The 54823-nt window shown below is 71.0% G+C and carries 57 protein-coding genes (2 of these 57 running past the window's edge); 34 read left to right on the plus strand and 23 right to left on the minus strand.

Features of this window, described 5'->3' with window-relative positions; all coding sequences use genetic code 11:
* From ACFY1U_RS11095 to ACFY1U_RS11110, 4 genes are all read left to right on the plus strand, one after another.
* On the plus strand, positions 1-154 hold the final stretch of the coding sequence (locus tag ACFY1U_RS11095) for an amidase (protein WP_390693822.1). The gene continues 1271 nt to the left of window position 1, outside the view; the window shows 154 of its 1425 coding nt (coding positions 1272-1425); the start codon falls outside the window, past its left edge; its stop codon occupies positions 152-154.
* A gap of 26 nt (positions 155-180) precedes the next feature.
* Positions 181-399, plus strand: coding sequence for a hypothetical protein (locus ACFY1U_RS11100; protein ID WP_390693823.1), 219 nt, complete (start codon positions 181-183; stop codon positions 397-399).
* Between the two features lie 143 nt (positions 400-542).
* Complete coding sequence (locus ACFY1U_RS11105) at positions 543-2030, plus strand: flotillin family protein (RefSeq protein ID WP_390693824.1); 1488 nt, start codon at positions 543-545, stop codon at positions 2028-2030.
* Between the two features lie 94 nt (positions 2031-2124).
* Positions 2125-2571, plus strand: a complete 447-nt coding sequence (locus tag ACFY1U_RS11110) for a type II toxin-antitoxin system PemK/MazF family toxin (protein WP_115910814.1) — start codon at positions 2125-2127, stop codon at positions 2569-2571.
* 41 nt (positions 2572-2612) lie between these two features.
* On the opposite strand, the gene ACFY1U_RS11115 is transcribed toward ACFY1U_RS11110, so the two are convergent.
* From ACFY1U_RS11115 to ACFY1U_RS11125, 3 genes are all read right to left on the minus strand, one after another.
* Entirely contained in the window at positions 2613-4001 is a 1389-nt protein-coding gene (locus tag ACFY1U_RS11115; protein ID WP_390693825.1) for a phosphatase PAP2 family protein, read from the minus strand.
* 226 nt (positions 4002-4227) lie between these two features.
* Positions 4228-4659, minus strand: a complete 432-nt coding sequence (locus ACFY1U_RS11120) for a hypothetical protein (RefSeq protein ID WP_390693826.1) — start codon at positions 4657-4659, stop codon at positions 4228-4230.
* Positions 4659-5336: a helix-turn-helix transcriptional regulator gene (locus tag ACFY1U_RS11125; protein ID WP_390693827.1), complete on the minus strand. Its 678-nt coding sequence runs from the start codon at positions 5334-5336 to the stop codon at positions 4659-4661. The genes ACFY1U_RS11120 and ACFY1U_RS11125 overlap by 1 nt, the downstream gene beginning before the upstream one ends.
* 105 nt (positions 5337-5441) lie before the next feature.
* On the opposite strand from ACFY1U_RS11125, the gene ACFY1U_RS11130 reads away from it, so the two are divergent.
* On the plus strand, positions 5442-5843 hold the full coding sequence (locus tag ACFY1U_RS11130; protein ID WP_390693828.1) for a hypothetical protein: 402 nt from the start codon (positions 5442-5444) through the stop codon (positions 5841-5843).
* 144 nt (positions 5844-5987) lie between these two features.
* Here the strand turns inward: ACFY1U_RS11130 and ACFY1U_RS11135 are convergent, their stop codons facing one another.
* Positions 5988-6818: a TIGR02452 family protein gene (locus ACFY1U_RS11135; protein WP_390693829.1), complete on the minus strand. Its 831-nt coding sequence runs from the start codon at positions 6816-6818 to the stop codon at positions 5988-5990.
* Between the two features lie 287 nt (positions 6819-7105).
* On the opposite strand from ACFY1U_RS11135, the gene egtA reads away from it, so the two are divergent.
* From egtA to ACFY1U_RS11170, 7 genes are all read left to right on the plus strand, one after another.
* The gene (gene egtA / locus ACFY1U_RS11140; RefSeq protein WP_390693830.1) at positions 7106-8425 is read left to right on the plus strand and encodes an ergothioneine biosynthesis glutamate--cysteine ligase EgtA; all 1320 of its coding nucleotides are present in this window, start codon (positions 7106-7108) and stop codon (positions 8423-8425) included.
* On the plus strand, positions 8422-9756 hold the full coding sequence (gene egtB, locus ACFY1U_RS11145; RefSeq protein ID WP_390693831.1) for an ergothioneine biosynthesis protein EgtB: 1335 nt from the start codon (positions 8422-8424) through the stop codon (positions 9754-9756). Before egtA ends, egtB begins: the two co-directional genes overlap by 4 nt.
* Complete coding sequence (gene egtC / locus ACFY1U_RS11150) at positions 9756-10547, plus strand: ergothioneine biosynthesis protein EgtC (RefSeq protein ID WP_390693832.1); 792 nt, start codon at positions 9756-9758, stop codon at positions 10545-10547. Before egtB ends, egtC begins: the two co-directional genes overlap by 1 nt.
* Positions 10544-11506 (plus strand): L-histidine N(alpha)-methyltransferase, encoded by a 963-nt coding sequence (gene egtD / locus ACFY1U_RS11155; protein WP_390693833.1) that lies wholly within the window; start codon positions 10544-10546, stop codon positions 11504-11506. The genes egtC and egtD overlap by 4 nt, the downstream gene beginning before the upstream one ends.
* A 130-nt stretch (positions 11507-11636) precedes the next feature.
* Positions 11637-12476, plus strand: coding sequence for an endonuclease/exonuclease/phosphatase family protein (locus tag ACFY1U_RS11160; RefSeq protein ID WP_390693834.1), 840 nt, complete (start codon positions 11637-11639; stop codon positions 12474-12476).
* Positions 12477-12701: 225 nt separating this feature from the next.
* Positions 12702-13376, plus strand: coding sequence for a glycoside hydrolase family 11 protein (locus tag ACFY1U_RS11165; protein ID WP_390693835.1), 675 nt, complete (start codon positions 12702-12704; stop codon positions 13374-13376).
* The gene (locus ACFY1U_RS11170) at positions 13373-14062 is read left to right on the plus strand and encodes a polysaccharide deacetylase family protein (RefSeq protein WP_390693836.1); all 690 of its coding nucleotides are present in this window, start codon (positions 13373-13375) and stop codon (positions 14060-14062) included. Before ACFY1U_RS11165 ends, ACFY1U_RS11170 begins: the two co-directional genes overlap by 4 nt.
* A 36-nt stretch (positions 14063-14098) precedes the next feature.
* Here ACFY1U_RS11170 and ACFY1U_RS11175 read toward each other — a convergent pair whose 3' ends face one another.
* Positions 14099-14923: a sulfite exporter TauE/SafE family protein gene (locus ACFY1U_RS11175; protein WP_390693837.1), complete on the minus strand. Its 825-nt coding sequence runs from the start codon at positions 14921-14923 to the stop codon at positions 14099-14101.
* Between the two features lie 101 nt (positions 14924-15024).
* Between ACFY1U_RS11175 and ACFY1U_RS11180 the strand changes: the two genes are divergently transcribed.
* The 3 genes from ACFY1U_RS11180 to ACFY1U_RS11190 all read left to right on the plus strand — a co-directional run bounded on the left by ACFY1U_RS11180 (position 15025) and on the right by ACFY1U_RS11190 (position 18480).
* Positions 15025-15798 carry an AraC family transcriptional regulator gene (locus tag ACFY1U_RS11180; protein WP_390693838.1) on the plus strand — a complete coding sequence of 258 codons (774 nt, stop codon included), beginning with the start codon at positions 15025-15027 and terminating at the stop codon, positions 15796-15798.
* A gap of 175 nt (positions 15799-15973) precedes the next feature.
* Positions 15974-18229 carry a nitrate- and nitrite sensing domain-containing protein gene (locus ACFY1U_RS11185; RefSeq protein ID WP_390693839.1) on the plus strand — a complete coding sequence of 752 codons (2256 nt, stop codon included), beginning with the start codon at positions 15974-15976 and terminating at the stop codon, positions 18227-18229.
* 35 nt (positions 18230-18264) lie between these two features.
* Complete coding sequence (locus ACFY1U_RS11190) at positions 18265-18480, plus strand: dodecin (protein WP_123969177.1); 216 nt, start codon at positions 18265-18267, stop codon at positions 18478-18480.
* 921 nt (positions 18481-19401) lie between these two features.
* Here the strand turns inward: ACFY1U_RS11190 and ACFY1U_RS11195 are convergent.
* Positions 19402-19893 (minus strand): hypothetical protein, encoded by a 492-nt coding sequence (locus ACFY1U_RS11195; protein ID WP_390693840.1) that lies wholly within the window; start codon positions 19891-19893, stop codon positions 19402-19404.
* 81 nt (positions 19894-19974) lie between these two features.
* Positions 19975-21147: an epoxide hydrolase gene (locus ACFY1U_RS11200; RefSeq protein WP_390693841.1), complete on the minus strand. Its 1173-nt coding sequence runs from the start codon at positions 21145-21147 to the stop codon at positions 19975-19977.
* A gap of 82 nt (positions 21148-21229) precedes the next feature.
* On the opposite strand from ACFY1U_RS11200, the gene ACFY1U_RS11205 reads away from it, so the two are divergent.
* Positions 21230-21802 carry a CGNR zinc finger domain-containing protein gene (locus ACFY1U_RS11205; protein ID WP_390693842.1) on the plus strand — a complete coding sequence of 191 codons (573 nt, stop codon included), beginning with the start codon at positions 21230-21232 and terminating at the stop codon, positions 21800-21802.
* 31 nt (positions 21803-21833) lie between these two features.
* Here the strand turns inward: ACFY1U_RS11205 and ACFY1U_RS11210 are convergent, their stop codons facing one another.
* Positions 21834-22667, minus strand: a complete 834-nt coding sequence (locus ACFY1U_RS11210) for an alpha/beta fold hydrolase (RefSeq protein WP_390693843.1) — start codon at positions 22665-22667, stop codon at positions 21834-21836.
* Positions 22668-22885: 218 nt separating this feature from the next.
* On the opposite strand from ACFY1U_RS11210, the gene ACFY1U_RS11215 reads away from it, so the two are divergent.
* The 7 genes from ACFY1U_RS11215 (at position 22886) to ACFY1U_RS11245 (ending at position 28657) form a co-directional block, all read left to right on the plus strand.
* Entirely contained in the window at positions 22886-23116 is a 231-nt protein-coding gene (locus tag ACFY1U_RS11215) for a hypothetical protein (protein WP_390693844.1), read from the plus strand.
* A gap of 333 nt (positions 23117-23449) precedes the next feature.
* Entirely contained in the window at positions 23450-23872 is a 423-nt protein-coding gene (locus tag ACFY1U_RS11220; protein WP_390693845.1) for a (2Fe-2S) ferredoxin domain-containing protein, read from the plus strand.
* A gap of 77 nt (positions 23873-23949) precedes the next feature.
* Positions 23950-24120: a 50S ribosomal protein L32 gene (rpmF, locus tag ACFY1U_RS11225; RefSeq protein ID WP_266951758.1), complete on the plus strand. Its 171-nt coding sequence runs from the start codon at positions 23950-23952 to the stop codon at positions 24118-24120.
* A gap of 7 nt (positions 24121-24127) precedes the next feature.
* Positions 24128-25369 (plus strand): GTP-binding protein, encoded by a 1242-nt coding sequence (locus ACFY1U_RS11230; RefSeq protein WP_390693846.1) that lies wholly within the window; start codon positions 24128-24130, stop codon positions 25367-25369.
* The gene (locus ACFY1U_RS11235; RefSeq protein WP_390693847.1) at positions 25366-26448 is read left to right on the plus strand and encodes a patatin-like phospholipase family protein; all 1083 of its coding nucleotides are present in this window, start codon (positions 25366-25368) and stop codon (positions 26446-26448) included. The genes ACFY1U_RS11230 and ACFY1U_RS11235 overlap by 4 nt, the downstream gene beginning before the upstream one ends.
* Positions 26449-26592: 144 nt before the next feature.
* Positions 26593-27600, plus strand: coding sequence for a hypothetical protein (locus tag ACFY1U_RS11240; RefSeq protein WP_390693848.1), 1008 nt, complete (start codon positions 26593-26595; stop codon positions 27598-27600).
* A 55-nt stretch (positions 27601-27655) separates the two neighbouring features.
* Positions 27656-28657 (plus strand): LLM class flavin-dependent oxidoreductase, encoded by a 1002-nt coding sequence (locus ACFY1U_RS11245; RefSeq protein WP_390693849.1) that lies wholly within the window; start codon positions 27656-27658, stop codon positions 28655-28657.
* Here the strand turns inward: ACFY1U_RS11245 and ACFY1U_RS11250 are convergent.
* Positions 28641-29672, minus strand: coding sequence for an alcohol dehydrogenase (locus ACFY1U_RS11250; RefSeq protein ID WP_390693850.1), 1032 nt, complete (start codon positions 29670-29672; stop codon positions 28641-28643). The genes ACFY1U_RS11245 and ACFY1U_RS11250 overlap by 17 nt on opposite strands.
* Before the next feature lie 178 nt (positions 29673-29850).
* Positions 29851-30687, minus strand: coding sequence for a helix-turn-helix domain-containing protein (locus ACFY1U_RS11255; RefSeq protein ID WP_390693851.1), 837 nt, complete (start codon positions 30685-30687; stop codon positions 29851-29853).
* A 112-nt stretch (positions 30688-30799) separates the two neighbouring features.
* Here ACFY1U_RS11255 and ACFY1U_RS11260 point away from each other — a divergent pair, with 112 nt between their 5' ends.
* Positions 30800-31405, plus strand: a complete 606-nt coding sequence (locus ACFY1U_RS11260; RefSeq protein WP_390694507.1) for an NADPH-dependent FMN reductase — start codon at positions 30800-30802, stop codon at positions 31403-31405.
* A 90-nt stretch (positions 31406-31495) separates the two neighbouring features.
* Positions 31496-33838, plus strand: coding sequence for an ATP-binding cassette domain-containing protein (locus ACFY1U_RS11265; protein WP_390693852.1), 2343 nt, complete (start codon positions 31496-31498; stop codon positions 33836-33838).
* A 27-nt stretch (positions 33839-33865) separates the two neighbouring features.
* Here the strand turns inward: ACFY1U_RS11265 and ACFY1U_RS11270 are convergent, their stop codons facing one another.
* Complete coding sequence (locus ACFY1U_RS11270; RefSeq protein WP_390693853.1) at positions 33866-34384, minus strand: adenylate kinase; 519 nt, start codon at positions 34382-34384, stop codon at positions 33866-33868.
* 141 nt (positions 34385-34525) lie between these two features.
* Entirely contained in the window at positions 34526-35311 is a 786-nt protein-coding gene (locus ACFY1U_RS11275) for an amidohydrolase family protein (RefSeq protein ID WP_390693854.1), read from the minus strand.
* Between the two features lie 99 nt (positions 35312-35410).
* Here ACFY1U_RS11275 and ACFY1U_RS11280 point away from each other — a divergent pair, with 99 nt between their 5' ends.
* Positions 35411-35788: a MerR family transcriptional regulator gene (locus ACFY1U_RS11280; RefSeq protein WP_390693855.1), complete on the plus strand. Its 378-nt coding sequence runs from the start codon at positions 35411-35413 to the stop codon at positions 35786-35788.
* Positions 35789-35794: 6 nt separating this feature from the next.
* Here the strand turns inward: ACFY1U_RS11280 and ACFY1U_RS11285 are convergent, their stop codons facing one another.
* Entirely contained in the window at positions 35795-36970 is a 1176-nt protein-coding gene (locus ACFY1U_RS11285) for an alanine--tRNA ligase-related protein (RefSeq protein WP_390694508.1), read from the minus strand.
* 307 nt (positions 36971-37277) lie between these two features.
* On the opposite strand from ACFY1U_RS11285, the gene ACFY1U_RS11290 reads away from it, so the two are divergent.
* Both ACFY1U_RS11290 and ACFY1U_RS11295 read left to right on the plus strand, forming a co-directional pair.
* Positions 37278-37607: an MBL fold metallo-hydrolase gene (locus tag ACFY1U_RS11290; RefSeq protein WP_390693856.1), complete on the plus strand. Its 330-nt coding sequence runs from the start codon at positions 37278-37280 to the stop codon at positions 37605-37607.
* Positions 37608-37874: 267 nt separating this feature from the next.
* The gene (locus ACFY1U_RS11295; protein ID WP_390693857.1) at positions 37875-38402 is read left to right on the plus strand and encodes an STM3941 family protein; all 528 of its coding nucleotides are present in this window, start codon (positions 37875-37877) and stop codon (positions 38400-38402) included.
* Positions 38403-38421: 19 nt separating this feature from the next.
* Here the strand turns inward: ACFY1U_RS11295 and ACFY1U_RS11300 are convergent, their stop codons facing one another.
* The 5 genes from ACFY1U_RS11300 to ACFY1U_RS11320 form a co-directional block, all read right to left on the minus strand.
* Entirely contained in the window at positions 38422-39231 is an 810-nt protein-coding gene (locus ACFY1U_RS11300; protein WP_390693858.1) for a lysophospholipid acyltransferase family protein, read from the minus strand.
* The gene (locus tag ACFY1U_RS11305; protein ID WP_390693859.1) at positions 39231-40004 is read right to left on the minus strand and encodes a GNAT family N-acetyltransferase; all 774 of its coding nucleotides are present in this window, start codon (positions 40002-40004) and stop codon (positions 39231-39233) included. Before ACFY1U_RS11305 ends, ACFY1U_RS11300 begins: the two co-directional genes overlap by 1 nt.
* Positions 40005-40330: 326 nt before the next feature.
* A complete protein-coding gene (locus tag ACFY1U_RS11310) occupies positions 40331-41080 on the minus strand; it encodes a succinate dehydrogenase/fumarate reductase iron-sulfur subunit (RefSeq protein ID WP_099933059.1) in 750 nt (249 codons plus the stop codon).
* Positions 41077-43026: a fumarate reductase/succinate dehydrogenase flavoprotein subunit gene (locus ACFY1U_RS11315; RefSeq protein WP_390693860.1), complete on the minus strand. Its 1950-nt coding sequence runs from the start codon at positions 43024-43026 to the stop codon at positions 41077-41079. Before ACFY1U_RS11315 ends, ACFY1U_RS11310 begins: the two co-directional genes overlap by 4 nt.
* Before the next feature lie 2 nt (positions 43027-43028).
* On the minus strand, positions 43029-43700 hold the full coding sequence (locus tag ACFY1U_RS11320; RefSeq protein WP_390694509.1) for a succinate dehydrogenase: 672 nt from the start codon (positions 43698-43700) through the stop codon (positions 43029-43031).
* Positions 43701-43820: 120 nt separating this feature from the next.
* On the opposite strand from ACFY1U_RS11320, the gene ACFY1U_RS11325 reads away from it, so the two are divergent.
* Complete coding sequence (locus tag ACFY1U_RS11325) at positions 43821-44708, plus strand: LysR family transcriptional regulator (RefSeq protein ID WP_390693861.1); 888 nt, start codon at positions 43821-43823, stop codon at positions 44706-44708.
* A gap of 221 nt (positions 44709-44929) precedes the next feature.
* Positions 44930-46162: a PQQ-binding-like beta-propeller repeat protein gene (locus ACFY1U_RS11330; protein ID WP_390693862.1), complete on the plus strand. Its 1233-nt coding sequence runs from the start codon at positions 44930-44932 to the stop codon at positions 46160-46162.
* Between the two features lie 14 nt (positions 46163-46176).
* Here the strand turns inward: ACFY1U_RS11330 and ACFY1U_RS11335 are convergent, their stop codons facing one another.
* The 3 genes from ACFY1U_RS11335 to ACFY1U_RS11345 form a co-directional block, all read right to left on the minus strand.
* Positions 46177-48312, minus strand: coding sequence for a putative bifunctional diguanylate cyclase/phosphodiesterase (locus tag ACFY1U_RS11335; RefSeq protein WP_390693863.1), 2136 nt, complete (start codon positions 48310-48312; stop codon positions 46177-46179).
* On the minus strand, positions 48309-49121 hold the full coding sequence (locus ACFY1U_RS11340) for an SAM-dependent methyltransferase (protein ID WP_390693864.1): 813 nt from the start codon (positions 49119-49121) through the stop codon (positions 48309-48311). The genes ACFY1U_RS11335 and ACFY1U_RS11340 overlap by 4 nt, the downstream gene beginning before the upstream one ends.
* A 239-nt stretch (positions 49122-49360) precedes the next feature.
* Positions 49361-50323 (minus strand): SCO0930 family lipoprotein, encoded by a 963-nt coding sequence (locus tag ACFY1U_RS11345; RefSeq protein ID WP_390693865.1) that lies wholly within the window; start codon positions 50321-50323, stop codon positions 49361-49363.
* A gap of 853 nt (positions 50324-51176) precedes the next feature.
* Between ACFY1U_RS11345 and ACFY1U_RS11350 the strand changes: the two genes are divergently transcribed.
* From ACFY1U_RS11350 to ACFY1U_RS11360, 3 genes are all read left to right on the plus strand, one after another.
* Positions 51177-51305, plus strand: coding sequence for a hypothetical protein (locus ACFY1U_RS11350; protein ID WP_390693866.1), 129 nt, complete (start codon positions 51177-51179; stop codon positions 51303-51305).
* A 16-nt stretch (positions 51306-51321) separates the two neighbouring features.
* Entirely contained in the window at positions 51322-52086 is a 765-nt protein-coding gene (locus ACFY1U_RS11355; RefSeq protein ID WP_390693867.1) for a DUF4239 domain-containing protein, read from the plus strand.
* A gap of 206 nt (positions 52087-52292) precedes the next feature.
* On the plus strand, positions 52293-52847 hold the full coding sequence (locus tag ACFY1U_RS11360) for a hypothetical protein (protein ID WP_390693869.1): 555 nt from the start codon (positions 52293-52295) through the stop codon (positions 52845-52847).
* Positions 52848-52980: 133 nt separating this feature from the next.
* Here the strand turns inward: ACFY1U_RS11360 and ACFY1U_RS11365 are convergent, their stop codons facing one another.
* Complete coding sequence (locus tag ACFY1U_RS11365) at positions 52981-53475, minus strand: hypothetical protein (protein ID WP_390693870.1); 495 nt, start codon at positions 53473-53475, stop codon at positions 52981-52983.
* Positions 53476-53806: 331 nt separating this feature from the next.
* Between ACFY1U_RS11365 and ACFY1U_RS11370 the strand changes: the two genes are divergently transcribed.
* Complete coding sequence (locus ACFY1U_RS11370) at positions 53807-54478, plus strand: class F sortase (RefSeq protein WP_390693871.1); 672 nt, start codon at positions 53807-53809, stop codon at positions 54476-54478.
* Positions 54479-54508: 30 nt separating this feature from the next.
* Here ACFY1U_RS11370 and ACFY1U_RS11375 read toward each other — a convergent pair whose 3' ends face one another.
* On the minus strand, positions 54509-54823 hold the 3' portion of the coding sequence (locus tag ACFY1U_RS11375) for a polysaccharide deacetylase family protein (RefSeq protein WP_390693872.1). The gene runs 534 nt beyond the window's last position; 315 of the gene's 849 nt are visible here — the last part of the coding sequence; its start codon lies off the right edge, out of view — the gene reads right to left on this strand; the stop codon is at positions 54509-54511.

Genomic DNA, 54823 nt, shown 5'->3' on the forward strand with positions numbered 1-54823 from the left:
CGTGAACGGCGGCCTGCCCGTGGGGGCGCAGCTGCTCGGTCCGGCCGGCAGCGAGCCCCTGCTGATCTCGCTCGCCGCGCAGTTGGAGGCGGAGCTGCGCTGGCACGAGGCGTGGCCGCCGCAGCGGGCCGTCACGGACTCCCCGGCTGCGTAGGCGGGTTCGGCCCGTACCCTGTGACCATGGACGATGCGTCGATGGTCGGGCTCATGGGGCGGGTCACCGGTACGGTCGGGCCCGGGCTCGTCGGCGAGGTGATCGTCCGGGTGCGGGGCGGGGCCGAGCACTTCCTCGCGTACGCCGCCACCGGAAGCGACCGGATCGAGCGGGGCACGGTCGTGATGGTGGTCGAGTACCTGCCGCCCAGGACCGTCTACGTCACCTCCGCGTACGACAGTTGAGCATGCTCCGCCCCAGGTGAGAGCCTTGGCAAGGGGTGGGCGTCAAGAAAACGACAAGGATTCACAGGCGTCTTCTCACCGGCCTCGCGCAGGAGCACACTCCCTTCGTTCGGTGCCGAAAGGGCACCATGCAAAGGGGGCGTATGCCGATGGTTGTCGGCGTCGTTGCGGGAGTGGTGGTTGCCTCCATTCTCGTTCTGATCGGTCTTTTCAAGCTCATGTGGCGCGTCGCCGAGCCCAACGAGGCGCTCGTCATCTCCGGCTCCAAGCACAAGACGGAGGGGCTCGGCGAGGGCATGGGATTTCGCATCGTCACCGGGCGCGGCACGCTGGTGCTGCCCGGTGTACAGGCGGTGCGCAAGCTCTCGCTCGACCTGAACGAGACCGAACTGCATGTGGACTGCGTGACCCACCAGGGCATTCCGCTCAAGGTGCGGGGCGTGGTCATCTTCAAGGTGGGCGACGACTACGTGTCGATCGCGAACGCGTCCCGCCGCTTCCTCGACCAGCAGAAGCTGATGGCGGAGCGGGTGCACAACGTGTTCGCCGGTCATCTGCGCTCCATCGTCGGCGGCTTGACCGTCGAGGACATGATCCGCGACCGGGAGAAGCTCACCGCGCAGACCCGGGCCGCCTGCGGCACGGAGATGGAGAAGCTGGGGCTCATCGTGGACTCCCTGCAGATCCATGAGATCGAGGACCCGACGGGGTACATCCAGAACCTGGCCGCGCCGCACGCCTCCGCCGTCCAGCGGGACGCGCGGATCGCGCAGGCGGAGTCGAACCGGCTGGCCACCGAGGCCGAGCAGCAGTCGTTCGCGCGGATGGCGGAGGCCACCCGGGACAGCGAGATCCTGCAGGCCGGTTACCAGGCCGAGCGGGACAAGGCGGCCGCACAGGCGCGGCAGGCGGGTCCGCTCGCCGACGCCGCGGCCCGGCAGGAGGTCGTCGTCCAGGAGACCCGGGTCGCCGAACTCGAGGCGCACCGGCGGGAGCAGCAGCTCCAGGCGGACGTCCGCAAGCCAGCGGACGCCAAGGCGTACGAGAAGCGCACGCTGGCCGAGGCCGAGCGCGACGCACGGATCTCGGCGGCGCAGGCCAAGGCGAAGGAGACCGAGCTGGCGGCCGCCGCCGAAGCGACCCGGGTCAAGACGGCCGCGAGTGCCGAGGCCGAGGCGACCAAGGCACGCGGTGCCGCGGCCGCCACGGCGACCAAGGCCACCGGCGAGGCCGAGGCCGCCGCCGCGCAGGCCAAGGGTCTGGCGGACGCCGAGGCGACCAGGGCCAAGGGTCTCGCCGAGGCGGAGGCCATCAAGGCGAGGGCCGCGGCCCTCGCCGAGAACCAGGAGGCGGTCGTCGCCCAGCAGCTCGCCGAGAACTGGCCGGAGATCGTCAAGGCGGGCGCGTCCGCGTTCGGCAGCGTCGACAACATGGTGGTGCTCAACGGCGCGGACGGCATGGCCGACATGCTCGCCAAGGCACTCACCATGGGCGGCACCGGCCTCGGCCTGGCCCGCCAGCTGCTGGCCTCGATGAACCAGAACGGGCAGACCCCGCACGGCACTTCGCCGTCCCTGAACGGGATAGCGGCACCGCCGTCGCAGAAGGTGCCGGTGGAGAAGGAGGGATAGCCGTACCCGCGCAGGTACGACAACAGCTCCCGGGAGCCCTCGGTTTCGAGGGCCCCCGGCCTGCTGAGCTGCCCCGCCCCTCTAAGGTGCCTGCGTGACTGCGTTTACCGATGAGAACGTCCCGGGCCGCTTCGGCCCCACCGCCACCACCGAGGCCGACCCCCGCCAGGTCGGCAGGGTGCGCACCGAGTACTCCCCCGCGCACGACGGGGACCCCGACCCCGGCGAGATCGTGTGGACCTGGGTGCCCTTCGAGGAGAACGACGGCCGCGGCAAGGACCGCCCGGTGCTCGTCGTCGCCCGCGAGAGCGCCGGCACGCTGCTGGCCGTACAGCTGTCCAGCAAGCGGCACGACGACGACCGGGAGTGGGTGGCGATCGGCAGCGGGCCCTGGGACCGGTCGGGGCGTGACTCCTGGATCGACGTGGACCGGGTGCTGCGGCTGCACGAGGACGGCATGCGCCGCGAGGCCTGCGCCCTGGACCGGGGGCGGTTCAACCTGGTGCGGCAGCGGCTGGCGGAGCGCTACGGCTGGAGCTGAACGCGGGCCCCGGCCCGACCGGCCGGGGCCTCACACGTCTGTCACGCCGGTTCGGGTTGCGGCTTCAGTTGCGGTGCCGGTGCGACCGCCGGTTCCCACGCTCTGGTGGTCCGTACATAGTCGTAGATCACCGAGATCATCGCCAGCAGCAGCAACGGCCCGAACAGCCACGCGTGCTTGGCCATGTCCATCGGCAGATAGCGGTACGACACCAACAGCGCGGCGAAGACCGTTGCGCCGTGGGTGACCAGCTGGATCCCCGACCGGTCCCAGCCGCGGGTGTGGGCGCGCAGAGCTGCCTCGATGGTGAGCGTGAACACCGCGCCGGCGATGAGGTCCGCGCCGTAGTGGTAGCCGAATCCCAGGGTGGCGCAGAGCGTCGCGATCAGCCAGAACGTGCCGGCGAAGCGCAGGGCCCGTGGGCCCTTGCGGGAATGGATGAAGATCGCGGTGGCCCATGCCGTGTGGAGGCTGGGCATGCAGTTGCGGGGGGTGAACGCGTCGAACGGCATCGGGTGCGGGGCGTTGAGCGACGGTAGCGTGCGCGGCCATATGTCGGCCACCGCCCAGTGCACGGTGGGCGGTGTGACCACCCCCGTGTCGGGGCTCGGCCAGTGGTCGGTGCCGGCGCCGTACGCGAAGATCGGTCCGACCACCGGGAAGATCATGTAGATGGCCGGTCCGAGCAGGCCGATCAACAGAAACGTGCGCACCAGATGGTGGCTGGGGAAGCGGCGCTCGGCGGCCACGTTGCGCAGTTGGTACAGCGTCACGACGACGGCGGCCACCGCGAGCTGGCCGTAGACGAGGTCGAGCAGGTGGAAGCCGACCGGGCCGGTGGCCTTGACGACGCGGCCCACCAGCCACGACGGATTGCCCAGCGCGTGGTCGGCGGTCGCCACGTACTGATCGAGCACCATCGTGCGCGTCTTCGACGTGATGAGCAGCCAGGTGTCACCGGTCTTGCGGCCGGCCACCAGCAGCAGGGCCAGCCCGACGCCCTTCAGCAGCAGAAGACGTTCCTGACCGGTGCGGCGCGTGACGGCGAGGACCGCGCAGCCCAGAATCACCCACAACGCGCCGTTCCCGAACGGATGATGGCCCTCGGTCACCTTGACGTCGCACGCCCAGCGCACCACCACGAAGACGATGTCGATGCCGATCGCGGTACCCGCCGCGATGAACCGCTGCCGCCGGGTGAGCACCACCATCATCAAGCCCATGCTGGCGTACAGCAGAAAGCCCGACTTCGGGGGCAGTATCACCTCTTGCACCTGGGTCGTGAGTGGCCCCGGCAGGCCGTAGTGGCGCGCGGCGACCTCCAAGGCGAGGAGGAATCCGAGCACCACTACACCCGCCGCGGTCCACAGCAGCGTCCGCGGCCGCCACCAGGTGGCGAAGGAAGAACTGGATCTCGTTCGCGGGAACAACCGCGATTCTCTGGGTATCAATTGGCTGGCCGATTTTTCAGGTGTTGGTTAGTCAGGTCGCTTTTGTGCTGGATGGCATGGTTTTTCGGTAGAGGGCGGACTATGGCGGCGATCGCCACGGGCTCGAACATGCTATCGGGGCGGCGCAAGTGGGTTTCGCTGGTCACGGGCGGTCCGCGACGCCCGCACCGAATGGGAAGACCCGTTCGGGCCGGTCAAGGTTGACTCACCCGGCAGTCAGCAGACCGATTCCCAGGGCGATCAGGGCCGTGACCTTGGCGGCCTCGAGGGCGACGTAGTACAGGTGGTCTCGCGAGCGGGGCAGGTCCTCGCCCGCCAGGACCCGGTCCGACCTGCGGTTGAGGCGCGGGCGTACCGCGAGCAGTTGCGCGAGGAGCAAGGCCGCCGCGGCGGCGACCGACCCCACGACCCGGCCGGGCGGATCGCCCGCCGCGACGGCGGCCACGACCACGACGGCGAGCACGGCCTCGGTGAGGTTCAGCGCCCGGAAGACCAGCCGCCCGATCCCCAACCCGATGGGAATGGTCACGCCCGGCGCGCGGAATTTCAGCGGTGCCTCCAGGAAGGAGATCGCCAGCACCATGCCGAGCCAGACGAAGGTGACCGCGGCCGCCACTGCGGCCCACGTGGGGTACATCAAGCGTGCCTCTCTGCTGTCTGCTGCGGCGCGGGCGCCAGGTGGGCCAGGCACGCATCGGGTTCGGCGAACGGTTCCAGATCGGTCGCGGCCAGCGGGGCGCGCAGCTCGGTCAATGCGCCCTGCATCAGGGCCAGATGCAGCGGGCAGACCAACTGGCCGTATTCCTCGGCGAGTTCGAGGAAGGGGCAGTGCCGCAGCCGGATCCGTGCGGGGACCTTCCCGCCTTCCGGGTACGGGGCGAAGCCGAGGCCGTCCAGCAGCTCGACGAGCCGGCCCGCCGACTCCTCGGGGGTGGGCCGCCGGGACGGGGGCGGCGGCTCGACCAGGGAACGGCCCCAGGCCCGGCCGGCCTCCATGGCGGTGGACCGCGCGTCGGGACCCGTGGCGGCGATCCGGCCGAGCAGCATCTGAGCGAGCAGCCGATAGCTGCGGGTTCCGCCGCGGTCCATGCCCGGACTCGGGGCGTAGACCGTGCGCGGCCGCCCGGGCCCGGAAGGCTCCAGTACACGGCGCTCGACGAGGCCTTCACCGGCCAGCGCCTCCAGATGGAAGCGGACGGTGTTGGGGTGGACGCCGATGCGCTCGGCCGTCTCCGCGACACCGAGCGGGGCCGCGGCGGTGCGCAGCACGTCGAGTACCTCGCGCCGGCGCGGGCTTCTGTGCGCCCCGGGCATGCCCCTCACTCCCCTCCCACCTGCGACCATTTTCTCCAAATAATACTTGTAATAATTGAGGGCATGGGGCAGGGCCGGCGAGGGCGGACGGATGGAGGGGAGCCGATGAGCAAGGCCGAGAGGCGGGGCGGCCGGAAGGCGGAGGCGGCGATGCCGCGCATCCTGTGCGACACCGACGCCTTGACCGCCACGGCTTCGAGCGAGGGCGCGGTGCTGTGGAAGCTCACCGAGAGCGGACGCCAACTCGACGCCAATGTGGTCCGCTTGACTCCGGGCCGCCATATCGCCCCGCACGCGGAGCCCAACCTGGACGTCCTGGTGCTCGTCGTGGCAGGCGACGGAGTCCTCGGGGCCGGCCCGCAGGACGAACCGCAGTCCCTGACGACCGGCACCCTGCTCTGGCTCCCCCACGGCTCCACCCGCAGCATCACCGCGGGAGACGACGGTCTCGCCTATCTGACGGTCCACCGCCGCCGGACCGGCCTGCAGATCGGCCAGGCGCCCTGAGACCGCCACCGAACGGGGCCCGCGGGAGGCTGTGAGTCCTGTGCGAAAGCAACGAGAAGCAAAGTACCGGAGCGGGGAACTCGGGCCGTCTTTCGTCCGTCTTCCTGTGTGAGTCCCCCGCAGCATCCCCCGTCTGCGGGGGGCTCACCGACTCGACTGCGGCTGCGCCACCGGAAACGCCCGTGCGAACGCGCCTCGGACCGTATGGACCGTCGTGCGGTCCAGGATCCCGAACGTCACGCGCTCGAAGGTCCGGGAGAATCGGCCGTCGGGGCCGAGCAGCGCCCGGAAGGCGCCCGCCACCTGCGCCGGATCGTTCTGGAAGACCCCGCAGCCCCAGGCGCCCAGCACCAGTCGCCGGTAGCCGTGGACGGCGGCCGTCTCCAGCACCCGCTCGGCGCGGGCGGCCAGCGCCTGCGGCAGTTCGGCTACGCGCTCAGGCGCCGTACGCCTGATCACTCCCGCGTTCGGGGCGGCGGCGGTCAGGAAGCCCGCGGTGTACGGCTCGTCCAGCAGGCGGCCGCGGTCGTCGCGGAAGACGGGTACCGCCGGGGAGTGGATGACCCGGTCGGTGTAGAAGGTGTCGCGGTGGCCGCGGTGGTGGTCGTAGAACTCCGGGGCCCGCAGCAGGCACGTGTACAGCGCGGAGGCGCGGCACAGGGCCTCTTCCTGGGCTTGGGCGCCGTTGAGGAAACCGCCGCCCGGGTTGCGGGCCGAGGCGAAGTTCAGCACCGCGACCCTCCCGCCGAGCCGGCGCGCCGCCTCCAGGCTGCTCTCGCCCGTGACCTCGAAGAACGTGTCGGCGGTGGCGGTCGGTGGCACCTGCACGGGGTCCGGCCCGTACATCCGCGTACCGGCCCGCGCCGCCTCCACTGCCGCGGCAATGGACACCTCGCGCCCGTCGGACGTCCGATACGCGCCCGCCGCCACGATCTGCTCCGTCTGCTGCGCGATGCCGCGCAGGCGCGCGCTCATGGCGCCACCCCCGTGTGCGCCATGCTCGCGCGCCGTGCGCGCTCCCCCGTCGTGCTCATGGACCGATCGTGAGCGATGCTGGACGTGCGGTGCAACAGAGTTTCCACGTCCGCGAACGCCCAGGAAAGCCACAGGAAACGCCCGGAACGAGGAGATTACCGAGCCGGAACATGCCGATACGCACCCTTGTGCGATGCGGCGGGAGGGTCTTGGGTGGACGAGTGCTGCCGGCCGGGCACCTGACGGGCCGGGCCGACGGCACAGTCGAATCTCAGGAGGTTCCCGACATGTCAGATACGCCGAGCGCCGCTCCGGCGAGCGACTGTACGGAGCCCCGCACCGCCCTCACCCCACCCGAGGTGGAGGCACTGGTCCGGGGCATCTGTTTCAAGACCGGCCCGCCCCGCACTGTCGGGGTCGAAGTGGAATGGCTGGTCCACGAGCTGCGCACACCGCAGCTCCCCGTCACACCCGAACGACTCGAAGCGGCCTACGCCGCACTGCGGACCGTGCCCCTGAGGTCGGCGCTCACCATTGAGCCCGGCGGCCAGCTGGAGCTGAGCTCGCCGCCCGCCACCTCCCTGATGGAGTGCATCGGTACCGTCTCCGCCGACCTCGACGCCGTCCGCTCGGTCCTCGCCGGGCAGGATCTCGGCCTCGTCGGCATCGGCCACGACCCCTGGCATCCGCCCCGCCGCTTCCTGCACGAGCGGCGCTACGACGCCATGGAGACCTGCCTGGACCGCACCGGCCCGGCCGGGCGCCGCATGATGTGCACCTCGGCCTCCGTCCAGGTCTGCCTGGACGCCGGATACGAGGAGCCAGGCCCCCTCGGCCACGGCCGCCGCTGGTTGCTGGCGCACCAGTTGGGCGCGGTCCTGGTGGCCGCCTTCGCCAACTCCCCGCTGGCCCGGCGTGAACCCACCGGCTGGCGCTCCACCCGGCAGCTGCTGTGGCTGGAGATCGGTCCCGGCCGGGCGGGCGCGCCCCCGCTGGACGAGGATCCCCGCCGGGCCTGGGCGCGGCACGTCCTGGACGCGCCGGTGATGTGCATACGGGAGGACGAGGGGCCCTGGGGCGTTCCGGAGGGGCTGACCTTCCGGGAGTGGGCCGGGTCGGGGGCGCCGCGGCCGCCCACCCGCGAGGACCTCGACTACCACATCACGACGCTGTTCCCGCCGGTCAGACCGCGTGGCTTCCTCGAACTGCGCATGATCGACGCCCAGCCCGGCGAGGACGGGTGGATCGTCCCGCTCGCCGTGACGAAGGCGCTCTTCGACGACCCGGAGGCCGCCGAGACCGCGTACCGCACCGTGAAGCCCCTGGCCGAACGGGCGATGTCGCTGCCCGCGCCGCACAATCCGCTGTGGATCGACGCGGCCCGAGGCGGCCTGGCCGACCCCGAGCTGCGGGAGGCGGCCGTCACCTGCTTCACGGCAGCGCTCGACGCCCTGCCCAGGCTCGGCGCCACCACCCAGGTCACGGACGCCGTGGCGGCGTATCTGGACCGCTATGTCATCAAGGGCCGCAGCCCCGCCGACGACCTGCTGGACCGGGTGCGCGGCACCGACCGGCGCCCGCACGGGAAGGACCTCCGCACATCATGACCGACCCCGCCCTCGACGAACCCTCGATCGACGCAGAGACCCTGCGCGAGCGGGCCCTCACCACCCTGACCACCGCTCGCGACCGCACCACGCTCCTGACCAGCTGTGTCGAGGAGCCCGACCTGACCGCGCAGCACTCGCCTCTGATGTCGCCGCTGGTGTGGGACCTGGCGCACATCGGCAACCAGGAGGAGCTGTGGCTGCTGCGGGCCGTCGCCGGCCGGGAGGCGATGCGCCCCGAGATCGACGGCCTCTACGACGCCTTCGAGCACCCGCGCTCCGAACGGCCCTCGCTGCCGCTGCTGCCGCCCGCCGAGGCCCGCACCTATGCGGCCGAGGTGCGCGGGCGGGTGATGGACCTGCTGGAGAGCGCCGACTTCCACGGCACCCGGCTCACGGAGGCGGGCTTCGCCTTCGGGATGATCGCGCAGCACGAGCAGCAGCACGACGAGACGATGCTGATCACCCATCAGCTCCGCAAGGGCCCGCAGGCCCTGACCGCCCCGGACCCGGAACCCGTGCCGCTGTTCACCGGACCGGCCGAAGTCCTCGTCCCCGGCGGCCCGTTCACCATGGGCACCTCCACCGAGGCGTGGGCGCTGGACAACGAACGCCCGGCCCACCGGCGCGAGGTGGCGCCGTTCCACATCGACACCACACCGGTGACGAACGCCGCCTACCAGGCGTTCATCGACGACGGCGGCTACCACAACGAGCGCTGGTGGACGGCGGCGGGCTGGGCGCACATCCGTGAGCACTCGATCAACGCCCCGCTGTTCTGGCGCCGTGACGGCAGGCAGTGGCTGCGGCGCCGCTTCGGCATCACCGAGGTGGTCCCGCCCGACGAGCCGGTGCTGCACGTGTGCTGGTACGAGGCCGACGCCTACGCCCGCTGGGCCGGACGGCGGCTGCCCACCGAGGCCGAATGGGAGAAGGCCGCCCGCCACGACCCCGCGACCGGCCGCTCGATGCGCTACCCGTGGGGCGACGCCGACCCGGCACCCGAGCACGCCAACCTCGGGCAGCGGCATCTGCGCCCGGCTCCGGCCGGCAGCTACCCCGCGGGCGAATCACCGCTCGGCGTACGCCAGTTGATCGGCGACGTGTGGGAGTGGACGTCGAGCGACCTCGCGCCGTACCCGGGCTTCGAGGCCTTCCCGTACAAGGAGTACTCGGAGGTGTTCTTCGGGCCCGAGTACAAGGTGCTGCGCGGCGGTTCGTTCGCCGTGGACCCGGTGGCCTGCCGGGGGACGTTCCGCAACTGGGACTACCCGATCCGGCGGCAGATCTTCTCCGGGTTCCGCACCGCGCGCTCCGCGGGAGACGTCTGATGTGCCGTCATCTGGCGTACCTGGGTCCCGAGGAACCGCTCGGCAGCGTCCTCGTGGAGCCCGCGCACGGCCTCTACCGCCAGTCGTGGGCGCCCCGACGGCAGCGGTACGGGACGGTCAACGCCGATGGTTTCGGGGTGGGTTGGTACGCCGAGGGCGACCCGGTGCCTGCCCGCTACCGCAGGGCAGGCCCCATCTGGGCCGACCTGTCCTTCGCCGACCTGGCCCGCGTCGTGCGCTCGAGGGCGGTCCTGGCCGCCGTACGGGATGCGACCCTGTCGGGCGCCGACGCGGAGGCCGCGGCGGCGCCGTACGCGGCCGGGACCTGGCTGTTCAGCCACAACGGTGCGGTGAAGGGGTGGCCGGGTTCGCTGGCGCCCCTGGTGGCGGGCCTGCCCGCGATCGACGTGCTGTCGATGGAGGCCCGCAACGACTCGGCGCTCGTGTGGGCGCTGGTCCTGGCGCGGCTGCGGGCCGGGGACGACGAAGGGCAGGCGCTGGCCGACACGGTCGTGGAGGTCGCCGAGGCGGCCCCCGGCTCCCGGCTCAACCTACTGCTCACCAACGGCGAAACCATCACCGCGACCACCTGGGGCGACACCCTCTGGTATCTGTCCCGGCCCGGCCGCGGCACCGTCGTGGCCTCCGAGCCCTACGACGACGACCCGCGCTGGCAGGAGGTCCCCGACCGCACCCTGCTCGCGGCGAGCCGCACCGACGTGCTGCTCACCCCCCTCAAGGAACCGAGCGACGCCTCGGCCCCCGCACTGCCGAAGGAGCCCCGTACGTGAGTCCGTTCCTTCTCACCCGCACCCTGCCCGAGGACGCCACGGACGCCGCCCTGCGCGCCGACGTCCTGCACGGCCTCACCGGCACACCCAAGACGCTGCCGCCGAAGTGGTTCTACGACGCCCACGGCAGCGAGCTGTTCGAGCAGATCACCGAGCTGCCCGAGTACTACCCCACGCGCGCCGAGCGGGAGATCCTCATCGCCCGCTCGGCCGAGATCGCCGCGGCGACACGCGCCCGCACCCTGATCGAACTCGGCTCGGGGTCGTCGGAGAAGACGCGCTATCTGCTGGACGCGCTGACCGACCTGCACACCTACGTGCCCGTCGACGTCAGCGAGAGCGCGCTCACCCAGGCCGGGCAGGCGCTCGTCGCCGAGCGTCCCGGCCTCCAGGTCCATGCGCTGATCGCCGACTTCACGGCGAGCGTGACCCTGCCGGACACGCCGGGCCCCCGGCTGATCGCCTTCCTCGGCGGCACGATCGGCAACCTGCTGCCGGTCGAACGGGCCGCCTTCCTCGCCTCGATCCGCTCCCTTCTCTCCCCCGGAGACGCGCTGCTGCTCGGCACGGACCTGGTCAAGGACGAAAAGGTGCTGGTCCGGGCATACGACGACGCGGCCGGAGTGACGGCGGCCTTCAACAAGAACGTCCTGGCCGTGGTCAACCGCGAGCTGGGCGCCGACTTCGATCCCGACGCCTTCGACCACATCGCCCTGTGGGACACCGCCAACGAGTGGATCGAGATGCGCCTGCGCTCACGCGCCGCGCAGTCGGTGAAGATCCCCGCACTCGACCTCGCCGTCGACTTCGACGCGGGCGAGGAGTTGCGCACCGAGGTGTCGGCGAAGTTCCGCAAGGAGGGCGTACGGACCGAACTGTCCACGGCGGGTCTGGAGTTGGCCCACTGGTGGACGGACGAGCAGGGCCGCTTCGCGCTGTCGCTGAGCGTGGCGCGCTGACCTGCGCGCCCTGGGCCCGACCGCCGGGAACGGCGGTCGGGCCCGTCAGCTGCGAGTGACACCACAGCCCTCGCCGACATCCGAGTCCCGTAGCCTCCTGCGGGGATACTCCGGATGCTGCGAGGAGGCCATGGTGCTCGTAAGGGGCACGCGGTTGCTCGCGGGCGCCATGGTCGTGGCCTGCATGGTGCTCGTCGGCCCCAGTGTCCCGGGCGGTGCCCTCTTCGCCAGGTCGCTGCCCGCCGATGCCGCCAGGGATGTCGTACCGAACCGGGTCATGACGTGGAACCTCTGCAACCCCTGCGAGGCGGGCGACGTCGACCGGGCGGCGGAGATCGCCACGTATGCGCCCCAGGTCATCGGCCTGCAGGAAGCGTGCGTGAGTGACGTCGAGGGGATCCGGGACCACCTGAAGCGCCTCTACGGGCTGGTCTACCACGTCGAGTACGGGCCGGTTCTTCGGAGTTGGGGTCGCTGCGGTGGGGCGCCGTGGAGTCCGGGAGGCTTCGGCCAGGCCCTCCTGTCGGCGGCCCCGATGACAGACCGCGTCAGCGTGGAATACCCCGACGGCGGCTCCGAGGACCGTGGCTACCTGGCCGTCACCACCACGGTGGACGGCCGGCCGGTCCGGGTCTTCGACACCCATCTCGCCCAACGGCGTCAAGAGGCAGTCCGCGCGGACCAGACCGCCGTACTCGCCACTGAGGTCGCCCGGCACGACCGCGCCATCGTCCTCGGCGACTTCAACGCCACACCGGACGCCGCCGAACTCGCCCGGATGTGGGCACTGGCCGCGGATGCGGACCCCAGGTGCCGTCCGTCGCCCGCCGGCGCCTGCGAGCCGACCACCGACTGGCACAGCAGGTTCGACTACGTCTTCCTACGAGGCATCACCCCGCTCGGGCACCGCGTGCAGCCCACCTCGTACTCGGACCATCACCTGCTCTTCGCCGACCTGGACGCAACGTAAGCACACTCACCGAATTCGGTGATCCGGAAAATCTTCGAAACATTCGAGATGCAGCGCCCGTTCGCGGTCCGGATATCCCCTCTCATGGCGGATAACTGCTGCCCAACACTACGAATGTTTCGCGATCAATGCCGAAACTATTGACGCTTGACGGGGACAGGCCAACACTCTTGGACCAAAACCCGGCCTCAATCCGGCCTCGGACGACAAGGAGGAACCCCGCACATGGACATCGCACCCGCACACCCGATGAGCCGCAGGGGCGCCTGCGCGCTGCTGCTGGGCACCACCGCGGCGCTGGCACTGCCCGGCACCGCGCGCGCCGCCACGGTCATCACCACGAACCAGACCGGCACCGACAACGGCTTCTACTACTCGTTCTGGACCGACGCCCAGGGCACGGTCTCCATGACCCTGAACTCCGGCGGCAACTACAGCACCAGCTGGAGGAACACCGGCAACTTCGTCGCCGGCAAGGGCTGGAGCACCGGCGGACGCAGGAACGTGAGCTACTCGGGCAGCTTCAACCCGTCCGGCAACGGCTATCTGTCGCTGTACGGCTGGACGTCGAACCCGCTCGTCGAGTACTACATCGTCGACAACTGGGGCACCTACCGGCCCACAGGGACGTACAAGGGCACGGTCTCCAGCGACGGCGGCACGTACGACATCTACCAGACGACGCGGTACAACGCCCCGTCCGTCGAAGGCACCAGGACCTTCAACCAGTACTGGAGCGTGCGGCAGTCGAAGCGGACCGGCGGCACCATCACCACCGGCAACCACTTCGACGCCTGGGGCCGCGCCGGGATGCCCCTCGGCAGCTTCAAGTACTACATGATCCTCGCGACCGAGGGTTACCAGAGCAGCGGCAGCTCCAACATCACGGTGTCGGGATGAGCACCGGACGAGGTCTCCCGTTACGTCCCTGGACGACGGCACTGGCCGCCGTCGCCCTGGCCGCCACGGGCGCCCTCACCCTCCACGCCGCCCCAGCGCAGGCCGCCACCTGCAACGGCTACGTCGGGCTCACCTTCGACGACGGCCCGTCCGGCAACACACCGGCCCTGCTGGGTGCCCTGAAGCAGAACGGGCTGCGGGCCACGATGTTCAACGAGGGCCAGTATGCCGCCGCCTACCCGGCGCAGGTGAAGGCCCAGGTCGCCGCGGGCATGTGGGTCGGCAACCACAGCTACACCCACCCGCACCTGACCCAGCTCGGCCAGGCGCAGATCGACTCGGAGATCTCCCGCACCCAGCAGGCGATCGCGGCCGCGGGCGGCGGCACGCCGAGACTGTTCCGGCCGCCGTACGGCGAGACCAACGGGACCGTGAAGTCCGTGGAGGCCAAGTACGGCCTGACCGAGATCCTCTGGCAGGTCGATTCGCAGGACTGGAACGGCGCCAGTACGGATGCGATCGTGGCCGCCGCCGGCCGGCTCACCAACGGCCAGGTCATCCTCATGCACGACTGGCCCGCCAACACGGTCGCCGCGATCCCCCGTATCGCGCAGGGCCTGGCAGCCCGCAATCTGTGCGCAGGCATGATCTCCCCGCAGACCGGCCGCGCCGTGGCTCCGTCCTGACCGGGAGCACCGCACGAACACCGGCCGCCACCCCGGTCAGGATCCGACGGGGTGGCGGCCCTCCACTGCCACCATCACGGCCAGTACCACCAGGAGCAGCACGACATAGGCGATGGAGTGGGCGCGGTCCGGGACCCGGGCGGCGAGCCACCTCGCCACGGCGATGGTGGGGAGCGAGCCGAGGAGCAGGGCGGCGGCCGCGGTGAGGTCGACGTAGCCCAGTTGGCCCGTACAGGACGGTGCGGTCGGGGCGAGGGCGTAGACGAGGGTCGCGGCCACGGCGACGGGAACGCTGAGCGGGTTGGCCATGGCGGTCGCCTCGGCCATGGGAAGGCCCCTGCGGCGCAGGAGCGGGACCGTCATGACGCTGCCGCCCACGCCGAGGCCGGCGGCCACGAGGCCGATCCCGGTTCCACCGAGGGTGGTCGTGGCCCGGCCCAGCGGCTTCGGGCCCGTCCGGTGCGCCACCGCGAGGAAGCCCTTGCGCAGCAGACTGTCGGCGATCGTCACCAGCAGATAGGCGGCGAACAGCAGGCGCAGAGCCGTACCGCCGATCAGAGTGGCCGCGAAGGATCCGGCGCCCGCGCCGACGGCGATGAACGCCGCCAGCGGCCACACATACGCGCGGCGCAGTCGGCCCTGACGCCACTGGGCCAGCGCCGCCGCCAAGGCGTTGACGACCATGACCGCCGCCGAGGTCGCCACCGCGACGTGCATCGCGTCGTTCGCGGAACACGCCGTCACGCTCAGGACGCCGTAGACGACGGGCACGGTGATGAAGCCGCCGCCGAAACCGAAGAGGACCGTCGTCAGGCCGGTCAGGCAGCCGAAGAACAGCAGGGTGGAGAAGGAGATCAGCACTGGTCAGACGCTAGGGATCAGGCAGCATGGCGGGCAATCGATGAATCGCCAACCCCTTACGCGCAGCAGACACACCTCGTGTCCGCGCGTAATCTCGCGGCATGCGCAACATCCCGGTGGCGGAGGTGGACGACCTCGAACGTGCCGTGCTGGCCATCGGCACCGACTACCCCCACGACCATCTGCTCGTCTGGCACGAGCACCGCCGCGCCCAGGTCCTGTACGCGGCCACCGGCGTCATGCGGGTCGAGACGGACGACGGCAACTGGACGATCCCCACGGCCCGCGCGGTACTGATCCCGCCCCTGACCAGGCATCAGGTCACGATGGCGGGTGTCAGCACCCGCAGTCTCTACATCGAACCCGCCGCCGTGCCGTGGTTTCCCGCCCGCTGCCAGGCCGTCGACGTCTCCGACCTGCTGCGGGCGCTGATCCTGGCCGCCGTCGACATGGAACCGTGCTACGCCGAGCACAGCCGCGACGCGGCACTCGCCGCCCTCGTCCTTCACGAGCTCAGGAACCTCACCCCGCTGCCCCTCGATGTGCCGCTGCCGTCCGAGCCGCGGCTGCGCGCCCTGTGCGAGGCGTTCCTCCAGAAACCGGACATCCATGACCCGCCCGCGCGCTGGTGCGCGGCCCTGAACATCAGCGAACGCACCCTCGCCCGGCTGTTCCGCAGCGGCACCGGCCTGAGCTTCTCGCAGTGGCGCGGGCGCGCCTGCATCCTGCACTCCCTGCAGCACCTCACCGCGGGCATGCCGGTCACACGCGTGGCGGCCCTGCTCGGTTACGACAACCCCGCCGCCTACACGGCCGCGTTCAAAAGGCTCCTCGGCCGTCCGCCCACAGCGCACAAGCCACAACTCACCCCATGAAAAACGTCGTTATAGGGGCGCCGGGTGAACGGTGGGCGGTAGGCGGGACGTAAAGAGATATGCCGGGCCTGCGTCGAACGTCAGGCGATCCCGCAGCGATAGGACGACCTTGCCGAACACGGTTTCCCCGACATCCGAAGACCGACCACGGAAGTCCCTGACCGGCAACTGGCCCGTGGCCAGGCGTCTGAGGGCCGTGCTGCTGATTCCGGTCATCGTCGCCCTCGTCCTCGGCGGCATACGGGTCAAGCACTCCGTGGACACCTGGCAGGCAGCCGACGACGCGGTCCGGGTGGCCGAGTTGGTGCAGGCGGCGAACAAGTACGCCAGCGACGCGATCAACGAACGCGACGTGTCGGTCATCCCGCTGCTGAAGGGCGAGCGGACCGCCGCCGCGGTGGTGCAGGCCCGCACGACCACCGACGAGGATGCGAAGGCATTCGACCGGGCCGTCGACCGCATGCCGCAGAACGCCGGCCTCCTGCGGCGCGTCGGACTGGTCCGCGCCGGTGAGAGGCAGCTGCCGACGGTGCGCGCGAACGCGTTCACCTCCCGCCTGACCGGCGTGCAGACGGAGGAGAGCTACCACCTCGTCCAGCACCCCCTGATGGAGATCTCGAACGAGCTGGGCTTCGGCAGCAACAACCAGGCCAGCTTCGGCCGCACCCTCTACGCCATCTCCCTGACCCAGGCGGCCGAGTCCCTGATCCGCTCCATCGGCACCCATCTGCTGGCCGAGGACCGCGGCACCCTCGCCCCGGGCGAACTGGACACCCAGCTCGCCTCTTTCCGCTCGTACGCCTACCTCGAAAAGGTCGCGCTCCAGGAGTACGCGGGTGCCGGCACCGCCGACGACATGGCACGGCTGCGGAAGGCACTGGCGGCCGCGGAGGCGCAGGGGCAGCGGCAGCGGGCCGACGCGGTGGCCAAGGCCAGGGCGGTGGGCCGGAATTACGTCGCCCCGCCCGATCTGAACAAGATGGTCAGCGAGATCGCCGCCGGCCGGACGACCGCGCAGCTCGACGCCGAGGGCATCACGCCCGAGTCGTTCTTCGCAGCGTCCACGCTGGGCTTCGACGCCTACCGCGGCATCGAGGTCCACCTCACCGACACGGCCCTCGCGGGCGCCCGCGACATCGCCGGCGACGCCCGCCGTGACGCGATCATCAACGCGGTGCTCGTCATCGCGTCCGTGCTCGTCGCCTTCCTTCTCGCCGACTGGGTGGCGCGCACCATGAGCCGCCGTATGCGTCGGCTGAGTGCCTCCGCCATCGAGATCGCCGGACAGCGGCTGCCCGCACTGATCACCCGGCTGTCGCGGGCCACCCCCGTCCAGGTCGACTCCCGGGTCGCCCCCATCCCGATCACCAGCACCGACGAGATCGGCGAGGTCGCCCGCGCCTTCGACCACGTCCACCGCGAGGCCGTGCGGCTCGCCGCCGAACAGGCCCTGCTGCGCGGCAACATCAACACGATCTTCACCAACCTGTCCCGGCGCAACCAGTCCCTGATTGAGCGTCAGCTGGCCCTGATCACCCACCTGGAGGACCACGAGACCGACCCGGACCAGCTGGAGAACCTGTTCCGGCTGGATCATCTCGCCACCCGGGTCCGCCGCAACGGCGAGAACCTCCTCGTGCTCGGCGGCGAGAAACCCGCCCACCAGTGGGACAGGCCCCTGCCGCTGATCGACGTCATCCGCGCCGCCTCCTCCGAGGTGGAGCAGTACGAGCGCATCACCTTCTCCGGCATTCCGGAGGCCGAGATCCACGGCCGGGCCGTGACCGACCTCGTCCATCTGCTCGCCGAGCTGCTGGAGAACGCCACCTCGTTCTCCTCCCCGCACTCGGAGGTACGCGTGACCGCCGTCCATCTGCCGGACGGCCGCATCATGCTCGAGATCCACGACCAGGGCATCGGCCTGCCGGCGGAGGACTTCGCGATGATCAACCGCAAGCTGGCCAATCCGCCGACCGTCGACGCCGACATCTCCCAGCACATGGGGCTGTTCGTGGTCGGCAGACTGGCCGGCCGGCACGGCATCCGCGTCCAGTTGCGCCCCGGCGGCGAACAGTCCGGCACGACGTCGCTCGTCATGCTGCCGGACACGATCACCTACCGGACGGCGGCAGAGGAACCCGACACCGAAACTCTGGCCCTGGCCGCCGTGAAGGAGGCCTCCTCTTCACGGCGCGGCATCTCGGCGGCATCCTTCACCCCGCAGGAAGCACCGGCCGCGCTCGACGGCTTCCGGGGATACGAGGCCTGGAACGACCGCCCGGCCGACACGCCGCCGCCCAGCCGCGACCAGGACGCCCGCACACCGCGGGCCAAGGGCGCCCGCTCGCGACGGCGCGCGCGCCGCGCGCCCAAGCAGGAAAGCAGCCCGGACGTGTCGCGCTCCGCCCCGCCTTGGGGCACGGTGGAGTGACGCGTGACGCAGGTGTCACGGAGAGGAGCACCCGCATGACGAACCACACCTATCGGGTCACTGAGATCGTCGGCACCTCACCCGACGGAGTCGACCAGGCCATCCGCAACGGCATCACCCGCGCCTCGCAGACCCTCCACAACCTGGACTGGTTCGAAGTCACCCAGGTCAGGGGCCAGATCGAGGAGGGCCAGATCGCCCACTGGCAGGTCGGCCTTAAGGTGGGCTTCCGCCTGGACGAGTCGGCCTGACGGGGAGGATCGGCGGCCGAGGGACGCGCCAGGCAGACGGGCCAGCATTCGCGCGGGCGCCGGACGGGCGGGCATACGGAGCAGGTTCCGGACGGCGCCAAACGGCCGAGCAGACGGAGCAGATTCCGTGCGACCAACGGACGGGCCGGGCAGACAGAGCGCGTTTCGGCGGGTACCGGACGGACCGGGCAGACAGAGCAGGGTTCGCGCGGGCGCCAGACACACCAGGCAGACGGACCAGGTTCCGCGCGAGCGCCAGACGGGCCAGGCGGACGGGGCGGCCTGCGGCCAGGACAGTGGCGAACCGGCCAAAGGGGCGCCTCCTCTGGTTCGGAGCCCACTAGCCGGGCAGGCAGGACAGCCCGTGGGGGCCCGCAGGGCGAACAGAAGACGTCGCCGGCGGGCTGCGTCCGACGCAACGGACGCCTCACTCGCACCCGACGGGACGGCGACAAAGGCCAACCCGCGGATGACCCCAACAAGCCGCGCAAACACGCCGACCCCCCGAACCAACACCCGCTGGACCAGGTGGATGAGCCGGCCCGCACGCCCGCTTGCGGATCAACATGCCGCGCAGTCCGGAGAGGTCGACCTGCCAGCACCGACCGCACTGCCGGGCCGCCAAGCCCGACGGGCCGCAGACAGGCGCCCTACACGCCGGGCGGACGCGGCGGCCACCGAGCACCCCCGGTGCCCGCCGGTCGTCGTACTGGCGCCTGACGCGCCGAGCCAGAGCCGGCGCCCGCCGGCCCGGGAGGATCGGCCTGCCTCCAGACCGGTACCTGACAGCCGGGCAATCGATGCTGCCACCACGCCAGGCTTCGACCAGCCGGACACCCGAGCGGTCCGGGCCGCCGCACGGCGCCTGACGCGCGGGGCAGACCGGCCGTCGCAGAACCTGCGCCCGGCGGACCGGACCCCTCAGGTCCGCCCCTCCACCTCCTGTGCCGTCTCCAGGGCGGCCGACGGGGCCGTCCAGTGGGCCCGTACGACCGGGAAGCCGGCCCGTTCGGCGTCCCCGCAGACCAGTTCGTCGTCGTCCACGAGCACGCGGACGTCCCGGGTGCGAGCCAGGCGCCGCAGGATCTCCAGCTTGGTGCGGCGGGCGGGCCTGCGGTCGTCGTTGCGGCGCATGTGGACGCGCCCGTCGGGCAGGCCCTGCGCGGCGAGCCAGTCCAGCGTGTCGCGCCGGCAGCGCTCGGGCCGGCCGGTGAGATAGACGATCTCGCACTCCTTCGCGCTCTCCAGCACCAGCGCGATGCCCTCCGGGATCGGCGGGTCGTCCGGTGCGGCGGCGAAGAACGCGTCCCAGTCGCGGGGCTTGCCTTCCAGGAACCGCTGGCGGTGGGCCGTGTCGGCGAGGGTGTTGTCCAGGTCGAACACGGCGATCGGGCGCTTGCTGCTGTCGGTCACAAGCCCACCCTAAGGATCTGTCCCGCTCTCCCGGTTCAGGGCGTGACTCCATAGGTGGGAGCGAGCGATGTTCGTCGACGATCAGCGATGGGCGGCCAGCACTGCCGCGAGGCCTTCTTGAAGGTCCTTGACGAAATACTCAGGTACTTCCAGTGAAGGGAAATGCCCCCCGGTTTCGGGCGAACTCCATCGGACGATCTGCCGGTACCGCTCCTGCGCCCAGGGGCGCGGGCACTTCTCGACGTCGCGGGGATACATGGTGAGTGCCGACGGCACGTCGACCCGAAGCCCGGGGTCGAGCGAGTTGTGGCTCTCGTAGTAGATGCGGGCCGCCGACGCACCCGTCCGCGTCAGCCAGTACAGGGTGACGTCGTCGAGGACGCGGTCTCTGGAAATCGTCTCGAACGGGCTGTCCTCGGTGTCCGACCACTCGGCGAACTTGTCGAGGATCCAGGCGAGAAGACCGACCGGTGAGTCGACGAGCGAGTAGCCGATGGTCTGCGGCCGGGTCGCCTGCTGCTTCGCATAGGCCGCCCGGTGACGCCAGAAATGGCGGGTCTCCTCGACCCACCTGCGCTCGACCGCCGTCAGCCCGTCCGTCGACAGCCCGGGCGGCCCCTCCGCGAACGTCGTGTGGATACCGAGAACATGCGCCGGGAACCTGCCGGCGAGAACCGTGGTGACATTGCCTCCCCAGTCGCCGCCGTGGGCCAGGAACTCGCCGTAGCCGAGCCTCCCCATCAGCTCCACCCACGCGGCCGCGATCTTTTCGGTTCCCCACCCGGTGCCGACCGGCTTGTCGCTGTAGCCGAAGCCCGGCAGCGACGGGACCACGACGTGGAACGCCGGAGTCTCCGCGTCTTTCGGATCCGCCAGTTCGTCCACCACATCGATGAACCGGGCGATGCTGTCCGGCCAGCCGTGCGTCAAGATCAGAGGAGTGGCGTCCGCGCGCGCGGATCGGCGGTGCAGGAAGTGGATTCCCAGATCGTCGACGGTCGTACGGAACTGGCCGATCCGGTTGAGGCGCTCTTCGAACGACCGCCAGTCGTACCCGGTGCGCCAGTAGTTCACGACGTCGACGAGGTCGGCGAGAGGGACGCCCTGTTCCCAGCGGCGAGGGCCGGGCGCGGCGCAGGAGACCGTCTCGGCCTCGGGTAGTCGCGCCGCGGCCAATCGCGCGCGCAGATCTCCGAGTTCGGCGTCGGTCGCGTGGGCTTCACATGCTTGTACCTCGTCGGCTGGACGGGACATGAGACCTCCTGGCCATCGTGGAACCGTCTAAGACGGTTCTAACAGTCCTCAGAGGCGCCCCGCAACCGGCTAAGGTGGTTCCATGCGTGATGGGTTCCCTGACTTCCGCCTCGGCAGCGTGCTGGCGACCAGCTTCACGGGGACTCTGTCGGAGCGTCATGGCAACGCTGTGGAGCGCATTCCCACGCCGCAGCGACTCGTCGACTGGCTGACGGTGAACGGCCTCGCCGTGGACTCCTGCACCCCTGCCCAGCTCGACCTCGCCCGGGAACTGAGGGAGTCGATTCACGCCGCCGCCACCGCGGCCGCGATCCATGACCCGCTCCCCTCATCGGCCGTCCAGGTCATCAACGACCGCAGCGCCCAAGGCCGGGCCGCGGCGATCCTGACGCCCGAGGGCAAGCGGCAGTGGCGGCTCAGCTCGGCCTCCCGCGTGGAAGACGCCCTCGGCGTGATCGCCGCCGACGCGATCAGCATCATCGCGGGCGAACGCGACGGAAAACTGGCCTTGTGCGCCTCACCGACCTGCCGAGCGGCCTTCTTCGACACCAGCCAGAGCCGCACCCGCAGATGGTGCGACATGAACACGTGCGGGAATCGTCAGAAGAAGGCGCGCTTCCATGCCAAACAGCGCAACCCCGGATCAGCGGAGTGATCGTCGCGTCGGACAAGCCCCGGTCAGAGCATCAGGAGGCGCTCCGCAGGAAGTCGATGAGGGCCCCGGCGAGTTCGGCGGGGGCGTCCTCCTGGACCAGATGGCCCGCGCCCGTGATGGGTTCGAGGCGCGCGCCCGGGATGCGGGCGACGAGCTCGTGGCCCTTGGCCGGTGGGATCCAGGTGTCCTCCTCGCCCCAGCACACCAGGGTCGGGATGCCGATCTCGCCGTATCGGTCCTGTATCTCGTCGGTGTGGCGCTGGTCGGCCTGGGCGATCTGCCGGTAGAACGCCGCCTGGCCCACCTCCCCGAGCCAGGGCTGAGCGAGCCGGTCCAGCACGGCGGGGTGCAGGCCGGGGCTGCTGGCCGAGCCGATGTACTCGCGTACCAGGGCGCGGTGCAGTGCGGGCGGTAGTTGCTCGAAGACCTCGCAGTGCCCGCCGACCAGCCGGAAGAACGGCGATCCCCAGGGTGCCAGCGCGACCGGGTCCACCAGGGCGAGCGCCCGGTAGCGGGCTCCATGCAGCAGATGCGCCCGCAGGGAGACGGCACCGCCGAAGTCGTGGGCCACCACCAGCGGTTCGGCAAGTCCCCAGTGCGCCAGGAGTTCGGTGAACACCCTGCCCTGGGCGGCCAGGGAGACGTCCTGCCCGGCGGACATCTGCGATGCGCCGTAACCGGGCATGTCCCACACGAACACCTGGTGCCGGCGCGCGAGCGAACGGGCCACGGCCCGCCAGACGTACGAGGAGAAGGGCGTGCCGTGGCAGAGGACGACCGGGTCCCGTCCGGCCTGCCCGAGGATGTCCCAGCGGACGTCGCCGGACGTAGTGCGGAAGGTCTTGGTCAGCGGCCAGTCACTCACGGGGCAGCTCCTGCACGTCGGCTGTTGATCGTCGCGGTAGCCGTCATACCGAAAAGGAGGCCATCTGGCGAACGCGGCCGGGCAGGACCAGCCCGTCCCAAGACGGAGGACACCTTCGCCGTGGTCGACGGCTGCGGTGCCGACCTCGTCCCCGCGGCCGGCACATTGGCCTCGAACAGCCGCGTGACCTGGGCCGATCCGAGGTCGTTGACTGGGCTATGAAGAAGATCAGCGTGCTTGCCGTGCTCACCATGACCGGACTTGCGCTCGCCACCCCAGCCCACGCAGACAACGACAACAACCCCCGCGGCCAGATGCACGTCAGCCACCGAAGCCCTCTCGCCACCGGGCTCTGCAAGGAGGCACTCGCCCTCGTCCCGGTGTTCGCACCCGGAACCGACCAGTCGGTGGACGACGCCTGCAACAACCGCGACCACGCCCGCGACTGACGCGACCGGTCCAGGCTCGCCGGCTCCCTGTCCCGCCGCCGGTGGCGGGCAACCTTCCCGTCACCGGCGGCCACTGCTGGGCGACACCACAGACAGGCGGAGGCGGCCGCCCCGAGGACCCTGGTCGTGGCGCCGAACGGGGCCGACTCCGCGGGCGACGGCAACGGCTTCACACTCGGCGGCGGTGCTCCGGCCCCGGCAGCCGGGCGTCATCAGCACGGACCCGACACCGCAGTTCCTGGTGCCGGGGAGCGAGGCGAACATCGGCGCCCGGTTCTGATCCGTCCGCCCCCGGTGCGGCGGGACGCAGAGCGGATGGATCATGCTTCTCCCATGCCATCCGCGTTTCCCTCCCCCCGCCGCACTCTGATCGGCGCGGCCCAGCAGCGCCCCTGCACCCTCGTCGTGTGCCGGGGCTGCTGCTGCGGCGACCCGCGCAAGCACCCCGATACCGACCACGCCTGGCAGTTGGAGCGGCTGCGCGCCGCGGCCGCCGAGCACGGCTTCCAGGTCCGTACGACCGACTGTCTGGGCCCCTGCGACCAGGCGAACGTCATCGTCGTGCAGCCGTCGGCGGCGGGGCGCCGGGCCGGCGGGCGGGCCACCTGGGTCGGCTTCGCCATGGACGACGACTGCACGGAGGAGCTCGCCGGCTGGGCGGCGGCGGGCGGTCCCGGCATCGCCGAGCCGCCCGTGACGCTGGAGCTGCAGTTCATCCAGCCGCCGCGGGACGCACGCGTGCGCAGCCGCCGGTGAACCACCGACCATCCAATTGTTAATGGGATCCATTTTCATGTAGCGTCCTCGGTGCTTGCCCACCGAGGAGGTTTCCCATGGCTGTCCCCAAGCGGAAGATGTCCCGCAGCAACACCCGCCACCGCCGCGCCCAGTGGAAGGCGGCCACCCCGCAACTCGTCCCGCTCACCCTCGACGGCGTGCGCCACCTCGTACCGCAGCACCTGGTCAAGGCATACGAGCGCGGGCTGCTGCGCCCCGAAGGCTGAGCGCCGGATGCCGTACGAGAAGCCGCATGCCCGCCTGCCCGTCACCGTTCTGTCCGGCTTCCTGGGGGCGGGCAAGACCACGCTCCTCAACCATGTCCTCGCCAATCGGCAGGGCCTGCGGGTGGCCGTCATCGTCAACGACATGAGCGAGGTCAACATCGACGCCGCGCTGGTGCGCGGCGGCGAGGCCGCGCTGTCACGGACCGAGGAACGCCTCGTCGAGATGACGAACGGCTGCATCTGCTGCACCCTCCGCGACGACCTGCTGGAGGAGGTCGACCGGCTGGCCCGCGAGGGCCGCTTCGACCACCTCCTGATCGAGTCGTCCGGCATCTCCGAGCCGATGCCGGTCGCGGCCACCTTCGCCTTCGCCCGCGACGACGGCGCCACCCTCGGCGATGTCGCCGAGCTGGACACCATGGTCACGGTCGTGGACGCGGCGAACTTCCTGCCGGAGCTGGCGGGCGGCGACGAACTCGCCGAACGCGGCCTCGCCCCCTACGAGGACGACGAACGCACCGTCAGCGATCTCCTCGTCGACCAGGTCGAGTTCGCGGACGTCATCGTCCTCAACAAGCTGGACCTGGTCGACTCCCGCGCCGCCGACCGGCTGCGGGCGACGCTCGCCCGCCTCAACCCCCTCGCCCGCATCGTCCCGGCCACCCACGGAAAGGTGGACCTCCACCAGGTCCTCGGCACCCGCCTGTTCGACCTCGAACGCGCCCAGCAGGCACCGGGCTGGGTGCGGGAGCTCAACGGCGACCATGTGCCGGAGACGGAGGAGTACGGCATCTCGTCGACCGTCTTCCGCTCCGAACTCCCCTTCCATCCGGGCCGGTTGTGGACGTTCGTGACCGAGGAGCTGGACGGCGGCGCGTTCGGCCGAGTGCTGCGCTCGAAGGGCTTCTTCACCCTGGCGGGCCGCTCCCACGTGACGGGGCTGTGGTCGCAGGCCGGTTCCGTGGCCCGCTTCGAGCCGTCGGCCGCGCGGGACCCCGAGGCGCCGTATGCGCAGGAACTGGTTCTGATCGGCGTTCAGTTGAACGCGGACAGGATGCAAGACGCCCTGGCGGACTGCCTCATGCGGCCCGGCGAACTCCTCCCGGACGTCGACCCGTTCCCCGCCTGGGACACGTACGGCGTCGACGACAGCTGCGAACACGAACAGCGAACCGGTCATGTGCCGACTCCTGTCGACATCCTGGACACGGTCCGCACTTGTGAGGATGCTCGAGTGCAAGCGGTGTGACAGCGCGGCACGCCACCGTGGGCGCGCCCGCCACCGCGACGGGGGTGAGGACGGTGGAACCGCACGCGGCTGCCGGCTCGGAGACGAAGTCCCGGGTGGACCTGGTTCTGGAAGGCGGAGGGGTCAAGGGGATCGCCTTCGTCGGCGCGTTGCAGAAGCTGTGCGCGCAGCACACCGTACGGCGGGTGGCGGGCACCTCGGCGGGCGCGGTCGTCGGGGCGCTGCTGGCAGCCGGCTACACGGTGCCCGAGCTCGAAGAGACCCTCAGGGAGATGCAGTTCGCGTCCTTCGAGGACGGCTGGGCACGCCACTTCGGCAAGCCCGGGGCGGCGCTGGCCTTCCTGCTGCACAACGGCGTCTTCAAGGGCGACGCGCTGCACGCGTGGATCGAGGAGCGCCTGGCCCGCAAGAACGTCGTGACCTTCAAGGACCTGCGGCAGGAGGAGCCGGGGGACGATCCCGGCACGCCGCCCTACCGGCTGGTCGTCACCGTCAGCGACATCAGCCGGGGCCGGGAGCTGCATCTCCCCTGGGACTGCAGGGAGTTGTGCGGTGTGGACCCGGACTCGATGAAGGTGGCGGACGCGGTGCGGGCCTCCGCGTCCATCCCGTTCTTCTTCCGGCCCTTCCCCCTCACGTGCGGACCCGACCAGGGCTCCGAAAAGCTCGTACTGGTCGACGGCGGGATGCTGTCCAACTTCCCCGTGGCCCTCTTCGACCGCCACGACGACCGCCCGCCCCGCTGGCCCACCTGGGGGCTCAAACTGTCCATGCGGACCACGCCCCAACAGGACTGGCGTCCGGCGGGCAACCCGGTCACGCTGGTCCAGCGGCTGGTCTCGACGATGACCGACGCGCACGACCGGCTCCACATCGATGAGCCGTCCGTGCAGGAACGCACCGTCTTCATCGACACCGAGGGTGTGCGCTCCACCGACTTCCATCTCACCCGTGAGCAGTCCGACTACCTCTTGGCGCAGGGGCAGGACGCGGCCGGCAGGTTCCGTGCCACGTGGGACTTCAACCGGTGGCTGGAGCGCCGGCATCCGCGGCCCGACACGGCCGCCGCGGCCGGCTGACCCGGCGGCGGAGCAAGCATGCGCTCTCTCGCCCGCCCGCACAGACCGCTGCGCGTGCCGACTCGCCGTGTCACCAGGCCGGTTGCGCGCAGGCCGTCCGGGCTCCGCGCCCGGCCCGTCCGGCCGCCGACGCACCCGTATCCCGTGGCCGAGCGGCCCAACACCTGGTTGCACCGCGCCCAGGCCCGCCTGTGCGTTCTGCAAGTGGAACTGGACGCCACCTACCTCCCGCCGGACCGGCCCACCCGCGACGGAGTGCGGTATGCGCAGCTGCAGCACGGGGCCGGGTGCCTGCTCGAAACGGCACAGAACCTGATCAGGAAGGCGGGCGAGCGCCAGGCGTGGCGGTGGCGGCTGCGCAGCTGGTGGTCCGGGTATGCCTACGAGGGCACACTGGCCTGCCTGCACGCCGCCGACGTCGCCATCCTCGCCATGTCGCGGCCCCGCCGTGCCTGGCAGCGCCTCGACACGATCCTGGTCACCGCGCGTCCGCTGCCCCGCAGTGACCCGCGGCTCGCCCGCATCAAGACGCTCAAGGACCAGCAGAACCCGGACGACGTATGCCTGCCGTGGGCCCTGGCCGCGCTGCTGCAGGCCGCCTACGCCCTCCAGGAGGAGCGCGCGGTGCGCAGCCGCAACTTCCGCAACCGGCTCATCCGGGCCGGCCTGGTCCTCTGCCTCCTCCTCACCGCCGTGCTCTGCGCGCCCCTGTGGGTCGACGGCGCCGTCCCCGTCTGCGAAACGGGCCGCAACTGCCCGGATGCCCTGGCGCCCGGCGTACGCGAGGTCGGTGTGGTCATGCTGCTCGGCGTGCTCGGCGCCGCCCTGCACGTGGCGGCGCGGCTCCAGCAGATGGGCGGCAGCTGGAACCCGTACGGGCTGCCGCTGTTCCAGGAGCTGATCAAACTGCCCACCGGCGCCCTGACCGCGGTGACCGGGCTGGTGCTGGTGGACACCGCCGCCCTGCCCGTGATCCGGGCACCCGATTCGTGGCGTGGCGTCATGGCCTACGCCGTGGTGTTCGGGGTGGCGCAGCTGGCCCTGACCCGCACCATCGACCAGCGCGCCGAGAAGCTCCTGGCGGCCGAGCCCGCCCCGGACGAGGTGAAGCAGCTGGAGAAGGCGCCGGAGGAGCACCAGGACCTCATGTGACGGGCAGCGTCGGCAGGAGCGGGAATGCCGTGGTCCGTCACGCGTTGAACTGCGTGTGAGTTCCCTGATCGCCGCCACCCGCTTCTCCGTCCTCGACCGCTCCCGCATCCGCGAGGGCCACACGGACGCGGAGGCGCTGCGCGACACCGTGCGGCTGGCCCAGGAACTGGAGGATCTCGGCTTTCACCGCTTCTGGGTGTCCGAGCACCACGGGGTGCCGGGCGTGGCCGGTTCCGCGCCCACCGTGCTGGCCGCCGCCGTCGCGGGTGCCACGCGCACCATCCGGGTCGGCACGGGCGGTGTGATGCTGCCCAACCATCAACCCCTGGTCGTGGCCGAGCAGTTCGGGGTGCTGGAGTCGCTCTTCCCCGGGCGGATCGACATGGGGCTGGGGCGGTCCGTCGGCTTCACGAGCGGGGTGCGCAGGGCGCTGGGGCGGGACAAGGGCGACGCCGAGGACTTCGGGGCGCAGCTGGAGGAGCTGCTCGGCTGGTTCCGCGGGACGTCCCCGACGGGTGTGCGCGCACGCCCCGCGGAGGGCCTGACCGTGCCGCCGTTCGTGCTGGCCATGGGCGAGGGCGCCGCGGTCGCCGCCCGCGCGGGCCTGCCGATGGTCATCGGCGACCTGCGGAACCGCGAGAAGATGCAGCGCGGCATCGACCACTACCGCGCCCACTTCCGGCCCTCCCCATGGGCCAGCGAACCGTACGTCGTCATCTCCGGCACGGTCGCGGTGGCCGCCACGCCCGAGGAGGCGCGGCGGCTGCTGGTCCCGGAGGCGTGGTCGATGGCGTACTCCCGCACGCACGGCACGTTCCCACCGCTGCCGCTCGCCGAGCGCGTCGAGGGTCTGGCCATGACCGACAAGGAGCGCGGGTTCTACGAGTCCGGGCTCGCCGGCCACCTCGCGGGCACCGAGGAGCAGGTCACGCACGAGCTGGAGACGGTGCTGAAGGAGACCGGCGCGCAGGAGGTACTGGTCACCACCAGTACGCACGACCGCGCGGCGCTGGTCGACTCGTACCGGCGCCTCGCCCGGATCACGTCCCGGCAGTGATCACCATCCGGAAGCGGGCGGTGCCGGAGAGCATCTTCCGGTAGGCCTCGCCGGCCTGGTCCAGGGGCACGGTCTCGGTCATCGGGCGGATGCCCTGCAGGGCACTGAAGGCCATGGTGTCCTGCACGTCCTGTGCGGTGCCGGAGGGGTGGCCGCGGACGATCCTGCCGCTCATGAGCAGCTGGAGCGGGCTGATGCCCAGGGGGTCGGGGTCCGCCCCGATGGCGACCAGTTCGCCGCGGGGTGCCAGGCCGTCCACGGTGGCCGTGATGGCCTGGGAATTGCCCGCCGTGGCCAGCACGACCCTGGCGCCGCCGAGAGACTGCAGCGCCTGTGCGACGGGGGTGGCCGCCGTGCTGTCGACGTAGTGGTGGGCGCCGAGCTGTTTGGCGAAGTCGGCCTTCTCGGCCCCGCGGGCGATCGCCACGGTCTCGAAGCCCATCGCGACCGCGTACTGCACGCCCAGGTGGCCCAAGCCGCCGAGACCGAGCACGGCGACCAGATCGCCCGGGCGGGCCGAACTGCGCCGCAGACCGTTGTAGGTGGTCACGCCCGCGCAGGCCATGGGCCCGGCGTCGGTCGCGGACAGGGCGTCGGGGATCCGGGCCAGGGCGTCGGCCGGCGCGATCAGCATCTCGGCGAAGCCGCCGTCGTACGCCCAGCCGGGCACCTTGAGGTTCACGCAGACGACGAAGTCGCCCTGTCGGCAGGGCGTGCAGTGGCCGCAGCTGCCGCCGAACCAGCCGACCGTCACCCGGTCGCCCACCTGCCAGCCCCGGTCCTCGGCCCCCTCACCGAGCGCGTCGATCCGTCCGGCGATCTCGTGTCCGGGGACCACCGGGAAGCTGATGCCCGGCACTCCGCCGTTCACGAAGAGGGTGTCGCTGTGGCAGACCCCGCAGGCCTCCACCGCCACCCGTACATGGCCGGGGCCCGGCTGCGGCACCTCGCGCTCGACGATCTGGAACGGGCCGCCGGCCTCGATCGCCTGCGCGACTCGATAGGTACTGCTCATCTGTCCCTCCGGGATGTCGTCCGTCCCCCCGAGGTGGACGGGAATCTCCCGCCAAGTCGAGGGGAAGTCTCCCTCCTGAATGGCGGGAAAGGGGCGAAAGCCCCACAGTCCAGCACATCAGCTCGAAGCCGATCCCGCGCGCGAAACAGGCGAAACGATCAAGAACGACGGCCCGGCTTCACGAAATGGCCCGCAGCCCACCGCGCGACCGGCGGCGGAGTTGGTCGACGGCCTGGACCGTCGGCTCGTCCGCGGGCAGGAGGACGACCAGCTGCTGGGCATCCGCAGGGAGTTCGAGCACCTCGCGGACCAGCCGGAGTGCGTACCCGGACGGGTGGTCGAGGCGGAGGTCTTGACGTTGCGGGACCACGTGACGGTGCAGGCGGCTCGTGAAGTCGGGGCCGGCGACGGGGGCGAGTTCCGTGCTGAACCACTCGGAGCTCTCGACGGACGGTGCGAGCCACAGGTCGAAGGCCTGCTGGTCGGCGATGTCGTCCCAGTCGGCGAAGAACGTCCGGGCCCGCGGGTCGGTGAAGACGTAGCGGGTGAGGTTCGGGGCGTCCGCGTCGAGCAGTCCGGTGCCGCTCATCACCGCCTCGTAGCCGCCGGTGTGGGCGAGGACGTCGCCCAGCCGGTTGGTGACCATGGCGATGCCCGGCTCCAGGAGGCGGAGGGTCTCCAGGACCGAGGGACGGACCTCTCGGCGGGGAGGCGCGGGCTGGGTATGAGCGACACACTCACCGCCGCTGATCTTCGCCAGGTAGCGCAGGTGGTTGCGCTCGGCCGCATCGAGGCTGAGCGCATCGGCGAGCGCGTTGACCACCGCCACCGAGGGGTTGCGGTCACGGCCCTGCTCCATGCGGGTGAGGTACTCGACGCTGATGCCGGCCCGCGCGGCGAGATCCAGCCGCCGCAGGCCCGGTGAGCGGCGGCGGCCGTGAACCGGCAGTCCCAGCGACTCGGGCTGGATGCTGTCGCGCTTGGCCCGGATGAAGTCCCCCAGCGGCGTGCCCATGGGCCGAGCATAGGCCGCTGTCCACTGCTCGCGGAGGGCTCAGCCTGGCCCTGTGGGGGCCAGCCTGAGCAGGGTCTGGCCGGCCTCGGGGCGCGGCGTGATCGTGGTGGGCATGGACAACAACGAGCAGAACAAGCACAAGCTGGTGATCATCGTCGGAAGCGTCCGGGACGGACGGTTCGGCCCGGCGGTGGCCTCGTGGGTGGCCGAACAGGCGGGCGCGCACGGTGGTTTCGATGTGGAGGTCGTCGACCTGGCCGAGGTCGACATCCCGTTGGCGCTGCCCGCCGAGTCGCCGAAGTACGCCGGTGACGCCTACCCGCGCCCGGCCGGGATGGCGGCACTGACGTCGGCTCTGGAGGGCGCGGACGCGTTCGTCGTGGTCACTCCGGAGTACAACCACAGCTATCCCGCCTCCCTGAAGGCGGCCATCGACTGGCACTTCACCCAGTGGACGGCCAAGCCCGTCGCCTTCGTCAGCTACGGCGGCGCGGCAGGCGGCCGGCATGCCGTACTGCACCTGGAGAACGTGCTGACCGAGCTGCACGCGGTGACCATCCGCGACGGTCTCGCGTTTCCGAACTACTTCACCGCCTGGCAGGACGGCCGTCCCCGCGACCCCGACGCCGCCGGGTACGCCAAGACGCTGCTGGAGCAGCTGGCCTGGTGGGCCGGTGCGCTCCGCTCGGCTCGCGCGGCCGCGCCCTACCCGGGGTGACCTGGGACGACGCCTCACGGGCGACGCCGTCGGCTTAGAATCGCGGCGTTTGTCCCGCCTCAGTCGAAGACCCGTACGGAGTTCCCGTTCATGCACGACCCACACGACCCCTGTGTCCGCGTCCGCGGCGCCCGCGAGCACAACCTCAAGGGCGTGGACGTCGACATCCCGCGGGACGTGTTGACCGTGTTCACAGGGGTCTCCGGGTCGGGGAAGTCCTCGCTCGCCTTCGGCACCATCTACGCCGAGGCCCAGCGCCGCTACTTCGAGTCCGTCGCCCCGTACGCGCGCCGCCTGATCCATCAGGTCGGCGCGCCGAAGGTCGGCGAGATCACGGGACTGCCGCCCGCGGTCTCCCTCCAGCAGCGCCGCTCGGCCCCGACGTCCCGCTCGTCCGTCGGCACGGTCACCAATCTGTCGAACTCGCTGCGGATGCTGTTCTCCCGAGCCGGCGACTACCCGCCCGGGGCCGAGCGTCTCGACTCCGACGCCTTCTCCCCCAACACGGCCGCCGGTGCCTGCCCGGAATGCCACGGGCTGGGCCAGGTCCACCGTACGACCGAGGAGCTGCTGGTCCCCGACCCGTCGCTGTCGATCCGCGAGGGCGCGATCGCCGCCTGGCCGGGCGCCTGGCAGGGCAAGAACCTCCGGGACATCCTCGACGCGCTCGGCCACGACGTGGACCGGCCGTGGCGCGAACTCCCCGCCGACCAGCGGGAGTGGATCCTCTTCACCGACGAGCAGCCGGTCGTCACGGTGCACCCGGTACGGGACGCCGACCGCATCCAACGGCCTTACCAGGGCACGTACATGAGCGCCCGCCGCTATGTCATGAAGACCTTCTCCGACTCCAAGAGCCCCACGCTGCGGGCCAAGGCCGAACGCTTCCTGACCAGCGCGCCCTGCCCGGCGTGCGGCGGCAGCAGGCTGCGCCCCGAGGCACTGGCGGTCACCTTCGCGGGCCGTACGATCGCCGAGCTGGCCGCGCTGCCGCTGACCGACCTCGCGGGCTGTCTGGTGGCGCGCGACGAGACCGCCCGGGTCCTCACCGAGGACCTCACCTCCCGTATCGCGCCGGTCCTCGAACTCGGCCTCGGCTATCTCAGCCTGGACCGCTCCACCCCCACTCTCTCGGCGGGCGAGCTGCAACGGCTGCGCCTGGCCACGCAGTTGCGCTCGGGACTGTTCGGTGTCGTCTACGTCCTCGACGAGCCGTCCGCAGGACTGCACCCGGCGGACACCGAGGCCCTGCTCACGGTCCTGGAGCGGCTGAAGTCGTCGGGCAACTCGGTGTTCGTGGTGGAGCACCACCTCGACGTCATGCGCGGCGCCGACTGGCTGGTGGACGTCGGCCCGCGTGCCGGCGAGCACGGCGGAGAGGTGCTGTACAGCGGCCCGGTGGCGGACCTGGCCCGGGTCCCGCAGTCCGCGACGGCCCGCTTCCTCTTCGACCGCTCCCCCGCCCCCGTACGCCAAGTGCGCACCGCCCGCGGCCAGTTGGAGGTCGGGCCCGTCACCCGGCACAACCTGCGCGGGGTGACCGCCGAGTTCCCGCTCGGTGTGTTCACCGCCGTCACCGGCGTCTCCGGGTCCGGCAAGTCGACGCTCATCGGCGAGATCACCGAGGACCTGACGGGCGTGGAACGCCTGGTCTCCGTCGATCAGAAGCCCATCGGCCGCACCCCACGCTCCAACCTCGCCACCTACACGGGCCTCTTCGACGTCGTACGCAAGGTGTTCGCGGCCACCGAGGAGGCGCAGGACCGCGGTTACGGCGTCGGCCGCTTCTCGTTCAACGTCGCCGGCGGGCGCTGCGAGACCTGTCAGGGCGAGGGGTTCGTCAGCGTCGAGCTGCTGTTCCTGCCGAGCACGTATGCGCCGTGTCCGGACTGCGGCGGGGACCGCTACAACCCCGAGACGCTCCAAGTGACGTACCGGGGCCGGAACATCGCTCAGGTGCTGGACCTGACGGTGGAGAGCGCGGCGGAGTTCTTCGCGGACACCCCGGCGGTGGCGCGCAGTCTCACCACCCTGCTCGACGTGGGCCTGGGCTATCTGCGCCTGGGGCAGCCCGCCACCGAACTCTCCGGCGGCGAGGCCCAGCGCATCAAGCTGGCCGGCGAGTTGCAGCGCGGCCGCCGCGGCCACACCCTCTACCTGCTCGACGAGCCGACCACCGGTCTGCACCCGGCGGACGTAGAGGTCCTGATGCGGCAGCTGCACGGTCTCGTCGACGCCGGCCACACGGTGATCGTCGTCGAGCACGACATGTCGGTCGTCGCCGGCGCGGACTGGGTGATCGACCTGGGACCGGGCGGCGGGGACGCGGGCGGGCGGATCGTGGCGGCGGGCACGCCGACGCAGGTGGCGAGTGTTGCGGGAAGCGCTACGGCGCCGTATCTGCGACGGGCGCTGCCACCGCGGCAGGCGTGAGCACAGACGCCAAGGCCCCCGCCGGCGTCACAGGGATGCGAACCAGGCGGCGGTGTCGTCGGGGTGCGGGAACCGGACGGTGGTGAGGGGCGCGAAGCGGGCATCGCTCGTACGCCGTGCGATCTCGCTGCGGCGGCCCGCATGCTGGGACCAGGCCCACCACACCGGGTGTTCCCTGCTGAGCCAGCCCGCCCAGGTCTCCCTGTTGCCGCCGAAGACCCGCTCACGGGTGACCGTGCGCCGCAGGGAGCGGCGCAGGACGCGCGGCATCACGACACGCTTGCCGTAGTCCAGCCAGAGCACGGTGTCCGCCTGCTCCCAGAGCAGGTCACGGACCTCCGGGTAGCCGATGCTGTCGATGATCCAGCGGGGTTCGGCCAGGACGCGGGACACCGCCTCGTCCAGCTTGTCGTTGACAGCCCAGTCGGGGCCGACGAAGTACAGCGCGTCCATCTCGTGGTAAGGGACGTCCAGACGCTCACTCACGGCCCGCGCGAGCGTGGACTTGCCCGCGCCCGTGACACCCACCACCAAGATCCGCTCCATGCGGGCACTGTACAGCGGCGGCGAGACCGCAGGCCGAACTTCCGTCCGGGCCCGCGGACTTGACCGCGAGGCGACCGGAACCTCGACGATCGCGCCGTACGCCCCACACAGCGGCCCGGAACCCGACCTGCCCACGGACGGTCACAGACCGATCAGCTCCGCGAGGGTGCCGCCCAGGACGCGATCGCGCAGTGCGCCTGGCGCGGTGACGCGTTCGACGGTGGTGCGGGCCAGGAACGGGTCGCCGTAGGGCGCGTCCGAGCCGAACAGGGTGCGGTCCGGCACCTCGTTGACGGCCAGGCGCACCGCGAAGATGATGTTCGCCGTCGACAGCTCCAGGTACAGGTTCGGGGTGTCCCGGGCCAGCTCGATTGCCGTCAGCCAGTTCACTCCACCGAGCTGGCTGATCACCAGCGGGACGGTCGGGTGGCGGCGCGCGAGGCGGGCCAGCGTCGCCAGGTCTCCCGCCGTGGTCGGGGCGAAACCGTGCACGACGACGGGTAGCCCGCCGTGATCGGCGGCTGCCCGAAGTACCGGCTCGATCCGACCGGCCCCGTCCGGTGGCGGGGTCAGCTCACCGATGCCCCGAAAGCCCCGGCCGACTATCTCCCCCTCGACTTCCGCCGCGATCTCCTGGGCGGGCAGGTCCAGGCGGACCTTGCCGAAGCCGATGAAACGGTCCGGGTGTGCCGCGCACGCCGAGTCCAGTTCCTGTGTTGCGGCCCGATGGTGGTCCGGGCCGCTGGACCGTCCACTGAGCGTCTCGTCCAGCGCGCTCATCTCGCGCCGGAAAGAGGCCAGATCGGTGGCCCGCTCGGGATGCGGGCGGGTGCCGAAGAGCACGGCGCGGTCGACTCCTGCTTCGTCCAGCAGGGCGATGTGGCTGTGCACGGGATCGTGGACATGGCTGTGGGCGTCGATGATCAACGGATTCTCCTGGTCAGGGCGTGACGGCGACGGAATGCCGCCGCCGACCCCATGGTTGAAGGCTGACACCGTGGCAAGGTCAAGCTCCGTGGAGAGACGATGCTGATTGGGCAGTTGGCCAGGAGAACCGAGACCAGTGAGCGCCTGCTCCGGTACTACGAACGCGTCGGCCTTCTCACCCCAAGCCGTCAGGCCAACGGATACCGCGATTACGACGACACCGCCGAGCAGACGGTCAGGCAGATCCGCGCCCTGCTGGCGGCCGGGCTGTCCACCAACCTCATCCGGCAGGTCCTGCCGTGCGCTCTCGCCGACGGCTCGCTGCGTCCGTGCCCGGGCGTACTGGACAAGCTTCACACCCAGCTCGCCCGCCTCGACCGGCGCGCGAACGAGCTGGCACAAGCCCGCCAGGCCCTGCAGCGGGCCATTGCGGCAGCTGAACTCGTACCGGACGGTCGAGAGCGCCCGCGCGGGTGACTGACGTCAGTCCTCGGTGAGCAGGCCGGCCACCAGATCGCGCGGCAGGCCGTGGGTGTCGTGGAGGTAGTGGTAGTCCTCCTCGCTCAGCGGAACCTTGAACTGCGGGCGGGAGAGGATGCGTTGGCCGCGTTCGAGGAGCTTGGTGAAGCGGTGCTCCTCGTCCAGGAGCAGTGTGCGGACGGTGTCGGTCCCGCAGGGCTGGTGGAAGTGGTTCAGGGTGTGGTCCACGAGTTCCAGGGGCAGGTCCGTCAGGGTGCGCGAGGGCTCGTCGCGGCGCAGTGTGGTCAGGAGGCGGCGGACGAGGCGGCGCAGTACATAGCCGCGGCCGGTGTTGGACGGGCGTACTCCGTCGCCGAGTACGACGATGCTCGAGCGCAGGTGGTCGCAGACGAGACGGGTCGAGGGCTCGTCCAGGTCCCACAGCGGCGGGAGCAGCCGCATCCACGGTTCGAACAGGTCCGTGTCGTAGACCGAACGGCGTCCTTGCAGGACGGTCGTCAGGCGTTCCAGGCCCATCCCCGTGTCGATGCCGGGCTGGGGCAGGGGTTCGAGGGTGCCGTCCTCCTTGCGTCGGTAGCGCATGTTGACGTGGTTCCAGATCTCCACCCAGCGGGGGTCGGTGGTGGGGGTGCCCTGGGGCGGAGTGCCGACTTCGCCGGTCCAGACGAAGATCTCCGAGTCCGGGCCGCAGGGGCCGACGGGGCCGTTGGACCACCAGTTCTCGTCCTCGGTGAGCTCCACGGGCAGTCCCAACTCCCTCCAGGTGCACAGTGATTCGGTGTCGGGGCCGACCTGGTCGTCGCCGCCGAAGACCGTGACGTGCAGCCGCTCCCGCGGAATGCCGAATCCGTCGCGCAGCAGCTCGTACCCCCAGCGCAGGCTCTGTGAGTGGCCGTAGTCGCCGAGCGACCACGAGCCGAGCATCTCGAAGACCGTCAGGTGGGTGGGGTCGCCGACCTCGTCGAGGTCGGTGGTGCGCAGGCAGCGCTGGACGTTGGTCAGGCGCCGTCCCTGGGGATGGGGACGGCCCAGGAGGTAGGGCGTGAGGGGGTGCATGCCGGAGGTGGTGAACAGCACCGGGTCCGAGGGCGGCGGCAGGAGGGAGCTTCCGGTGATGAGGTGGTGGCCGCGTTCGCGGTAGAAGTCGGTGAAGGTACGGACGGTCTGCTCGGTGTTCATGGTGGTGCTCATGGCGTGTTCCTTCGGGTCGTGGGGACCGGAAGGGACCGCGGGAGCAGCCTGCTGAGCCCTGCGGGGCTGCGCGGAGGGGTGGCACCACATCCCGGCGGTCCGTTTCCGGCCGCCGGGGAAAGGTGGAGAGGTCAGGCGTCGGCAGCCGGGGAGCTGGTCGCTCGCGCGGCTGCGGTGTGGGGACAACAGGTCCTGACCTTCATGGAAGGCACGCTAACAGGGGGCGGTGCAGCCCGTCTTCCGAGTTTCCGGCCCCCGGGGGCACATGTCCTGCCATTGGTTAAGGCCTTGTGACATGCGACTGACGGTTCTCGGCGGCTGCGACGCGTGGCTCACTGCGGTGCAGCCGTGCAGCGGCTATCTCGTCGAGTACGACGGGTTCCGCCTGCTGGTCGATCCCGGCTACGCCACCTTGCCCCGCCTGCTGCACCACCACACCGTCGACGCGGTCGACGCCGTGCTGGTCAGCCACGGGCACCCCGACCACTGCGCCGACCTCAACCCCCTGCTCCGGGCCCGCGGGCTGAGCGACGACCCTCCGCCGCCCCTGCCGGTGTACGCCCCGCACGGAGCACTCGACACGGTGCTGGCCCTCGACAAGCCGCCGATGCGCCCTATCTGCTGACCGCACGACTGGCCGGTCAGTACGCCCGCCAGGCGGGCGCCGCCCGGCTCCTGCTCACCCATCTGTGGCCGGGCACGGATCCCACGGCCGCGCGGGAGGCGGCCGCGGAGTACTTCGAGCAGTCGGCCGGCATCGCCACCCCGGACCTCGTCACCGAGATCACCGGGGCGGGCTCGTGATCCGGGCGCTGCGGGAGGGGCCGGGCGGCAGGAGCGCGTCTCTTCGAGGCTTCCGCAGGCGAGGGCGGTGGTCCTATCGTCTGAGCTCGTGATCAGAAACAGCGTTCCGCTGCCCCCGACGGTCTACCCACTCGCCAAGGGGCGCGGGTGGGCCATGCTGGCCGGCTCTCTCGTCTTCGTCGCTCTGGGCATTGTTTTCCTCGTCGCCCACAGCACCCTGAAGATGACGGTGGCGGGGGTACTGGCCGTGCCCTTCTTCGGGTTGTGCTCGGTACTCATCCTCCAGCGCCTGCTCCGCAACCGCCCGGAGCTGGTGCTGGACGACGCGGGTGTGGACCATGTGCGGCTCGGCCGGTTCGGCTGGGACGAGATAGCCGCCGTGCGGATACGCGAGCAGCGGGTACGCAACACCTCGCAGCTGTTCGTCGAGCTGGTCCTGCACGACCCGGACGCCTATCTGGCCCGGGCATCCAAGCTCGTCCGCAGCACCGCGTCCATGAACGCACGACTTGGCTTCGGTCCGGCCGTCATGGCCACGAACACCCTTCCGGTGCCGCCCGAGGCGGTCCTGGACGCGATGCGGCGCCACTGCCCCCGGCTCGCGGTACAGCAGTGAACGCGCCCGTGCACCGCTGCTAGGCGACCAACGCCGTGTGGATCCAGTCCGCCTGAGCCGTCGCCCGCGGCTGGGCCGCGCGGGCCAGTGAGCGGCGGTCCGGATGGCTGCCGGGGGCGATGGCGTCCCGTACGTCGACCTCGGCCACCAGGCCCCGCGCCGACACCACCCGCCAGACCGAGGCCACGAGCGAGTCGTCGCCGATGAAGGCGGGCGCCGTGCTGGCCGTACCCCCGGCGAGCCGGTAGTGCAGGCGTACCGGCTGTACGGGAACGTCCGCGTCGAGGGCGGCCTGGAAGACGGCGCGGCGGAAGGTCCCCTGGGCGCGTCCGCACCAGGTGCTGCCCTCGGGGAAGACCCCGACGGCCTGCCCGTCGCGCAGGGCGTCCGCGATGCGGGCGACGGTTTCCGGCAGGGCGCGCAGCCGGTTGCGGTCGATGAACAGGGCGCCGCCGCGGGCCGCCAGGGGGCCGGCCACGGGCCAGTCCCTGATGTCGGACTTGGCGAGCATGCGGGCCGGGCGGACGGCGGCGAGCAGCGGGATGTCCAGCCAGGAGATGTGGTTGGCGACCAGGAGCAGGCCACCGGTGGGCGCGGCGGTGCCGGTGATACGGACCTGGACCCCTGCGGCCCGCACGATCCACCGGCACCACCGCTTCACCAGCTCGGCGGGGATCCTCCCGCCGAGCGGCGACAGCACGACCCCGGCGAGCACCAGGGCCACGACTGCCGCCATCCGCAGCACGGCGCGCGGTACGGCCGTGGCGGACCCCGTCGCCTCTATGCACGCCCCCGGGGTGCAGGGCGCGCTGGGCTGCCAGACGCTCATCAGGCCGGCACGAGGGAGAGGAAGTGCCGCAGATAGCGCGGGTTGACCCGGCGCATCGACAGCAGCACATACAGGTCGGCGACCCCGAAGTCCGGGTCGTGCGCGGGCTGCCCGCACACCCAGGCACCGAGGCGGAGGTAGCCGCGCAGCAGGGCGGGCAGTTCGGCGGAGGCGGCGGCCGGGGTCGCGGCGGCCGGGACCCAGGGCAGCAGCGGCCGTACCCGGTGCTCCTCCGGAGCCAGGTACTTGCCCCGCACCTTCTCCCAGGTGGCGGAGGCGAGCGCGCCGCCGTCGGCGAGCGGGACGGAGCAGCAGCCGGCCAGCCATTCGTGGCCGCGGTCGACCATGTAGCGGGCGATGCCGGCCCAGATGAGGCTGATGACGGCGCCGTCGCGGTGGTCGGGGTGCACGCAGGAGCGGCCGACCTCGACCAGTCCGGGACGGATCGGGTCGAGGGCCGTCAGGTCGAACTCGCCCTCGGAGTACAGCCGTCCGGCGACCGAGGCACGCTCCGGCGGCAGCAGCCGGTAGGTGCCGACGACCTGGCCGGTCGTCTCCTCGCGTACCAGCAGGTGGTCGCAGTACGCGTCGAAGGCGTCGATGTCGTGGCCGGGCTGCGGGGTGGCCAGCAGGGCCCCCATCTCGCCGGCGAAGACCTCGTACCGCAGCCGCTGCGCGGCACGCACGTCGGCCTCGTCGCGGGCGAGGGACACGGTGTAGCGGGTGGGTGCGGCGGGCTTCGGGGGACGGTCCAGAGTGGTGACGCCGGTCATGGCTCTCTCCAAGTCGGCTGCCGGGGACGGCGGAGCGGGAGCAGACCGTTGGCGCGTGATCTGCCGCCCCTGTTCTTCCGATGCCGGCTGACCTTCGCGTGACAGGCGCAGAGAGAGCGGGTGTGGGCTTGTTGAACGGCTCGCCCCACACAAGCGAGACGGGGCCGAGGAGCACCCTCCCGACCCCGCCCGTCCGCACATCTTCGGCGAACGTTCACTACAGCGCCCCGATAGGGGCGCGGGGCTGCATCGACATGCGGCTCCGCCGCGGGGCGCGACAAGCCACGACGAACCCGCAGCCCGAAAACAACAACTCCCCAACGGCGCTACCGCTTGGCGGCCTTTCGAGTCGCCCGCAGCCACTCCTTGTTCATGCTCGTGATGGACACCAGCGGAATGCCCTTCGGGCAGGCGGTGGCGCACTCCCCGGTCAGCGTGCAGCCGCCGAAGCCCTCCTCGTCCATCTGCGCCACCATGTCCAGCACCCGCGTCTCGCGCTCGGGCGCGCCCTGCGGCAGCACGTTCAGATGGTTGATCTTGGCGGAGGTGAAGAGCATCGCCGCCCCGTTCGGGCAGGCCGCCACGCACGCCCCGCAGCCGATGCACTCGGCGTGCTCGAAGGCGAAGTCGGCGTCCGGCTTGGGTACGGGGGTGGCGTGGGCCTCGGGTGCGGAGCCGGTCGGGGCGGTGATGTAGCCGCCGGACTGGATGATCCGGTCGAACGCCGAGCGGTCCACCACCAGGTCCTTGATCACCGGGAAGGCGGAGGCCCGCCAGGGCTCGATGTCGATCGTGTCGCCGTCCTGGAAGGACCGCATGTGCAGCTGGCAGGTGGTGGTGCGCTCCGGCCCGTGCGCGTCGCCGTTGATGACGAGCGAGCACGCGCCGCAGATGCCCTCACGGCAGTCGTGGTCGAAGGCGACCGGGTCCTCGCCCTTGAGGATGAGCTCCTCGTTGAGGGTGTCGAGCATCTCCAGGAACGACATGTCGGACGAGATGCCGTCCACCTCGTATGTGGACATGGCGCCTTCGGCGTCGGCGTTCTGCTGCCGCCAGACGCGCAGGGTGAGCTTCATGCGTAGCTCCGCTGAGTGGGGTGGACGTACTCGAAGACCAGGTCTTCCTTGTGCAGGGTCGGGGCCTCGCCTGTGCCGGCGAACTCCCAGGCGGCCGCGTACGCGAACTCGTCGTCCCGGCGGGCGGCTTCACCGTCCGGCGTCTGGGACTCCTCGCGGAAGTGGCCGCCGCAGGACTCCGCCCGGTGCAGTGCGTCCAGGCACATCAGCTCGGCGAGCTCGAGGTAGTCCACGATGCGGTTGGCCTTCTCCAGCGACTGGTTGAACTCCTCGCCGGTGCCGGGCACCTTGATGCGCCGCCAGAACTCCTCACGGATCTGCGGGATGCGCTCCAGCGCCTTGCGCAGTCCGGCGTCCGTACGGGCCATGCCGCAGAACTCCCACATGAGTTCGCCGACTTCGCGGTGGAAGGAGTCGGGGGTGCGGTCGCCGTCCACGGACAGCAGGAGGTTGAGGCGGTCCTGGGTCTCGGCCAACACCTCCTGGACGACGGGGTGCTGGACGGTGACCGGCTCGTGGTGCGGGTTGCGGGCGAGGTAGTCGTTGATGGTCGCCGGCAGCACGAAGTAGCCGTCGGCGAGGCCCTGCATGAGCGCGGAGGCGCCCAGGCGGTTGGCGCCGTGGTCGGAGAAGTTGGCCTCGCCGATCGCGAACAGGCCCGGGACGGTGGTCTGCAGGTCGTAGTCGACCCACAGTCCGCCCATCGTGTAGTGGACGGCGGGGTAGATCCGCATCGGGACGGTGTACGGGTCCTCGGCGGTGATCCGCGCGTACATGTCGAAGAGGTTGCCGTACTTCTCCTCGACCGCCCCCCGCCCCATCCGCTTGATGGCGTCGGCGAAGTCAAGGTAGACGCCCTGCCCGCCGGGGCCCACTCCCCTGCCCTCGTCGCAGACGTTCTTGGCGGCTCGGGAGGCGATGTCGCGCGGCACCAGGTTGCCGAAGGACGGGTAGATGCGCTCCAGGTAGTAGTCGCGCTCTTCCTCGGGGATCTCGTTCGGCGGTCGGTCGTCGCCCTTGGCCCTGGGCACCCAGATCCGGCCGTCGTTGCGCAGCGACTCGCTCATCAGGGTGAGCTTCGACTGGTGGTCGCCGGTGCGCGGGATGCAGGTGGGGTGGATCTGGGTGAAACAGGGGTTGGCGAAGTAGGCGCCGCGCCGGTGGGCCCGCCAGATGGCGGTGGCGTTGGAGTTCATGGCGTTCGTCGACAGGTAGAAGACGTTGCCGTAGCCGCCGCTCGCCAGGACGACGGCGTCCGCGAAGTAGGTGTCGATACGGCCGGTGATGAGGTCGCGCGCCACGATGCCGCGCGCCTTGCCGTCGACGACGATCAGGTCGAGCATCTCGGTACGCGGATGCATCTCGATGTTGCCGGCGGCGATCTGCCTGCTCAGGGCCTGGTAGGCGCCGAGCAGCAGCTGCTGGCCCGTCTGTCCGCGGGCGTAGAAGGTCCGCGAGACCTGTACGCCGCCGAAGGAGCGGGTGTCGAGCAGGCCGCCGTACTCCCGGGCGAAGGGCACGCCCTGTGCCACGCACTGGTCGATGATCTCCACCGAGATCTGCGCGAGCCGGTGCACGTTCGACTCCCGGGCGCGGAAGTCGCCGCCCTTCACGGTGTCGTAGAACAGCCGGTGGACGGAATCGCCGTCGTTGCGGTAGTTCTTGGCGGCGTTGATGCCGCCCTGCGCGGCGATGGAGTGGGCGCGGCGCGGGGAGTCCTGGTAGCAGAACTGGACGACGTGGTAGCCCTGTTCGGCGAGCGTGGCGCCTGCGGAGCCGCCCGCCAGGCCGGTGCCCACCACGATCACCGTGTGCTTGCGCCGGTTGGCCGGGTTGACCAGCTTGGCCTCGAAGCGGCGCTTGTCCCAGCGCTCGTGGACGGGGCCTGCGGGAGCCTTGCCGTCGACGATGGGCTCGCCGGTTTTGTAGTTCGCGAAGTCGGTCATGTTCAGCTCACCACTCCGGTCATGACGCCCACGGGTACGGCGATGAATCCGGCCGTGAGCAGCAGTGCGAGGACGTTGGCCACGGTCTTGAGGGCGCGGTCGCGGCTGCGGCTGCCGACGCCCAGGGTCTGGGCGGCGCTCCAGAAGCCGTGCCGGATGTGCAGGCCCAGGGCGAGCATCGCGACGATGTAGATGACGTTGCCGTACCAGGTGGAGAAGGTGTCCACGACGTTCTGGTACGGGTGGCCCTCCTGGAAGCCGCCCGGGTGCACGGTGCCGGTGGTCAGGTCGAGGATGTGCCACACGATGAACAGGCCGAGGATGATCCCGCCCCACCGCATCGTGCGCGTCGCGTAGCTGGCCTTGGCCTTCTTGTGGACGTACTTGCTGGGCCGTGCCTTGATGTCGCGGCGGCTGAGCTGGTACGCGGAGACGGCGTGTGCGACGACCGCGACGATCAGCACGACGCGGATCAGCCACAGGGTCCACTCGTAGTGCATGAACGGCTCGCCCACGGTGCGCAGCCAGTGCGCGTAGTGGTTGAACTCGCCGGCTCCGAAGAAGATCTTCAGGTTGCCGATCACATGGGCGACCAGGTACAGCAGCATGATCATGCCGCTGACGGCCATCACCGTCTTCTTGCCGACGGAGCTGTCCCACACCGTGCGCGCCATCGACGGCCGTCGGTCCGTCCGCGTTGCCAGAGCCATGGCTCAAGACGCTAGAGCCGAAGGTCCCGATCGGTCCAAGACATGGTCCGGCTTGATTCCATAGGAAGCAGCTATCGTACGAGGATGCAGTTCCAGCAGCTCCAGTACTTCGTGGCGGTCGCGGAGACGCGGCACTTCACCCGGGCCGCGGACCTCGTCCATGTCGCGCAGCCGTCCCTGTCCCAGCAGATCAAGGCGCTGGAGCGGGAGCTCGGGGCCGATCTGTTCCTGCGGGCGCGCGGCAACATCACGCTCACCGACGCGGGCGAGGCGCTGCTGCCGCTGGCCCGCCGCATCCTGGCCGACGCGGACACGGCCCGGCACGAGGTGCAGGAACTGGTGCAGCTGCGCAGCGGCCGGGTCCGGCTGGGCGCGACCCCGAGCCTGTGCACGGGCCTGCTGCCCGACGTCCTGCGCACCTTCCACGACCGCTATCCCGGCATCCGGCTGCTGATCGAGGAAGGCGGCTCCCACGATCTCGTACGGGAACTCGCCCGCGGCGCCCTCGACCTCGCCCTGGTCGTGCTGCCGCTGCCGACGCCGTCCCCGGCGCTGACGACAGTGGAGCTGCTGCGCGAGGACCTGGTGGTGGTGTCGTCCCCCGAGTCGCCCGCGCCCGCCGGCCCGGGCCGGCGCACGGTCCGCATCGCCGACCTGGAGAGCGAACCCCTTGTCATGTTCCGGCACGGCTACGACCTGCGCGAACTGACCGTGGCCGCCTGCCGCGCCGAAGGCTTCGAGCCGGACTTCGCGGTGGAGGGCGGGGAGATGGACGCGGTGCTGGGTTTCGTCCGGGCGGGGCTCGGCGTGGCCGTCGTCCCCCGCATGGTCGCGACACGCTCCGGCCGGGGCCTACGGGTCACCCCCCTGGCCCGCCCCGGCCTCCACCGCACGATCGCCCTGGCCCACCGCAGCGATGTGGCTCCGCCGCGGGCGGCTCGGGAGTTGCAGCGGATGCTGCTGGAGCGGTGAGGGGGCGCATCGCGGAGGTGCTGACGCACTGAACGGGCCGCTGCCCGCCTCGCGCCCGAACCCGGCGCGTCCGCAACCGGGTTGCGCGGACCGCACGGCCGGCCGTCAGGACGAGCGCGACCCACCAGGGCACCGTGCGGGCGGCACGGGAGGTGCAGCGGATGCTGCTGAAGCAATGAGCGGTCGTACCATGGGGTTCTCTCACACGGGGGTGGGCGGGGATGAAGCGGCGGATCGTTGCGGTCGGCGCGGCACTGCTGGTGCTGGTGGGGTGCGCGGGGACCACCGCGTCAGGGGGACCGAGGAGCCCGGCGGTCTCGTCGCCGTCCGGCGGCTCGGGGCCGACGGTGGAGACGACCTCGAGGTCCGTCTCGGGCCCGTGGCGCGCATGGGCGGCGACCCTCTCCAGCCAGGAGGCCCACGGCAGTTGCGGCACGACGGCGCACCAGGTGGTGTGCGCTACCGACTCCGGCGGATTCGTGGGGCGTTCGCGGGCCGACGGCCGTATCACCTGGACCGTGCCCGCGGGCGGCCACGGCAAGAGCGCCGGACTGGTCGTCGACGCGGCCGACGAACGGGCCGTGACGGGGGTCGCGGGGGTGCTCCGCGCGGCGGACCTGCGGACGGGTGCGCAGGCGTGGACCCAGCAACTGCCCACCGGCCGGACCTACTTGGCTCTCGGGGCCGCGGAGGGAGTCGTCTACGCTCTCGAGGCATCGGATCCCCTCACCCACAGCCCCGTCCTCGACGCCGTTCGCGCGGCCGACGGCACGCCCCTCTGGCACCGGACCGTCGCCTGGAGCACGGGCGAACCCCTGGCCGCCTTCCGGGGCCGCGTCTACACGGCCGACGGCACCCGGGTCACCGCCCGCGACGCCCGCACCGGCGACACCGTGGCGGCCGGCCCCACGGGCGTCGAGTGCCCGCACCTGGTCACCGGCGGCCACTACCTGGTCTGCACCGGCAGCCCGTTCTACGCCGGGGACACCTTCCCGCCCATGCGGCGCCTGGACCCGGCGACGCTGAGGCCGTTGCCGACCCCGAGGAACACGGCCGACAACCCCGTACGGGGGGTGATCTCCGACGACGGGGTCCTGGTGCTGTACGAGGCCGGCGCCGAGGACACGAGCGCGGGCGACTGGAACGCGTACGACCTCGAGAACGGCCGCAAACTGTGGAGCACGTACGCCACCGAGGCGGACGCCACCGTGGCCGGCGGCCGGTTCGTGACTTTCACCCCCGTCAACGACCGCACCACGCGGGGCCGCGTGATCACGATCGATCTGCACGCCGGTCCGCACGGGACCGGAACCGCCGCACCCCGCATGTCCGCCGCGTACTTGCAGACCAGAGGCGGCGAACACCCCGTGGTCCTCGCGCCGGGCGGGGACACGGGCCACGTCGTCGTCATGGCCCGTACCCACGGTTCCCTGCGCTCGCTGCCGCTGCCCTAGGACCGGGGCGGGACTCAGCCCGTCGCGTCCACCAGCGCCAGCTCGTGCAGCCGGTCCGGTGGGCCCGGGCGGGCGTAGTACCAGCCCTGGGCGGTGTCGCAGCCCAGTATCCGGAGCTGCTCGGCCTGCGCGCCCGTTTCCACGCCCTCGACCGTGACCGCCAGGTCGAGGCTGTGGGCCAGGGAGACGATCCCCTCGACGATCTTGAGATCCACGGGGTCCGCCGGGAACTGCTGCATGCTCTGGGTGAAGGAGCGGTCCAGCTTGAGGATGCTGACCGGGAGGCGGCGCAGGTTCGCCAGGTTCGAGTAGCCGGTGCCGAAGTCGTCGAGGGCGATGTCGACGCCCATCTCGGCGAGCCGGCGCAGCGGCTTGAGCAGGTCGTCGTCGGCGCCGATCAACGCCGACTCGGTGACCTCCAGGCAGAGCGCGTCCGGGTCGACGCCCGTGCGTTCCAGGATGTCGACGGTGTCCTGGACCAGGCCGGGGTGGGTGAGCTGGCACGGCGAGAGGTTGACGTTGATGCGCAGGGGGCCCGCATCGTCGTAACGTTCTCGCCATTCGCGGGCCTGACGGACGGACTGTTCCAGGACCCAGCGGCCGAGCGGCACGATCAGGCCGGTGTGTTCGGCGAGCGGGATGAAGCGGTCCGGGCCGAGGATGCCGTGCTGCGGGTGCAGCCAGCGCACCAGGGCCTCGGCGCCGCGCACACTGCCGTCGCCGAGGTGGACCAGCGGCTGGTACTCGATGAAGAACTCGCCCCGGTCCAGGGCCGCCGGCAGCGCGGTGGTCAGGCCGTGCCGGGTGATGGCGCGGGCGTCGGCCTCCTCGTCGGCGAGCTCGAAGCGGTTGCCGCCCGCCGACTTGGCCCGGTACATGGTGATGTCGGCGCTGCGCAGCACCTCCGCCGGGCTGCGCTCGCCCGCCGGGCCCTCGACGATGCCGATGCTGCCGCGCACGGTCAGCTCCCGGCCGTCGATGCTGATCGGGGCGATGAGGGCGTTCATGATGCGGGCGGCGAGCTCGTCGACCTCGCGCTCGGTGTCGGTGCCGGTGGTCAGCGCCACGAACTCGTCGCCGCCGAGCCGGGCGACCATCTCGCCGGGCGCGGTCGCACACCCCTGCAGCCGGTCGGCGACCTCGACGAGCAGCCGGTCGCCGGCCGCGTGACCGAGGCTGTCGTTGATGGTCTTGAAGCCGTCCAGGTCGAGGTAGCACAGGCCGTAGCGCTGGCCCCGGCCGGCGCCCAGCGCCTTCTCCAGGCGTTCGAAGAAGAAGGTGCGGTTGGGCAGGCCGGTGAGCGCGTCGTGCGTGGCCTCGTAGCGCAGCCGCAGGTTGAGCAGCCGCCGCTCGGTGGTGTCCTCCATGAGGGCGAGCTGGTACTGCGGGTTGCCGTCCGCGTCGCGCAGCAGGGAGACCGTCAGGTTGGTCCACAGGACCGTTCCGTCAGGGCGATAGAACGCCTTTTCGACGTGGTAGTGCTCGCGCTCGCCGCGGACGAGCTCGTCGTAGAGCTTCCAGGTCTGCGGCGCGTCCTCGGGGTGGGTCCACTCCTGAACCCTGCGGCCGTAGGCCATCGCGTCCGTGATGCCGAACATGCGCAGCAGCGCGCCGTTGACCTGGAGGATGTGGCCCTCCAGGTCGGCGATGCCGATTCCTATGGCCGCGCCCTCGAAGACCGCGCGGAAGCGGGCCTCGGTGTCGTGCAGGGCCTGCGCGACGACGCCCTGCGCCTGGAGGGCGGCCGCGGAGATGGCCTCCTGCTCGGCCAGCGTCCGCTCGCGCAGCGCACCGGCGAACCCGGCGGCCATGGCGTGCTGCAACCGCGAGGAGCGCGCCCGCAGTTCCTCCTGGTCGCCGTCCTCACCGCAGTAGAGCACCAGATAGGCGTCCACGCAGTCCAGGGTGCGGGTCAGCGCGTCAGGGTCGGTGCAGTGCGCGGCGACCAGGGCGGCACCGACCTCGCGGCCCGTGTCCGCGTCGAGGGTGCGGGTGTGCAGCGCCTCGCTCAACCGACGGGCCAGCGGCAGGAGTTGCTCCTCGAACTCCGGCCTGGTCAGCGACGTCGAGGTCACCGGGAACACCGCCCGGCTCCAGATCGTCGCGAACCTGCGCAGTCTGTCCGGCTGCCCGTCCGGCTCCGCGGTCACGCCGTACGCCCCACGCCGGCGAACCCGGAGAAGGCATACGGATCCTCGTCCTCCGGCGCCTCCTGCGGCCGCCACAGCGGCGGCGCCACCAGTCCCGGTTCCACCATGTCGTACCCCTCGAAGAACCGCGCGATCTCGTCGCGCGAGCGCATGATCAGCGGGTTGCGGATGTCCTTGTACACGTCCACCGCGCCCTCGGCCCGCTCAGCCGGCAGCGGGATGCCCTCGTACGAGGCGTGCGTGAGGACGAGCAGGCTGCCCGGCGCGAGCGCGTCGCGCAACTGAGCCACCGCCTCATAAGGGTCGTCCGCGTCTTCCACGAAGTGCAGTATGGCAACGAGAAGCAGCGCCACTGGCCGGTTCTGGTCGATCAGGCGCTCCACTTCGGGGCTCGCGAGGATCTCCTGGGGCTTGCGGAGGTCGGCGGCGACGACTCCCGTGCCGTCGTTGCCCGCGAGGACCGCCTGGCTGTGCGCGACGGCCACCGGGTCGTGGTCGACGTAGACCACGCGCGCGCCGGGGTCGGCCGCCTGCGCCACCTCGTGGACGTTGCCGAAGGTGGGGATGCCGGAGCCGATGTCCAGGAACTGGTCGATGCCCTCGCCGACCGCGTAGCGCACCGCGCGCCGCATGAACGCCCGGTTCGCCTGCATGATCTTCGGGAGTCCCGGCATGAACTGCATCGCCTTGCGGGCCGCCTCCCGGTCGACCTCGAAGTTGTGCGAACCGCCCAGGTAGTAGTCGTAGATCCGCGAGACACTGGGCACCGAGATGTCGATGCTCCGGGGGGCCCAGGCGGGACGCTCCATCTATCTCTCCAAGGCGTAGGCGATCCGGTGTTCGAGCTGAGGCTACTGATCGCCTGCCAACGGGGCGAGCCCAAACGGAAATTGACCGTCCGTTCCCGGTCACTGCCTGCGGCACTTGCCGCATTCGCCCACAGAAAAGCGGCAAAACGCCAAAGGGTCCGCCCCCTCCGTGCGGTGCGGAGGGGGCGGACGGGGGCCGAGCGCGCTGTCCGGTGCAATCAACCCTGGGGAGGTGATGGCTACTTCTTCGGCGCGCCGACCGGCTTTCCGTCGGGCGCCATGGCGTACCAGGTGCCGCCCACGCCCTGACCGTTGATGTCCCCGGGCTTGGTGTCGCCGGAGAAGGTGTACGCCGGCCAGCAGTCGACGGTCATCTGCTTGACGCCGTCAGGCCGGGTGAAGCCCATCAGGCCCTTCTTCTCGATGCCCTTGGTGTCGTCCTTCGAGACGATCCCGACCGCCGGCCACTTCTCCAGGCAGGAACCGGTGCAGTTGGAGATCGGCTTCGGCCAGGCCACGTCCTTCAGGAAGCGGTAGACCGTCATGCCGTTCTTGTCGACGACGATGTCACCGAGCTTGGGATCCTTGCGCACGGACAGGCCGGGCAGGCTCGCCAGGGTGGCCTTCTTGCCGTCGGGGGCCAGCGCGAACCACTTGCCCCCCACACCCTGACCAGTGATGTCCCCGGCCTTGGTGTCCTTCGCATAGCGGTACGCCGGCCAGCCGCCGATGGTCAGCTGCTTGGTGCCGTCGGCCCGGGTGACCTCGCCGAGCAGCGCCTTGTCGATGCCGGCGCCGGCCGCGGCGTCGTTCGCGGCGACCGGCGGCCAGGCCTTGGCGCAGTCGCCGTCGCAGTTGGACTTGGGCGGCTCGGCGGTGTCCTCGTCGAAGCGGTACAGGGTCATGCCGTTGCCGTCCGTCAGCACCTTGCCGAGCTCGGCGTTCTGGGCGACGGCGAGCTTGCCCGCGGCCGAGGACTGGGCTCCGGAGTTCTGGCCGTCGGCGCCGTAGCCATTGCTGGGACTGGCGCTCGCACCGGTACCTGCCGCGCCGACGCTGCCGTAACCGCCCGCCGGGGCGGTGGCGCCCACGTTCTGGCTGCCCACCGACGACGTGCCGCTTTCCTGACCGCACGCCGTCGTCAGCGCCAGTACGGCCGCGGCGCTTGCCACGAGTGAGGCGCTCCGCCAGGAGGTCTTCATCGTCAACTCCCCAATATCGCAAAGGTGTTGCAGCGCCCTGCTGCGTCGCCGCACGAGCATGGGTACGAATGGGACCCGCGGTTGTGTTCAACCGCCTCACAAATTTCTTTTTTGGACCTGGGGCACCGGTGCGGTGGCTTCGCACGTGTGTGCGCCTCTTTGTGCGCCGGGGGCGCGGCGATCAAACCGTCGTGCGGGGCGCGTCCCCCGATCGAGCCAATTGAGGCGCGATACGGCACGCCCCGGCGCACCAGACCTCATGATCTTCGGCGTGTATGGACCCGAACCGACTCAAAATGCCTTCACTGCACGGGCGTTGGTGCGTGACGCTCCGGGGGACGGGGCTCGATCGGTCGTTGATCGTCTGCAGCACCATCGTGGCTGTTCGCGCCGTTCCCCGCGCCCCTACGGGGCGCGTCTGAGCTGTCTTGTTGCGTTGACCTGGATCCTGGTGGGGACGCCGGCGGGTGTGGCATCGGCCGATGCCTGTGCGTATGCCTCCGTCGGGCCGGACGGCATTCAGGCCGTGGCGGTTGCCGGAGACCTCGCCTGGCCGACTCCGCCCGTCTGCCCTGTACCCACGCCGACGCCGACGCCTCCGCCGCCGCCTCCGCCACCTCCGCCTCCGCCGCCTCCGCCACCCAAGCCCGCGCCGCCCGCACCGAAGCCGCCGCCTCCTCCACCCGCCCCTGCACCCAAGCCGACGCCGAAGCCGGCACCGCCGTTGCCTTCCCCGCCTGCTCCGAAGCCCGCAGCACCGCTGCCGCGTATCACTCCCCCGGCCGCGCCACCCCCGGCCCCCGGCCCCCCGGGGCGGTCGGCCAAGCCCGCCCCCCGTCCGGCCCTGGCACCGGTGACCTATCCGCACTACCGGGCGCCGGCACCCAAACGGTCGCCGCAGGGCGGTCCGTCACCCGTCACCTTCGTTCTGCTCATCACGGTCCCGGCCCTGATCGCCGTCGCCGCGCTGCGGCCGCGCTGATTCCTGGAGGAATCTCTTGTCGGAATGGCTTGTTCTCACCCTCGCGATGCTGGCCGCCTGTGCCGTGGTGATCATCGTCACCTTCGTACGGCACCGGGCCGCGCCCGCGGACGAGGACCCCAGCGAGACCCCGGACGTCATCGAGTACATGACGATGTGGATCGGCGTGGTGTACGCCATCGTCCTGGGCCTGGCCATCGCCGGGGTGTGGGAGGGGCGCAGCGCCGCCCAGGACCATGTGCAGTCGGAGGCGGTCGCGCTGCACGAGATCTCGGAGCGGGTGCGGGTCTACCCGACCGAGATCCGCGACCGTATTCGGGACGATGTCAACGCCTATGTCGGACACGTCGTGAACACCGAGTGGAAGGTGATGGACAAGGACGGGCATGTCACCCCGCGCGGCGACGAACTCTTCGCGCGCATCCGCCAGGACGTCACCGACTACCAGCCGAAGTCCGACTTCGAGGCCCAGGCCTACCAGCCGCTGCTCGACCAGGTCACCGCGGCGGACCAGGCGCGCAGCGCCCGGGCCGACTCCATGGGGGCGACCATGCCGGGCGTGGTGTGGTTCGGGCTGCTCGCCGGAGCCGTGATCACCATCGGCATGGTCTTCGCGCTGCAGATCCGGCGCACCACGCGCGAACTGATCCTGGCAGGACTGTTCTCCGCCCTGATCGCGTTCCTGCTCTTCCTCATCTGGGACTTCGACGCGCCCTACACCCGGGGGATCACGGCGTCGGCGGCACCCTTCCTCAACCTCTTCCCGCATCTCAGGGGCTGACGGGCAGGCCCCCCACACGACGGGCCGCCCAGGGGACAGCGCGCCACGCCGCTGCCGTCCCCTGGGTGGCCCATACGTTTGCCCCATTCGCCCTACAGCGATCGCGGGATCGGACACCCGTTCCTAGCGTTTCGGTTATCGAGGTGCATTCAAGCCCCACAGCGGAACGGGTCCGCAACTGCTCCTCGGGGACCGGAGGAACCACCATGCGCGCGATACGCATTGCTTCGGCCGCTCTGCTGGGCATCAGCGCCCTCGCCCTCTCCGCACCCGCCGCCCTCGCACGGGACGACGGGCACAACATCACGCCGTTCGGCTTCAGTGTGCTGCCGTCCACCGTCGCGGCAGGCAGCGAGGTCAAGCTGCATGTGAACCGGGACGGCGACTGCAGGGGCCCAGTGAGGGTCACCTCGGTGGTGTTCGACGCGGTCGTCATTCCGGTGGGACGGTCCTGGGCGACGGCGGTGGTGGACCGGGACGCCAAGCCGGGTGCGGTGTATCAGGTGAGGTTCTCCTGCGACGGCGCGAGCGGATCCACGGATCTGACCATCGTGGGCGGCCGCCCGCACCACCCGAGACCCGTGCCGGTCGACCCCGTCCCGGTCCCGGACCATCCCCACCGGGGTGTGCACGCCGGTGTGGGCGGCAGCATCGCCGGGTTCGACCTCAGGGAGATCGGCATGGGTCTCGCCCTCATCACGGGCTCGGTCGGCGCGGCGTACCACCTCTCGCGCCGCCGCAGCGGCGAGAAAGGTGCCTGACAAAGGGCCATCGCCCCGGCTCCTTTGGGGGAATCGGGGCGAAGGCCCTTCAACGTGCGGTCTTCTCGGCGGACTTGACGTGCGATCCGCGTCGCGAAGCCGATGTGCGGCCTGCTCTCCGAAGGGGGAAGCGTCAGATCCGCTTCTCGGACCTCCGGCGCAGCCAGAAGGCTCCGCCGGCGAGGACGGCCGCGGCCACGAGCCCGCCGCCGATGGCCACGTCGGTCGGCGTCGCCCCGGTGGAGCTGCCGCCGCCGAGGCCGCCCTGGACACCGCCGATGACGGTGAAAGCCGCGGGGTTGGTCAGGGACTTTCCGCCACAGGTGACGGTGATGGGGTGCGTACCGTTTCTCGCGTCCCGGTTCACCGTCGCGGTGCCCCTCGCCGTGTTGCTGCCTGCGACCGTCATCAGTTGCGTGCTCGGAAACGCGTCCGAGGTGGCAGTGGCTCCGCCCGGGCAGCCGTCGACCGTGATGGTCAACTGCCCGCCGCGGGCGATGACACTGGGCAGTGCGACGATGTTGCTCGGGTTGAAGTTCATGCCGTCCCGGGCGACGGCCGCCGGTGCGGCGAGGCCGAGAACGGCGACCGCGGCGGCCGAGACCGCCAGGGCACGATGACTACTCATGTGATCCTCCGCGGAAGGCGCCCCGGGTCCCGTCCCCGGCAATGTCGGCGAGAAAGCGCCTCCCAGAAAGACAGTCAGATGCGCTGCCCGCGCCCGCATTTCGGGGATGGTCCGTCCTGGTGAGAGGACACGCCGAGCAATAAGCAGATAATCACATATATCCGCAGGTCACGGACCGTCAGAAAATTCCTGTCCGCGGCAACTCGGATGGCGCACCACACTCGGGCGTGCCACCCGTTCGCATCCGCCCCGTCGCCGGTTTCGCACAGGCCATTTAGCTTTGCGTCATGCGCGATTGACGCGGCGACTGCCTCGTCGAGAGGGGAAACGAATGTCTGCGTCCGAACTGGCGGAACTGGCCGAAGAGGAGGAGCGACGGAAGAAGCGCGCCCCCTGGGGTGTCATAGCGCTTGTGCTGCTGACCGGCATCGCCCTCATTCGGAACGGTTCGGGGGAGTTCGACGTGGGTCCGCCGCAGCCCGCCACCGCGGCGGCGGCGGACACCCACGCCCCCGCCGCCGTCGCCGCCGGCGCCGTCCAGCCGCTGCCGGCCTCCCCGCCCGACCGGGTCAGGATCCCCACGATCCGGGTCGACGCACCGGTGCTGCCGGTCGGCCTGGCCACGGACGGCTGGGTCGGCGCCCCGCCCCCCGAGGATCCGAACCTGGCCGGCTGGTTCACCGGCGCCGTCACCCCCGGCGAGAAGGGCACCGCCGTGGTGGTCGGCCACGTCGACAACAAACAGGGCCCCGCGGTGTTCTACAACCTCGGGGCACTGAAGAAGGGAAATCGAGTCGAGATCGCCCGCAAGGACGGAAAGACGGCGGTGTTCGAGATCTACGGCATCGAGGTCTTCGAGAAGAACAACTTCCCGGGCGACCGCGTCTACGCCTCCAAGGGCGGCCCTGAATTGCGGGTCATCACCTGCGGCGGCGGTTTCTCCAAGAAGCACGGTTACGACGGGAACGTCGTCGTCTTCGCCCGCCTGGTCGAGGTCCGCTGAGCGTGCCCCGGCCGGGCGGGCGGAATCCCGCTATGCGTGCCGCCGTCTCGGCACAGTGATGTGGTAGCCGGATTCCAGCAGGTGCGGCAGATAGCGGCGCAGCGCCCGGACGCTCTGGGAGCGGTCGCCCCCGGCGTCGTGCGAGAGCACCACGACGCCGGGGGCTGCGCCGTCCTCGACCCGGTCGACGATGGTGCGGGTGCCGGGGGTGGACCAGTCGAGGGTGTCGACCGTCCAGGCCAGGGGCTCCATGCCCATTTCGGCGCCGAGTTGGAAGGTCGCGCGGTTCCAGGCGCCGTAGGGTGCGCGGAACCACAGGGGCCGCTCGCCGTAGGCGTCCTCGAT

The sequence above is a fragment of the Streptomyces sp. NPDC001351 genome (assembly GCF_042896045.1).
Taxonomy (GTDB): Bacteria; Actinomycetota; Actinomycetes; order Streptomycetales; family Streptomycetaceae; genus Streptomyces.

Excerpts from the sequence above, each read along its gene's own strand:
- ACFY1U_RS11100 (WP_390693823.1), top strand. The coding sequence starts at position 181 with ATGGACGATGCGTCGATGGTCGGGCTCATGGGGCGGGTCACCGGTACG.
- ACFY1U_RS11105 (WP_390693824.1), top strand. The coding sequence starts at position 543 with ATGCCGATGGTTGTCGGCGTCGTTGCGGGAGTGGTGGTTGCCTCCATT.
- ACFY1U_RS11120 (WP_390693826.1), bottom strand. The coding sequence starts at position 4,659 with ATGTACCCCACGTGGGCCGCAGTGGCGGCCGCGGTCACCTTCGTCTGG.
- ACFY1U_RS11125 (WP_390693827.1), bottom strand. The coding sequence starts at position 5,336 with ATGCCCGGGGCGCACAGAAGCCCGCGCCGGCGCGAGGTACTCGACGTG.
- ACFY1U_RS11130 (WP_390693828.1), top strand. The coding sequence starts at position 5,442 with ATGAGCAAGGCCGAGAGGCGGGGCGGCCGGAAGGCGGAGGCGGCGATG.
- ACFY1U_RS11135 (WP_390693829.1), bottom strand. The coding sequence starts at position 6,818 with ATGAGCGCGCGCCTGCGCGGCATCGCGCAGCAGACGGAGCAGATCGTG.
- egtA (WP_390693830.1), top strand. The coding sequence starts at position 7,106 with ATGTCAGATACGCCGAGCGCCGCTCCGGCGAGCGACTGTACGGAGCCC.
- egtB (WP_390693831.1), top strand. The coding sequence starts at position 8,422 with ATGACCGACCCCGCCCTCGACGAACCCTCGATCGACGCAGAGACCCTG.
- egtC (WP_390693832.1), top strand. The coding sequence starts at position 9,756 with ATGTGCCGTCATCTGGCGTACCTGGGTCCCGAGGAACCGCTCGGCAGC.
- ACFY1U_RS11160 (WP_390693834.1), top strand. The coding sequence starts at position 11,637 with ATGGTGCTCGTAAGGGGCACGCGGTTGCTCGCGGGCGCCATGGTCGTG.
- ACFY1U_RS11165 (WP_390693835.1), top strand. The coding sequence starts at position 12,702 with ATGGACATCGCACCCGCACACCCGATGAGCCGCAGGGGCGCCTGCGCG.
- ACFY1U_RS11170 (WP_390693836.1), top strand. The coding sequence starts at position 13,373 with ATGAGCACCGGACGAGGTCTCCCGTTACGTCCCTGGACGACGGCACTG.
- ACFY1U_RS11180 (WP_390693838.1), top strand. The coding sequence starts at position 15,025 with ATGCGCAACATCCCGGTGGCGGAGGTGGACGACCTCGAACGTGCCGTG.
- ACFY1U_RS11190 (WP_123969177.1), top strand. The coding sequence starts at position 18,265 with ATGACGAACCACACCTATCGGGTCACTGAGATCGTCGGCACCTCACCC.
- ACFY1U_RS11200 (WP_390693841.1), bottom strand. The coding sequence starts at position 21,147 with ATGTCCCGTCCAGCCGACGAGGTACAAGCATGTGAAGCCCACGCGACC.
- ACFY1U_RS11205 (WP_390693842.1), top strand. The coding sequence starts at position 21,230 with ATGCGTGATGGGTTCCCTGACTTCCGCCTCGGCAGCGTGCTGGCGACC.
- ACFY1U_RS11215 (WP_390693844.1), top strand. The coding sequence starts at position 22,886 with ATGAAGAAGATCAGCGTGCTTGCCGTGCTCACCATGACCGGACTTGCG.
- ACFY1U_RS11220 (WP_390693845.1), top strand. The coding sequence starts at position 23,450 with ATGCCATCCGCGTTTCCCTCCCCCCGCCGCACTCTGATCGGCGCGGCC.
- rpmF (WP_266951758.1), top strand. The coding sequence starts at position 23,950 with ATGGCTGTCCCCAAGCGGAAGATGTCCCGCAGCAACACCCGCCACCGC.
- ACFY1U_RS11230 (WP_390693846.1), top strand. The coding sequence starts at position 24,128 with ATGCCGTACGAGAAGCCGCATGCCCGCCTGCCCGTCACCGTTCTGTCC.
- ACFY1U_RS11250 (WP_390693850.1), bottom strand. The coding sequence starts at position 29,672 with ATGAGCAGTACCTATCGAGTCGCGCAGGCGATCGAGGCCGGCGGCCCG.
- ACFY1U_RS11255 (WP_390693851.1), bottom strand. The coding sequence starts at position 30,687 with ATGGGCACGCCGCTGGGGGACTTCATCCGGGCCAAGCGCGACAGCATC.
- ACFY1U_RS11260 (WP_390694507.1), top strand. The coding sequence starts at position 30,800 with ATGGACAACAACGAGCAGAACAAGCACAAGCTGGTGATCATCGTCGGA.
- ACFY1U_RS11265 (WP_390693852.1), top strand. The coding sequence starts at position 31,496 with ATGCACGACCCACACGACCCCTGTGTCCGCGTCCGCGGCGCCCGCGAG.
- ACFY1U_RS11270 (WP_390693853.1), bottom strand. The coding sequence starts at position 34,384 with ATGGAGCGGATCTTGGTGGTGGGTGTCACGGGCGCGGGCAAGTCCACG.
- ACFY1U_RS11280 (WP_390693855.1), top strand. The coding sequence starts at position 35,411 with ATGCTGATTGGGCAGTTGGCCAGGAGAACCGAGACCAGTGAGCGCCTG.
- ACFY1U_RS11285 (WP_390694508.1), bottom strand. The coding sequence starts at position 36,970 with ATGAACACCGAGCAGACCGTCCGTACCTTCACCGACTTCTACCGCGAA.
- ACFY1U_RS11290 (WP_390693856.1), top strand. The coding sequence starts at position 37,278 with ATGCGACTGACGGTTCTCGGCGGCTGCGACGCGTGGCTCACTGCGGTG.
- ACFY1U_RS11300 (WP_390693858.1), bottom strand. The coding sequence starts at position 39,231 with ATGAGCGTCTGGCAGCCCAGCGCGCCCTGCACCCCGGGGGCGTGCATA.
- ACFY1U_RS11305 (WP_390693859.1), bottom strand. The coding sequence starts at position 40,004 with ATGACCGGCGTCACCACTCTGGACCGTCCCCCGAAGCCCGCCGCACCC.
- ACFY1U_RS11310 (WP_099933059.1), bottom strand. The coding sequence starts at position 41,080 with ATGAAGCTCACCCTGCGCGTCTGGCGGCAGCAGAACGCCGACGCCGAA.
- ACFY1U_RS11315 (WP_390693860.1), bottom strand. The coding sequence starts at position 43,026 with ATGACCGACTTCGCGAACTACAAAACCGGCGAGCCCATCGTCGACGGC.
- ACFY1U_RS11320 (WP_390694509.1), bottom strand. The coding sequence starts at position 43,700 with ATGGCGCGCACGGTGTGGGACAGCTCCGTCGGCAAGAAGACGGTGATG.
- ACFY1U_RS11325 (WP_390693861.1), top strand. The coding sequence starts at position 43,821 with ATGCAGTTCCAGCAGCTCCAGTACTTCGTGGCGGTCGCGGAGACGCGG.
- ACFY1U_RS11330 (WP_390693862.1), top strand. The coding sequence starts at position 44,930 with ATGAAGCGGCGGATCGTTGCGGTCGGCGCGGCACTGCTGGTGCTGGTG.
- ACFY1U_RS11340 (WP_390693864.1), bottom strand. The coding sequence starts at position 49,121 with ATGGAGCGTCCCGCCTGGGCCCCCCGGAGCATCGACATCTCGGTGCCC.
- ACFY1U_RS11345 (WP_390693865.1), bottom strand. The coding sequence starts at position 50,323 with ATGAAGACCTCCTGGCGGAGCGCCTCACTCGTGGCAAGCGCCGCGGCC.
- ACFY1U_RS11360 (WP_390693869.1), top strand. The coding sequence starts at position 52,293 with ATGCGCGCGATACGCATTGCTTCGGCCGCTCTGCTGGGCATCAGCGCC.
- ACFY1U_RS11365 (WP_390693870.1), bottom strand. The coding sequence starts at position 53,475 with ATGAGTAGTCATCGTGCCCTGGCGGTCTCGGCCGCCGCGGTCGCCGTT.
- ACFY1U_RS11370 (WP_390693871.1), top strand. The coding sequence starts at position 53,807 with ATGTCTGCGTCCGAACTGGCGGAACTGGCCGAAGAGGAGGAGCGACGG.